General features: G+C 73.1%; 50 protein-coding genes and 2 pseudogenes (2 of these 52 only partly in view). 18 read left to right on the top strand and 34 right to left on the bottom strand.

Annotated features, from left to right (window positions below):
* The 3 genes from OG332_RS28950 to OG332_RS28940 form a co-directional block, all read right to left on the bottom strand.
* Positions 1-647, bottom strand: partial view of an AIM24 family protein gene (locus tag OG332_RS28950; RefSeq protein WP_327419403.1) — the 5' portion only. Its footprint begins 34 nt before the window's first position; 647 of the gene's 681 nt are visible here — the first part of the coding sequence; it begins with the start codon at positions 645-647; its stop codon lies off the left edge, out of view.
* Positions 648-667: 20 nt separating this feature from the next.
* A complete protein-coding gene (locus tag OG332_RS28945; protein ID WP_327416211.1) occupies positions 668-2296 on the bottom strand; it encodes a TerD family protein in 1629 nt (542 codons plus the stop codon).
* Between the two features lie 140 nt (positions 2297-2436).
* Positions 2437-3075 carry a M48 metallopeptidase family protein gene (locus OG332_RS28940; protein WP_442816226.1) on the bottom strand — a complete coding sequence of 213 codons (639 nt, stop codon included), beginning with the start codon at positions 3073-3075 and terminating at the stop codon, positions 2437-2439.
* 126 nt (positions 3076-3201) lie between these two features.
* Here OG332_RS28940 and OG332_RS28935 point away from each other — a divergent pair, with 126 nt between their 5' ends.
* Both OG332_RS28935 and OG332_RS28930 read left to right on the top strand, forming a co-directional pair.
* Positions 3202-4365, top strand: coding sequence for a ThiF family adenylyltransferase (locus OG332_RS28935; protein ID WP_327416209.1), 1164 nt, complete (start codon positions 3202-3204; stop codon positions 4363-4365).
* Positions 4366-4437: 72 nt separating this feature from the next.
* Complete coding sequence (locus OG332_RS28930; RefSeq protein ID WP_327416208.1) at positions 4438-5766, top strand: ABC1 kinase family protein; 1329 nt, start codon at positions 4438-4440, stop codon at positions 5764-5766.
* Between the two features lie 19 nt (positions 5767-5785).
* Here OG332_RS28930 and OG332_RS28925 read toward each other — a convergent pair whose 3' ends face one another.
* From OG332_RS28925 to OG332_RS28905, 5 genes are all read right to left on the bottom strand, one after another.
* Entirely contained in the window at positions 5786-6013 is a 228-nt protein-coding gene (locus OG332_RS28925; protein WP_442816225.1) for a hypothetical protein, read from the bottom strand.
* Between the two features lie 76 nt (positions 6014-6089).
* A complete protein-coding gene (locus OG332_RS28920) occupies positions 6090-6419 on the bottom strand; it encodes a hypothetical protein (protein ID WP_327416207.1) in 330 nt (109 codons plus the stop codon).
* Positions 6416-6787 (bottom strand): WhiB family transcriptional regulator, encoded by a 372-nt coding sequence (locus OG332_RS28915; protein ID WP_327416206.1) that lies wholly within the window; start codon positions 6785-6787, stop codon positions 6416-6418. The genes OG332_RS28920 and OG332_RS28915 overlap by 4 nt, the downstream gene beginning before the upstream one ends.
* A gap of 187 nt (positions 6788-6974) precedes the next feature.
* Positions 6975-7286 carry a hypothetical protein gene (locus tag OG332_RS28910; RefSeq protein WP_319732482.1) on the bottom strand — a complete coding sequence of 104 codons (312 nt, stop codon included), beginning with the start codon at positions 7284-7286 and terminating at the stop codon, positions 6975-6977.
* Positions 7287-7465: 179 nt separating this feature from the next.
* Positions 7466-9631 (bottom strand): ATP-dependent DNA helicase UvrD2, encoded by a 2166-nt coding sequence (locus tag OG332_RS28905; protein ID WP_327416205.1) that lies wholly within the window; start codon positions 9629-9631, stop codon positions 7466-7468.
* 170 nt (positions 9632-9801) lie between these two features.
* Here OG332_RS28905 and OG332_RS28900 point away from each other — a divergent pair, with 170 nt between their 5' ends.
* Complete coding sequence (locus OG332_RS28900; protein ID WP_030709961.1) at positions 9802-10062, top strand: mycoredoxin; 261 nt, start codon at positions 9802-9804, stop codon at positions 10060-10062.
* Between the two features lie 86 nt (positions 10063-10148).
* On the opposite strand, the gene nudC is transcribed toward OG332_RS28900, so the two are convergent.
* The 5 genes from nudC to OG332_RS28875 form a co-directional block, all read right to left on the bottom strand.
* Positions 10149-11105, bottom strand: a complete 957-nt coding sequence (gene nudC / locus OG332_RS28895) for an NAD(+) diphosphatase (RefSeq protein ID WP_442816224.1) — start codon at positions 11103-11105, stop codon at positions 10149-10151.
* A 43-nt stretch (positions 11106-11148) separates the two neighbouring features.
* A complete protein-coding gene (locus tag OG332_RS28890) occupies positions 11149-12555 on the bottom strand; it encodes a dipeptidase (RefSeq protein ID WP_327416203.1) in 1407 nt (468 codons plus the stop codon).
* A gap of 10 nt (positions 12556-12565) precedes the next feature.
* Positions 12566-16651, bottom strand: a complete 4086-nt coding sequence (locus tag OG332_RS28885) for a UvrD-helicase domain-containing protein (RefSeq protein WP_327416202.1) — start codon at positions 16649-16651, stop codon at positions 12566-12568.
* A 70-nt stretch (positions 16652-16721) separates the two neighbouring features.
* Positions 16722-20393, bottom strand: a complete 3672-nt coding sequence (locus tag OG332_RS28880; protein ID WP_442816223.1) for an ATP-dependent helicase — start codon at positions 20391-20393, stop codon at positions 16722-16724.
* Positions 20394-20564: 171 nt separating this feature from the next.
* Positions 20565-20924, bottom strand: coding sequence for an MGMT family protein (locus OG332_RS28875; protein WP_327416201.1), 360 nt, complete (start codon positions 20922-20924; stop codon positions 20565-20567).
* A 167-nt stretch (positions 20925-21091) separates the two neighbouring features.
* On the opposite strand from OG332_RS28875, the gene OG332_RS28870 reads away from it, so the two are divergent.
* Together OG332_RS28870 and OG332_RS28865 are read left to right on the top strand one after the other, a co-directional pair.
* Positions 21092-23896, top strand: coding sequence for a lysylphosphatidylglycerol synthase transmembrane domain-containing protein (locus OG332_RS28870; protein ID WP_442816222.1), 2805 nt, complete (start codon positions 21092-21094; stop codon positions 23894-23896).
* A gap of 159 nt (positions 23897-24055) precedes the next feature.
* Entirely contained in the window at positions 24056-25651 is a 1596-nt protein-coding gene (locus tag OG332_RS28865) for an alpha/beta hydrolase (RefSeq protein WP_327416199.1), read from the top strand.
* Between the two features lie 64 nt (positions 25652-25715).
* Here OG332_RS28865 and moeZ read toward each other — a convergent pair whose 3' ends face one another.
* From moeZ to OG332_RS28815, 10 genes and pseudogenes are all read right to left on the bottom strand, one after another.
* The gene (gene moeZ, locus OG332_RS28860) at positions 25716-26894 is read right to left on the bottom strand and encodes an adenylyltransferase/sulfurtransferase MoeZ (protein ID WP_327416198.1); all 1179 of its coding nucleotides are present in this window, start codon (positions 26892-26894) and stop codon (positions 25716-25718) included.
* Between the two features lie 63 nt (positions 26895-26957).
* Positions 26958-27713 carry a spherulation-specific family 4 protein gene (locus OG332_RS28855; RefSeq protein ID WP_327416197.1) on the bottom strand — a complete coding sequence of 252 codons (756 nt, stop codon included), beginning with the start codon at positions 27711-27713 and terminating at the stop codon, positions 26958-26960.
* On the bottom strand, positions 27701-28711 hold the full coding sequence (locus tag OG332_RS28850) for an NAD-dependent epimerase/dehydratase (protein WP_327416196.1): 1011 nt from the start codon (positions 28709-28711) through the stop codon (positions 27701-27703). The genes OG332_RS28855 and OG332_RS28850 overlap by 13 nt, the downstream gene beginning before the upstream one ends.
* A 131-nt stretch (positions 28712-28842) precedes the next feature.
* Positions 28843-29670 (bottom strand): hypothetical protein, encoded by an 828-nt coding sequence (locus OG332_RS28845; RefSeq protein WP_327416195.1) that lies wholly within the window; start codon positions 29668-29670, stop codon positions 28843-28845.
* Between the two features lie 572 nt (positions 29671-30242).
* Positions 30243-31853, bottom strand: coding sequence for a GT4 family glycosyltransferase PelF (gene pelF, locus OG332_RS28840; protein ID WP_327419400.1), 1611 nt, complete (start codon positions 31851-31853; stop codon positions 30243-30245).
* A 528-nt stretch (positions 31854-32381) separates the two neighbouring features.
* Positions 32382-32704, bottom strand: a pseudogene (locus OG332_RS47900) (ATP-binding cassette domain-containing protein); the annotation flags it as partial.
* A gap of 172 nt (positions 32705-32876) precedes the next feature.
* Positions 32877-33110, bottom strand: a pseudogene (locus OG332_RS28830) (ABC transporter permease); the annotation flags it as partial.
* Positions 33111-33386: 276 nt separating this feature from the next.
* Positions 33387-33482 carry an Ms4533A family Cys-rich leader peptide gene (locus OG332_RS28825; RefSeq protein ID WP_327416194.1) on the bottom strand — a complete coding sequence of 32 codons (96 nt, stop codon included), beginning with the start codon at positions 33480-33482 and terminating at the stop codon, positions 33387-33389.
* 70 nt (positions 33483-33552) lie between these two features.
* The gene (locus OG332_RS28820) at positions 33553-34917 is read right to left on the bottom strand and encodes a DUF3152 domain-containing protein (protein ID WP_327416193.1); all 1365 of its coding nucleotides are present in this window, start codon (positions 34915-34917) and stop codon (positions 33553-33555) included.
* A gap of 5 nt (positions 34918-34922) precedes the next feature.
* The gene (locus tag OG332_RS28815; protein WP_327416192.1) at positions 34923-35924 is read right to left on the bottom strand and encodes an alpha/beta fold hydrolase; all 1002 of its coding nucleotides are present in this window, start codon (positions 35922-35924) and stop codon (positions 34923-34925) included.
* Positions 35925-36095: 171 nt separating this feature from the next.
* Here OG332_RS28815 and OG332_RS28810 point away from each other — a divergent pair, with 171 nt between their 5' ends.
* The 4 genes from OG332_RS28810 (at position 36096) to OG332_RS28795 (ending at position 37890) form a co-directional block, all read left to right on the top strand.
* A complete protein-coding gene (locus OG332_RS28810) occupies positions 36096-36311 on the top strand; it encodes a hypothetical protein (RefSeq protein WP_327416191.1) in 216 nt (71 codons plus the stop codon).
* A 149-nt stretch (positions 36312-36460) separates the two neighbouring features.
* The gene (locus OG332_RS28805) at positions 36461-37114 is read left to right on the top strand and encodes a TetR/AcrR family transcriptional regulator (protein ID WP_327416190.1); all 654 of its coding nucleotides are present in this window, start codon (positions 36461-36463) and stop codon (positions 37112-37114) included.
* A gap of 136 nt (positions 37115-37250) precedes the next feature.
* Positions 37251-37478 carry a DUF3107 domain-containing protein gene (locus OG332_RS28800; protein WP_030709995.1) on the top strand — a complete coding sequence of 76 codons (228 nt, stop codon included), beginning with the start codon at positions 37251-37253 and terminating at the stop codon, positions 37476-37478.
* A gap of 109 nt (positions 37479-37587) precedes the next feature.
* A complete protein-coding gene (locus tag OG332_RS28795; protein WP_327416189.1) occupies positions 37588-37890 on the top strand; it encodes a hypothetical protein in 303 nt (100 codons plus the stop codon).
* Between the two features lie 136 nt (positions 37891-38026).
* Here the strand turns inward: OG332_RS28795 and OG332_RS28790 are convergent, their stop codons facing one another.
* Positions 38027-38785, bottom strand: coding sequence for a ferritin-like fold-containing protein (locus tag OG332_RS28790; RefSeq protein WP_327416188.1), 759 nt, complete (start codon positions 38783-38785; stop codon positions 38027-38029).
* A gap of 471 nt (positions 38786-39256) precedes the next feature.
* On the opposite strand from OG332_RS28790, the gene OG332_RS28785 reads away from it, so the two are divergent.
* The 3 genes from OG332_RS28785 to OG332_RS28775 all read left to right on the top strand — a co-directional run bounded on the left by OG332_RS28785 (position 39257) and on the right by OG332_RS28775 (position 42566).
* Complete coding sequence (locus OG332_RS28785; RefSeq protein ID WP_327416187.1) at positions 39257-41338, top strand: DEAD/DEAH box helicase; 2082 nt, start codon at positions 39257-39259, stop codon at positions 41336-41338.
* A 120-nt stretch (positions 41339-41458) separates the two neighbouring features.
* Positions 41459-42313 (top strand): alpha/beta fold hydrolase, encoded by an 855-nt coding sequence (locus OG332_RS28780; RefSeq protein ID WP_327416186.1) that lies wholly within the window; start codon positions 41459-41461, stop codon positions 42311-42313.
* A 100-nt stretch (positions 42314-42413) separates the two neighbouring features.
* Positions 42414-42566 carry a hypothetical protein gene (locus OG332_RS28775; RefSeq protein ID WP_327416185.1) on the top strand — a complete coding sequence of 51 codons (153 nt, stop codon included), beginning with the start codon at positions 42414-42416 and terminating at the stop codon, positions 42564-42566.
* A 72-nt stretch (positions 42567-42638) separates the two neighbouring features.
* Here OG332_RS28775 and OG332_RS28770 read toward each other — a convergent pair whose 3' ends face one another.
* The 4 genes from OG332_RS28770 to OG332_RS28755 form a co-directional block, all read right to left on the bottom strand.
* Positions 42639-43244, bottom strand: coding sequence for a MarC family protein (locus OG332_RS28770; protein ID WP_327416184.1), 606 nt, complete (start codon positions 43242-43244; stop codon positions 42639-42641).
* A 76-nt stretch (positions 43245-43320) separates the two neighbouring features.
* Positions 43321-44184 (bottom strand): PHP domain-containing protein, encoded by an 864-nt coding sequence (locus OG332_RS28765; protein WP_327416183.1) that lies wholly within the window; start codon positions 44182-44184, stop codon positions 43321-43323.
* 177 nt (positions 44185-44361) lie between these two features.
* Positions 44362-45003: a DUF6758 family protein gene (locus OG332_RS28760; protein WP_327416182.1), complete on the bottom strand. Its 642-nt coding sequence runs from the start codon at positions 45001-45003 to the stop codon at positions 44362-44364.
* A gap of 60 nt (positions 45004-45063) precedes the next feature.
* Positions 45064-45648, bottom strand: a complete 585-nt coding sequence (locus OG332_RS28755; RefSeq protein ID WP_327416181.1) for a suppressor of fused domain protein — start codon at positions 45646-45648, stop codon at positions 45064-45066.
* 374 nt (positions 45649-46022) lie between these two features.
* Between OG332_RS28755 and OG332_RS28750 the strand changes: the two genes are divergently transcribed.
* Both OG332_RS28750 and OG332_RS28745 read left to right on the top strand, forming a co-directional pair.
* Complete coding sequence (locus OG332_RS28750; RefSeq protein ID WP_327416180.1) at positions 46023-47138, top strand: magnesium and cobalt transport protein CorA; 1116 nt, start codon at positions 46023-46025, stop codon at positions 47136-47138.
* 31 nt (positions 47139-47169) lie between these two features.
* Entirely contained in the window at positions 47170-47682 is a 513-nt protein-coding gene (locus OG332_RS28745) for a hypothetical protein (protein WP_327416179.1), read from the top strand.
* Between the two features lie 121 nt (positions 47683-47803).
* Here the strand turns inward: OG332_RS28745 and OG332_RS28740 are convergent, their stop codons facing one another.
* The gene (locus tag OG332_RS28740) at positions 47804-48595 is read right to left on the bottom strand and encodes a hypothetical protein (protein ID WP_327416178.1); all 792 of its coding nucleotides are present in this window, start codon (positions 48593-48595) and stop codon (positions 47804-47806) included.
* 223 nt (positions 48596-48818) lie between these two features.
* Between OG332_RS28740 and OG332_RS28735 the strand changes: the two genes are divergently transcribed.
* The 3 genes from OG332_RS28735 (at position 48819) to OG332_RS28725 (ending at position 51975) form a co-directional block, all read left to right on the top strand.
* A complete protein-coding gene (locus OG332_RS28735) occupies positions 48819-50090 on the top strand; it encodes a magnesium transporter MgtE N-terminal domain-containing protein (RefSeq protein ID WP_327416177.1) in 1272 nt (423 codons plus the stop codon).
* Between the two features lie 85 nt (positions 50091-50175).
* The gene (locus tag OG332_RS28730) at positions 50176-50772 is read left to right on the top strand and encodes a DUF1003 domain-containing protein (protein WP_327419399.1); all 597 of its coding nucleotides are present in this window, start codon (positions 50176-50178) and stop codon (positions 50770-50772) included.
* A 42-nt stretch (positions 50773-50814) separates the two neighbouring features.
* Entirely contained in the window at positions 50815-51975 is a 1161-nt protein-coding gene (locus OG332_RS28725; RefSeq protein WP_327416176.1) for an Mrp/NBP35 family ATP-binding protein, read from the top strand.
* Between the two features lie 81 nt (positions 51976-52056).
* Here OG332_RS28725 and OG332_RS28720 read toward each other — a convergent pair whose 3' ends face one another.
* The 5 genes from OG332_RS28720 to sigE all read right to left on the bottom strand — a co-directional run bounded on the left by OG332_RS28720 (position 52057) and on the right by sigE (position 56382).
* Positions 52057-52800: a hypothetical protein gene (locus tag OG332_RS28720; protein WP_327416175.1), complete on the bottom strand. Its 744-nt coding sequence runs from the start codon at positions 52798-52800 to the stop codon at positions 52057-52059.
* A 141-nt stretch (positions 52801-52941) separates the two neighbouring features.
* Positions 52942-53385 carry a sec-independent translocase gene (locus OG332_RS28715; RefSeq protein ID WP_327416174.1) on the bottom strand — a complete coding sequence of 148 codons (444 nt, stop codon included), beginning with the start codon at positions 53383-53385 and terminating at the stop codon, positions 52942-52944.
* A 142-nt stretch (positions 53386-53527) separates the two neighbouring features.
* Positions 53528-54889 (bottom strand): S1C family serine protease, encoded by a 1362-nt coding sequence (locus tag OG332_RS28710; protein ID WP_442816221.1) that lies wholly within the window; start codon positions 54887-54889, stop codon positions 53528-53530.
* A gap of 54 nt (positions 54890-54943) precedes the next feature.
* Positions 54944-55606 (bottom strand): zf-HC2 domain-containing protein, encoded by a 663-nt coding sequence (locus OG332_RS28705; protein WP_327416172.1) that lies wholly within the window; start codon positions 55604-55606, stop codon positions 54944-54946.
* Entirely contained in the window at positions 55603-56382 is a 780-nt protein-coding gene (gene sigE, locus OG332_RS28700; protein ID WP_327416171.1) for an RNA polymerase sigma factor SigE, read from the bottom strand. The genes OG332_RS28705 and sigE overlap by 4 nt, the downstream gene beginning before the upstream one ends.
* A gap of 178 nt (positions 56383-56560) precedes the next feature.
* Between sigE and OG332_RS28695 the strand changes: the two genes are divergently transcribed.
* A protein-coding gene (locus OG332_RS28695; protein ID WP_327416170.1) for an O-methyltransferase crosses the window boundary here: on the top strand, positions 56561-56682 show its beginning. The gene runs 541 nt beyond the window's last position; only the first 122 of its 663 coding nucleotides appear in the window; it begins with the start codon at positions 56561-56563; the stop codon falls past the right edge of the window.

The raw sequence follows: 56682 nt of genomic DNA, 5'->3' as shown, positions 1-56682 counted from the left end.
TCGCTGGGCTGTACGACGACGATGCCCTGGCCGGAGAAGGCCATCTGGTAGGCCTCCCCGCTGCCCCGGCCGATCATCGACGAGGCCTTGAAGCTGCGCTTGCCCTTGACCTTGAGATTCGGCGACCAGGCGACGAGCGCGTCCGGGTCGACGTACGTCTCGTCCTCGCCGCGGCCGCAGTCGACCACGATCGGGGTGCCGCGGGAGGTCAGGGCGACCCAGCCGGTGCCCGCGATCTGCACGTTGAACAGACCCTGGCCGGCGAACTTGGCGAGACCCTTGACCCGCTCGACGCCCCACTGGAGGTGCGCGTCGAAGGCGAGCAGGTTGGTGCCGTTGACCGAGAGCGAGTCGTTGTTGAGGTTGATGACGACGACGTCGGCGCCGTAGTCGGCGAGGTAGAGCAGGCCGTCGCCGGTGCACTTCATCAGCGGTGCGCCCTCGCCGGTGACCCACTGCGAGGCCATCTGACGGACGGCCGGCGGGTTGGGCTCGTACTGCACGAAGCCCTCGTAGGCGACCATCGAGCCGGTGCGGGCGAAGAGGTCCTGGCCGCTCTGCATGGCGACCTTGAGCATGGCCCGGCCGTGGTTTTCCATGCGGGCCGTGACAGGGGTCGGGGCGTAGCCCGCGAGCTGCTGGTTCATTGCGTTCATGTCGGGCTCCCTCAGACCTCGTACGGCTGGACGACGATGAAGTTGCCGGGAGCGCCGCGGAACTGGAGGTTCACGGTCTCCCCGCTGTGGCCGGGGTAGGCGTTGCGGCGCAGCCGGACCTGGCTGGACAGGATCACCTGCGAGGCGGAGGACCACGCGACGATGGCGTTGCTGTCCGCGAAGGTGGTCGGGGTGACGGGCAGGACCACCGGGACGCCGTGCGTCTTGACGATCACCGTGCCCGTGCCCTGGAACTGCATGGTGAACAGGGCGCCGCCCGGGATGCCGTTGCCCTCGATGCGGCGGACCTCGTGCTGGAGCGACTCGTCGAAGGCGAGGACGGCTTCGGCGGAGACGCAGATCCCGTCGCCCTGGAGCTCGATGGCGTGCAGGTGGGCGCCGTCCTCGGCGAGGAAGACCTGGCCGCGGCCGGTGCAGCGCATGAGCTGCATCTCCTGGCCGGTGGCGTTGCCGACGATGCGGCCGGCGAAGCCCGCGCCCTTGTAGCTGAAGTCGACCTTGCCCTGGTACAGGACCATGCTGCCCTGGCGGGCGAGGACGGCCTGGCCGCCCATCGCCAGGTCGACGCGCATGAGCTGCGCGTTCTGCGGGGTCCAGCGGGTGCCCGTGGGGGCTTCCTTGTACGGCTGGAGCGCGGCGGCGAGCCCGGCCGCGACGGGGGCGGCGGCCTGGGGCGCGTAGCCGGGCTGCTGGCCCGGCACCTGCCCGGGGACCTGGCCCGGGACCTGCCCGTAGCCCGGCTGCTGCCCGTACGGCGCGGGAGCCGGGGCGGGCGGCGGGACCTGGCCCGGGTACTGGCCCGGGACCTGCCCGGGGACCTGGCCGTACGAGGGCTGCTGCGGCTGCCCGTACGGCGCGGGGGCCTGCGGGGCGAGCGGCGCGGCCATGGTGGGCGCGGCGTGCACCGGGGCCGGGGCGGCGGGCTGCTGGTACTGCGGCTGCGGGGCCGCGGCGGGCGCGGGCGCACCGAACGACGGCGCGGGGGCGGCGGCCTGGGCGGGTGCCGGGGCTCCGAAGGCCGGGGCCGGCGCGGCCCCCTGCGGCGGGGCGAACCCCGGCGTGGCGGCGGCCGGCGCCTGCTGCTGCGCCTCCTCGGCGACCTCGCCGCCGAAGTTCCTCAGCAGCGCGTCGAGCCCGCCGTCGAAGCCCTGGCCGACGGCGGCGAAGCGCCACACGTCCTTGAGGTAGAAGTCGCCGAGCATCACGGCCCGCTCGGTGGTGAACTCTGAGCCGGTGAAGGCGTACCGGACGACCTCTTCGCCGCCGGCCACGATCCGGATGTAGCCCGGGCCGACCTGCGACATCTGGCCGGCACCGTCGATGGTGGCGGTGAAGGAGAGCTTGTGGATGGACGCCGGAATGCGATCCAGGGTCACCCGGAAGGATTCGGTGTCACCGGACTGCGCGCCGAGTTGCTGAATGGACTCTTCCGGCGACTTCGGCTGGTTGAAGAAGACGAAGTAGCGGTCGTCCGACAGCTGCTCATTGGCGTCGAGCCCGAAACAGCTGATGTCGAAGGTGAGCCCGGGCCCGGCGATCTGGACGCCTACGTACAGATCGGTGCCCGCCGTGAGATCACTGATCTTGGCCTTGTGGCCGCGTTGGAATTCCCTGGCCATACGTAACGACCGTCCCCCATCCCGACTGTGAAATGCGTGCCGCTCAGGCTAACGGCAACTACCGACATCCGGCCAAGTCGGTACCGACCCGGTACATATCACGCTGTGTGACATGACGGGCCGGTACAAGGCCTTCCTGCTTATTCCTCGCGGGCGGCCGGGACCTTCGGAAGGCGCTCGGCCGCCACCACTCCCTCCAGGTACCCGCGGGCCCGCTCGGTACGCGGGTACGCCTCCAGCAGCTCCCAGAAGCGGGGCCCGTGGCCGGGCACGAGGAGGTGGGCCAGCTCGTGCAGGAGCACGTAGTCGACGACGTACTCCGGCATGCCCTGGATGCGGTGCGAGAGCCGGATGCTGCCTTCGGCCGGGGTGCAGGAGCCCCAGCGGGTGTTCTGGTTGGTGACCCAGCGGACCGAGCGGGGGCGCGCGCGGCCGCCGAAGTACTGCTCGGACAGGCGCTCGGCGCGCTCGGTGAGTTCCGCGTCCCCGAGGGTGCGTTTGCTCTCCTGGGCGGCCAGCTTGTCGAGCATGACGCCCACCCAGCGCTGCTCCTCCGCCTCGGACATCCGGGCAGGGATGAGGACGACCGTACGGTCACCCTCGCGATAGGCGGATACGGTCCTGCGGCGGCGCGCGCTCCGGCGGACTTCGACGGCGCGCGGCGATGGGTCGGCGGACACGCCACGACGGTACCCGGTAGCGGTGGCGGAAGTCCCGCCCGTCCGCGGTTCGCACGTGAGCGATGCGCAGCTGATATCGGGAACGGCATTTCCCTTCATCTCATATGCCTAATACCCCTCGCCTGTGGACAAATTCGCGCACGGATTCCGGCGGACGGGCACTGTTGCGGAAGAGCGGGAAATGGAGCGGCGCGAGTCCGCACGGGAAATCGAGGGGGACCGGACATGTATCCGAAGGTGAAGCCCGCGCTGGCGCGGGCCTGGCGGGACCGGGAGACGGTGCAGTTCGGGGTGACCCCCGCCCACGCGGTGGTGCTCGGGCCGGTGGACACGGCGACCGGCACGCTCATCGACCGGATCGACGGCACACGGGGGATGGAGTTGCTGCGGGCCGAAGCCACGGGGATGGGGCTCCCGGACGGCCGGGCCGACGCACTCGTCAGGCGGCTGGCGGGAGCCGGTCTGCTCGACGACGCCACCGCGGGAGGTCCTCGGGCCCAGGCCGTGCGCGGGCATCCGGAGGCCCTGGAGCGGCTGGGGCCCGATCTGGGCTCGCTCTCCCTGGTGCACCGGGAGCCGGGCGGGGACTTGCGCGGCGTCGCCGCGCGCCGGGCGATACGGGTCCGGGTGCGCGGGAGCGGCCGGGTGGGCGCCGTGATCGCGGCGGTCCTGGCGGGAGCCGGTGTGGGCCGGGTCGAGGTGCTCGACGGGGGCCGGGTTGAGCCTGCGGACGTGGCTCCGGGAGGTCTGGATCCCGGGAGCGTGGGCCGGCTGCGGGCGGAGGCTGCGGGGAAGCTGGTGCGCGAATCGACCCCGGGGCGCACCCCGCGGGCCGGGGAGGAGGAGGGCGCGGAGCCGCGGCTGGCGTTGGTGGTGGTCGCGCCCCGGGACGGGCTGCACGCCTGGGCCCCTGATCCGGGCACCGCGGCCGACTGGGTCGCCACGGGCATCCCGCACCTGTACGCGGGGGTGTTGGAGGGGACGGGGCTGGTGGGTCCGCTGGTCTTGCCGGGGGTGACGGCCTGCGCGGGGTGCATGGAGCGCGACCGCGTGGACCGGGACACGGCCTGGCCCCGGATGCTGGTGCAGTGGCGCTCGGCCCACCGCCGCCGCGCGAGCGCCGCCTGCGACCTGGGCCTGTCCACGGCGGTGGCCGGCCTGGCCGCGGCCCACGCGCTCTCCTTCCTCGACGGTGAACTGCCCGCGTCCACCGCCACCCGCTGGGAGGCGGCCCTCCCCACCCTCCACTGGCAGCCCACCCCGGTCCACCCCCACTCGGACTGCCCGTGCGGCGCGGACACCGGGCCTCCGGCGCCGCTCCAGCACCCCGGTGCGGCGGGGCAGGTTCCCGGAGGCGGATCGGGCGCAGACCCCGCGGGAGGGCCATGACAGGATGCGTTGGGGCCGAGGGCGTCCTGAACCGCCGTTCGCGGCGCAGCTGTCTGGGAAATGGAGGGGCGTATGTCTGATCTTCCCCGGAAGGCGGTCACCCGCACCGTCAAGCTGGCCGCGTTGCCGCTCGGCATCGCAGGACGGGCCACCTGGGGGCTGGGCAAGCGGATCGGGGGCAAGTCGGCCGAGATCGTGGCGAGCGAGCTCCAGAAGCGCACCGCCGAGCAGTTGTTCCGCACGCTCGGGGAGCTGAAGGGCGGTGCCATGAAGTTCGGGCAGGCCCTGTCGGTCTTCGAGTCGGCGCTGCCCGAGGAGGTCGCCGGGCCCTATCGGGCGGCGCTGACCAAGCTCCAGGAGGCGGCTCCGCCCCTGCCCGCGGCGACGGTGCACCAGGTGCTGGCGGACCGTCTCGGCGAGGACTGGCGGGAGCTGTTCGAGGAGTTCGAGGACAAGCCGGCCGCGGCGGCCTCGATCGGGCAGGTGCACCGGGCGGTGTGGCACGACGGCCGGCAGGTCGCGGTCAAGGTCCAGTACCCGGGGGCCGGTGAGGCGCTGCTGTCGGACCTGAAGCAGCTGGGCCGGTTCGCGGGGCTGCTGGGGCCGCTGATCCCCGGCATGGAGATCAAGCCGCTGATCAAGGAGTTGCGCAACCGGGTCGCCGAGGAGCTCGACTACGAGCTGGAGGCCGAGGCCCAGCGGACACACTCGGACGCGTTCGTGGACGATCCGGACGTGGTCGTGCCGGATGTCGTGCACCAGGGCGACCAGGTGCTGGTGACCGAGTGGATGGAGGGGACCCCGCTGTCGGAGGTGATAGCCGACGGCACCCAGGAGGAGCGCGACCGCGCCGGGCAGCTGCTGGCCCGGTTCCTCTTCTCCGGGCCCGCGCGCACGGGTCTGCTGCACGCGGATCCGCACCCGGGCAACTTCCGGCTGATACCGGGGGCGGACGGCGGGATGCGGCTGGGCGTCCTGGACTTCGGCACGGTCGACCGGCTGCCCGGCGGCTGGCCCAGGCCCATCGGCAGGTCGCTGCGGATGACCCTGGACGGTGACGCCGAGGGGGTCTACGGGCACCTGCGCGCCGAGGGGTTCGTGAAGGAGTCCATCGAGCTGGACCCCGACGCGGTGCTGGACTACCTCAAGCCGATCATCGAGCCGGCCGAGGCGGAGGAGTTCACCTTCACCCGGCCGTGGCTGCGCGGCCAGGCGGCGCGGATCGCCGACCCCCGCTCCCCCGCGCACCAGTTGGGCCGGCAGATCAACCTGCCGCCTTCGTACCTGCTGATCCACCGGGTCACACTGAGCACGATCGGGGTGCTGTGCCAGCTGGGCGCGACGGTGCGGCTGCGGGACGAACTGGACGCCTGGCTGCCCGGGTTCGCCTCCGCCGAGTGACTCCGTAAGGTCCGCGGAGTCACCACCAGGAGGAGTCGAGCCTGCCTTCGATCGCCCGCAGGTTGGCCCGCGCGCAGTCGACGCAGAAGTACTGTCTGGTCCCGTTCTCCACCGAGCAGGTCCAGGTGGGCGGGGCGCCGTTGGGGGACTCCGTGCCACAGCGCGCGCAGACGACGGGCTGGGCCTCGGATCCCGACGGGGCGGGGTGGGGAGTCGGCTGGTCCGCCTCCAGACGATATCCCCGCACGGGGTGGACTGCCGTCCGCAACGCACCGGGGGGACCGGTCCGTTCGGACCGGTCCCCCGGGGACGCTGTTTCAGCCTTAGTGCATGACGGCCATGGCCAGCGCACGGCGGGCGCGCATCGAGACGCGCTCGGCACGCCGCTGCATGCGGCGGGCGGCGACCAGGCGCACGGCGTGACGCTCGGCGTCCACCTCACGCATGCGCTCGTCCATATGGGCACGAGCCAGGGCTTCTGGGATGAGTTGCATTTCGCGGGTCCTGTTCTGACGCGAGGTGATCGCGCCGGTGGTGATGAAGTCTGCGTGGGCGGCGCCGTGGGGCTGCGCGCTCGTGGTGTGGGCGGTCATGAGGGCCTGCTTCAGGGGATCGTGCGTCAGGGGGCGGTCGATGGTTCCGATGGCGGTCATGCCGCGACAACCGGGTTCTTGCGCGGACGGCCACGGGGCCGCTTGCGGGCGACGACGACACCCTGGACGAAGAGCTCGCCACCCCAGACACCCCAGGGCTCGCGGCGCTCGATCGCCCCGGCGAGGCAGGCCTCGACCAGCGGGCAGGTGCGGCAGAGCGACTTGGCGTACTCGACGTCGGCCGGGGACTCGGCGAAGAAGACCTCGGGGTCGAAGGTGCGGCAGGGGACGGGTACGCCGAGGTTCTCGATGGCGTCGTCGAGCGCGGTGAGCGCGGTGAGCGGGGTCAAGGCGTGGTCCTCCGGGACTGCGGGCGGGGAGATCGTGTGGGTCTGCGTTACGGACGGGGCGTGCGCTTCGAGTTGCACGGTGGTTTCTTCCTCGTCGTCTTGGTCGGCTAGTCGTTCCGGCCGGTCGGCCGGGTTCGGCTGTCACCTGCTTCTGCCAGTCCCGAGGCCCCTTTGCTGCGTTCGCCCCCCGTTCGGGGGCAAACAGAAGGGCCGCGGATCCCGGGTGGGGTTCCGCGGCCCTGAAGGCGCCGGCCTGATCATGCGATCAGACTGGATCACTCCAGGGTTCGAGCCCACGGAAGGCCCACATCAGGTGGTGCTGCTGCTTCGTCTGCTTCGTCTTGGCTCCGGCACCGGCAGCGGCCGCGAAGCCATAGGCGCCATGCGCCTGAGCTTCTGCTGCCAGTACTGCCACCGGTGCCTGGGTCGGTCGCTCATTGCGCTCACTGACCGGAAGGGTCGCCAGCAGGGCGGGGCGGTCGGCGGAAATCGCGGACACACCGGTACCCAGAAGGGAGACGGAACCGAGCAGGCAGGAAGCGTCGACCGAGCGATCGGTCATTTTGGTGAAGGTCATGAAGCTGGTCACTGGTCTCGCCTCCTCTCGGCGTCTCGGGGACTCGGCCCGAGGGCCTGTCCCATGCGTATTCGGATAAGTACAGCACGGATCCAGGGCTTCGGAGAAGCCACCGTTTCCGTTGCTAAGAACCTATGGGTCTTCGCTGGGCATGTGCAAACTATTTTTCCGACGAGTTTCTACGCGTCGGCATGATCCTCGGGCTCGGGCTCCTGACCTGCACATATGGCCAACACCTCGGCTCCGTACCGGTCGAGCTTGCGGCCGCCCACTCCGGAGATCATAGAGAGCTCGCCCGGCTCGGTGGGCGCGGCCTCCGCGATCGCCATCAGAGTCTTGTCCGTGAAGACGCAGTAGGCGGGCAGGCCCTGCTCCTTCGACTGGCCCGCACGCCACTCCCGCAGCCGCTCGTAGAGCCCTTCGTCCATGTCGGACGGGCAGTCCTCACAGCGCATCAGCTTGAGCTCGCCGGCCTCGGTCAGTGTCTTGCCGCAGACCCGGCACAGCACCGGGCCGCGGCGGCCGCGCCTGCGCGCCCCGCTCTCGGCCGCGGAGCCCGGCCCGCTGCGGGGCACCGCGGAGCCCGGCCGCAGGCCGTTCAGGAAGCGGCTGGGCCGCCGGGAGGCCCGGCCGCCCGGAGCCCGGGAGAGGCCCCAGGAAAGGCTCAGGTGCAGCCGCGCCCGGGTGACGCCGACATAGAGCAGCCGGCGCTCCTCCTCGACCTGCTCGTCGGTCTTCGCGTACGTGATCGGCAGCATGCCGTCGGTGAGGCCGACGAGGAACACGGCGTCCCACTCCAGGCCCTTCGCGGCGTGCAGCGAGGCCAGGGTGACGCCCTGGACGGTCGGGGCGTGCTGGGCGGCCTTGCGCTCGTCCAGCTCGATCGTGAGGTCCGCCAGGGTGGCTCCCGGCCGGGTCCGGGCGAAGTCCTCGGCGAGCCGGACCAGCGCGGCCAGGGATTCCCACTGGTCGCGCACGGCGCCGGAGCCGGCGGGCGGCTCGGTGGTCCAGCCGGTGGAGCTGAGCACCGCCCGGACCTGGGAGCCCAGTTCCACGACGTCGTCGAGCAGCGGGTCGTTCCCGCCGGAGCGGGCGGCTCCGCGCAGCGCGAGGATCGCCTTCTGGACCTCGGCGCGCTCGAAGAACCGCTCGGCCCCGCGCAGCTGGTAGGGGACCCCGGCGTCGGCCAGGGCCTGTTCGTAGACCTCGGACTGGGCGTTGATGCGGTAGAGGACGGCGATCTCGCCGGCCGGGACGCCCGCGGCGATCAGGTCCCGGATCCGGTGAGCGACGCCCTCGGCCTCGGCCGGCTCGTCCGCGTACTCGGCGTAGACCGGGTCGGGGCCGGTCTCGCGCTGGGAGACCAGCTCCAGCCGGTGCTGGGCGGCGCGGCCCTTGGCCTGGTTCAGGAGGCCGTTGGCGAGGTGGACCACCTGGGGGGTGGAGCGGTAGTCGCGGACCAGCTTGACCACGGTGGCCTGCGGGTACTTGGTGCGGAAGTTCAGCAGGTGGTCGGGGGTGGCGCCGGTGAAGGAGTAGATCGTCTGGCTGGCGTCGCCGACGACGCAGAGGCTGTCGCGCTCGCCGAGCCAGAGGTCCAGCAGCCGCTGCTGGAGGGGGCTGACGTCCTGGTACTCGTCGACCACGAAGTGCTGGTACTGGGCGCGGATCTGCTCGGCGATGTCGTGGCGGTCCTGGAGGATGCCGACGGTGAGGAGCAGCACGTCCTCGAAGTCGATCATGCCGCGGTCGCGCTTGAGCTGCTCGTACGTCCCGTAGATCTGGGCGATCTCGGCCATGTCCCGGGGTGCCTCGCGGCCCGACTTGAGGGCGGCGGCCGGATAGTCGGCGGGCACCGTCTGCGTGACCTTGGCCCACTCGATCTCGCCGGTGACGTCGCGCAGCTCACCCCGGTCGAGCCGGATGCGGCAGCGCGCGCCCGCTTCGGCGACGAGCTGGATCTTGCGCTCCAGGAGCCGGGGCACGTCCCCGCCGACCGCCTTGGGCCAGAAGTACTGGAGCTGGCGCAGGGCGGCGGAGTGGAAGGTCCGGGCCTGGACCCCGCCCGCGCCGAGGGTGCGCAGGCGGCCGCGCATCTCTCCGGCGGCGCGGTTGGTGAAGGTGACGGCCAGCACGCTGGCCGGCATGAGCTGGCCCGACCGGACGCCGTAGGCGATGCGGTGGGTGATCGCGCGGGTCTTGCCGGTACCGGCGCCCGCCAGCACGCACACCGGCCCGCGCAGGGTCGTCGCGACCTCGCGCTGCTCCGGGTCCAGGCCCAGGAGCACCGCGTCGGCCGAGTCGGCGGAGGCGGGGAACGATGGGGAGTGCGTTGCTGCTGTCACCCCGCCATGCTGCCAGGTCTCGTGGGTCGGGCGGGAAATCCGTCCACAGGCGGCGGGTATCCGTCGTATCAGTCACACCGGCCGTGCGGAGAGGCCCGTACGGGAATGGCGGCGGGGTCCCGTACGTTCGAGTACTCGGACCACCGAGCCTTCACGAAGGAGAGCGCAGCATGCAGGACACGGGCACCGTCACGATGTACAGCACGACCTGGTGCGGCTACTGCCGTCGGCTGAAGACCCAGCTGGACCGGGAAGGCATCGCGTACAACGAGATCAACATCGAGCTCGACCCGGAGTCCGCCGCGTTCGTGGAGAAGGCCAACGGCGGCAACCAGACGGTTCCCACCGTGCTCGTGAAGTCCGTCGCCGGCAACGAGTCCGTCATGACGAACCCGAGCCTGGCCCAGGTCAAGCAGGCCCTCGCCGTCTGAGGCAGCCTCACCCGCGAGCACCCGCAGGTACCCGCGAGCACCGGAATGGCCCCCGCCGAGGCGGGGGCCTTCTGCTGTGACGAACGTTACGCCGCCATCTTCGGCAGCGGCTCGCCGTACCAGAGCTCGACCAGCCGGGCGGCGATGGAGATGCCCGACGGGGGCAGCACCTCGCCCGTCTCGAACGCGGCGCGCAGCTCCTCGCGCGAGAACCAGCGGGCCTCCTGGATCTCCTCGCCGTCCACCGTGATCTCGGAGGTGGTGGCGCGGGCCGTGAAGCCCAGCATCAGGCTGTACGGGAAGGGCCACGGCTGGCTGGCCACGTACTCGACCTCGCCGACCCTGACACCCGCCTCCTCCCACACCTCGCGGACGACGGACTGCTCGATCGACTCGCCCGGCTCCACGAACCCGGCCAGGGTCGAGAAGCGGCCTTCCGGCCAGTGCACCTGGCGGCCGAGCAGCGCGCGGTCCTGCTCGTCCGTGACCAGCATGATCACGGCCGGGTCGGTACGCGGGTAGTGCTCGGCGCCGCAGCCCGGGCATCGGCGGATGTGCCCGGCGGCGGCGACCACCGTGCGCTCGCCGCAGCGGGAGCAGAAGCGGTGCATCCGCTGCCAGTTCTCCAGTGCCACCGCGTGCACCATCAGCCCGGCGTCGCGCGGGGAGAGCAGCAGTCCGGCCTCGCGCAGGCCAGCCGGGCGGGCCGACTGGTCCATGCGGCCCGGCAGCGCGTCCTTCTGCAGCGCGAAGTACCGTACGCCGTCCTCGTCCGTGCCCAGGAAGTAGCGGTGGGTCTCGGTGACCGGGGCCTCGAAGGCCGGGGTCATCACGATGCTCGTGCCCCCGTCGGGGGTGTCGTCGATCAGGACCTGGCCACCGGAGACGACGAAGACGCGGGTCGTCGGGTGGCTCCAGGCGGCGGCGAGCCACGCCTCGTCGAGGCGGTGGTGCGCGGCACGGTCGATTCCGCTGGGCGCGGCGAGCGAGAGAGGGCGCTCGGCGAGAGGGCGCTCGGTATGGGTGCTCACAGGTACTTCCAACTCCCCCGGTGGTGGGACAAGGCAGGCGTGCGTGCGTCGGGTGTCAGGCGGTTGCTCGGTGGGTGGCGGCCAGGTCTCCCCAGAGGTAGGCGGTCGTCTCGACGCCCTTGAGGAGGAGGTCCAGCTCGACCTTCTCGTTCGGCGAGTGCCAGCCGTCGGACGGTACCGAAATGCCGAGGAAGAGTACGGGCGCGTCCAGGACGTCCTGGAGGTCCGCCGCGGGTCCGGAGCCGCCCTCGCGGGTGAAGCGGATCTTCTGGCCGAAGGCGCGGCCCATGGCCCGTACGACGGACTGCAGGGCCGGGTGGTCCAGCGGGGTCAGGCACGGCCGGGTCGGGGCGCCGAAGGTGATGGAGTGCCGGATTCCGTCCGGGATCCGGGCCGCGACCCAGTCCCTGACGGCGGCCTCGACCTCGTACGGGTCCTGGCCGGACACCAGGCGGAACGACAGCTTCAGGTGGGCGGAGGCGGGCACGATCGTCTTGCCGCCGGGGCCCTGGTAGCCGCCGCCGATGCCGTTGACCTCGGCCGTCGGACGGGCCCAGACGCGCTCCAGGGTGGAGTAGCCGGCCTCGCCGGAGGCCGCGTGGGACCTGGCCGTACGGAGCCACTCGGACTCGTCGAAGGGCAGCTCGGCGATGAGCGCGCGTTCCGCCTCGGTGAGCTCGGCGATGCCGTCGTAGAAGCCGGGGATCGTCACGCGTCCGTCGTCGTCGTGCAGGGCGGCGACCAGGCGGGCGGCGACGGCGGCCGGATTGGGCACGGCCCCGCCGAAGGCACCGGAGTGGATGTCCTGGTCCGGGCCGTGGAAGTCGATCTCGCAGTCGGCGACGCCGCGCATGCCGGTGCAGACGGTGGGGGTGGTCTCCGACCACATGCCGGTGTCGGAGACGATCACGACGTCGGCGGCGAGTTCACCGGCGCGGGCCTCGACGAGCTCGCGGAAGTGGATGGAGCCGGACTCCTCCTCGCCCTCGACGATCAGCTTGAGGTTCACGGCGGGGGCGGCGGCGCCGGTGGCCGCCAGGTGCGCGCGCACCCCGAGGGTGTGGAAGAACACCTGCCCCTTGTCGTCGGCGGCGCCGCGCCCGTACATGCGGCCGTCGCGGACCACCGGCTCGAAGGGGTCCGTGTGCCAGCCGTCGGCGAGGGCGGCGGGCTGCACGTCGTGGTGCCCGTACACCAGGACGGTGGGAGCCTGCGGGTCCTCGCTCGGCCAGTGCGCGAAGACGGCGGGGGCGCCGGCGGTCTCCCAGACCTCGGCCACCGGGAAACCGGTCTCCTTGAGCTTCGCCGCGAGCCATTCGGCGCTGCGGCGTACGTCGCCCGCGTGCTCGGGCTGGGCCGAGACGGAGGGGATGCGGAGCCACTCGGCGAGATCGTCGAGGAAGGCACCGCGGTGGGTGTCGATGTACGTGCGGACGACGTTGTCCGGCGGGGTGTCGCTCATGCCCACGAGCCTAGCCGTCCGCCTGATGGGCACCGCCGGTGTCCGTTTTGCCTTGGAGGATCCGCTCAAGGCGGGCTCGGTCGGGGAGGTTGCGGGGCCGGATCACGCGGCCGCTGCGGACGTGGAGGAAGGCGGCGGTGACCCGGCTGAGCGGGGTGTTCGTGGCCTCGGCCCAGGCCAGGCGGTAGACGGCGAGTTGGAGGGGGTCGGCCTCGGTGGTGCGGCCGGTCTTCCAGTCGACGATCTCGTACGAGTCGCCGTCCTCGGCGGTGGTGGTCTTGTAGACGGCGTCGATCCGGCCGCGGATGACGCGGCCGGCGAGGGTGAGCTGGACCGGGGCCTCCATGCGGTGGGGCGGCCGGTCGGCGTACGGGCTGCGCTCGAAGGCGGCCTTGAGGGAGTCGAGGTCGGCCTCGTCCGCGATCTCCTGGTCGGAGCCGGCGCCGGGGAGGTCGGTGACGGGGTCGAGGACGTCGAGGAAGGGGAGCGGGAGCTCGTCGAAGCGGGACTCGACCCAGGCGTGGAACCGGGTGCCCTGGCGGGCGGCGGGCTGTGGGGGCTTGGGCATGGGGCGGGCGAGGTCGCGTACGAAGCCCTGCTCGTCGGCGGCGAGCCGGAGCAGCTGGCTCGCGGAGAGGGCGGCGGGCAGCTCGACGTCGCGGACCGCGGCGCGGGCGCGGCGGAGCTCGCCCTCCAGGGCGTCGAGGTCCCGGTCCCAGGAGGCGATGGCGCGCGCTTCCTCGGGAGACGGTCCCGGTCCGGCTGCGCCGCCGCCAGGGCGGGCTCCGGGCCGGGCCTGCGCGGCCCAGGCCTCGCCGGCCCAGGGGTCATCGCCCTCCGGGGCGCCGGTGCCGATGCGTCGGGCTCCGCCCGGACCCTCGGCGGTCCCCCGGTCGGCCGCCTCCGGCCACGGCTCGGCGTCGACCGGGCCGGTGGGCCGGGCCGGGTTCGCGGTGGGGCCCGCGGCCGCGGGCACGGCTGCGCCGCCGCGGGGCGCGGGCCGGGCGTCGGCCTCGGGCCAGAGGCCGTCGTCCGGCCGGGTCCCGGCGGCGGGCCGGGCCGGGGCGGGGGACCATCGGGCCGCCTCCGGCCAGAGGTCGTCGTCGAGCGGCGCGGCGGGGTCGGCCGGACCGGAATCCTCGCCCGCCCCACCCCGTCCCGAAACCGTGGCTTTGCCCCGACCCCCGCCGGGGGTCGGGCCTGCGGCCCCGGGCGCGGGCACGCGGGCAGGGTCCCGGACGGCGGCCTCCGGCCAGGAGTCGGGATGCGGCTCCGCCGCATTCCGGGCATCGCCCCGGACCCCGCCGGGGGTCGGGCCTGCGGCCCCGGGCGCGGGTGCGGCGTCGCCCTGCGGGGCGCGGGCGTCGGCGGGCGGCTCCGCCGCCGGGCGGGCCGCGCCGGGCTGCGGACGGTCGGGCGCGGGCGCGGCTGCGCCCCCGGTCGGCGGGGCCGTCGGGGCGTGGACGGCCGCCGCCTCGTCCCACGGGGTGTCGGCCCAGGCGTCGTCGTCCGGCCAGGGCTCTTCGTCGTAGGAGGGGTCTTCGCAGTCCGGGGGCCAGAGGTAGGACTCGTCCTCCGGCGGGGGCGGGGTCGCCAGGTAGGACTCCACCAGGGCGGCCGCCGCCCGGCGCAGGGTGAGGGACTGCGGGTCGAGCGGGAGGGGCCAGGAGTGGTCCGGGGTGGAGTCGTCGGCGAGGGACGGGTTCTCGGCGGCCGGTTCGGGCTCGTCCGCCCAGGCCTCGATCTCGCCGAAGCCCGCCGCGCAGTGCTCGTACAGGGCCGACAGGAAGGCGGACGGGCCGCGGCGCTTCTTCTGGGTCGGGCCCCACCAGTGGCCCGAGGCCAGGAGGAGGGAGCGGGGGCGGGTGAAGGTCACGTAGCCCAGGCGGAGCTCTTCCGTCGCCTTGTGGTCCTTCAGGGCCGTCTTGAACGCCTTCAGGCCGGCCGAGGTCCAGTCCGGGTCCGCCGGCAGGGTGGGGGCATCGCCGCGCAGCGCGTACGGGAGCACCTTCGCGTACGAGGTCCAGGCCTCCGGCGCCCTCTCCTTCGGGAAGGACCCCGCGCACAGGTCCGGGACGACGACCACGTCCCACTCCAGGCCCTTCGACTTGTGGGCCGTCAGGACCTTGACCGTGTTCTCCCCGCCCGGCAGGGCGTGGTCCAGGCCCTTCTCGTACTGGGCGGCCGTGCGCAGGAACGCCAGGAAGGCCAGCAGCGAGGCCTCGCCGTCGAGCGCGGCAAAACCGGCCGCGACGTCCATGAAGTTCGACAGCGTCTCGCGGCGGCGGGCCGCCAGCGCGTGCGGGGAGGCGGACAGCTCCACCTCCAGGCCGGTCGCGGACAGCACGCGGTGCAGGACGTCCATGAGCGGATCGGCCAGGGAGCGGCGCAGGTCGCGCAGTTCCTGGGCGAGGTGGGCGAAGCGGACCCGGGCCTCCGCCGAGAAGGGGAGGTCGTCCGGGGCCTGTCCGGCGCCGTCGAGGAAGGTCTCCAGCGCGTCGGCCAGGGACACGATCTCCGCCGGGTCCACGCCCTCCACGGCAGCCGCCAGCCGTTCGTCCGGGTCCGCCCCGGCCGGCGAACGGCCCACCATGAGCCGCGCCCGGCGGCCCAGCAGGGCCAGGTCGCGCGCGCCGATCCGCCAGCGCGGGCCGATGAGGAGCCGGACCAGGGAGGCGTTGGCGCCCGGGTCCTGGAGGACCTCGCAGACGGCGACGAGGTCCGCGACCTCGGGGAGGTGCAGCAGCCCGGAGAGGCCGACGACCTCCACCGGCACGTCCCGGCCCACCAGTACGGCCTGGATCCGCGCGAAGTCCCCGGCCGAGCGGCACAGGACCGCGATCTCGCGCGGTTCCGTACCCGTGCGGACCAGGTGGGCGACGGAGTCGGCGAGCCAGTCGAGCTCCTGGGCGTGGGTCTCCAGCAGGGCGCAGCGGACCTGGCCCGCGCGCTCGGCCCCCGGCGCGGGGCGCAGTGCCTCCACGCCCTCGTGCATGGCGCGCAGCGGGGCGGCGAGCCCGTTGGCCAGGTCCAGGAGCCGGCCGCCGCTGCGCCGGTTCTCGCTGAGGGAGAGCCGGGTGGCGGGGCTCCCGTCGGCGTTCGGGAAGTGCTCGGGGAAGTCGTCGAGGTTGGCCACGGAGGCACCGCGCCAGCCGTAGATGGCCTGGCAGGGGTCGCCGACGGCGGTCACGGCGTGGCCGGAGCCCGCGCCGAAGAGCCCGGAGAGCAGGAGGCGCTGGGCGACCGAGGTGTCCTGGTACTCGTCGAGGAGCACGACCTTGAATTCCTCGCGCAGCAGTGCGCCGACCTCGGGGCGGGTGGTGGCGAGCTGCGCGGAGAGGGCTATCTGGTCGCTGAAGTCGAAGAGGTCGCGGGCGCGTTTGGCGGCGCGGTAGCGGACGACGAGCTCGAGCAGTTCGAGGCGGCCGCGCACGGCTTCGGGGACCTTGCGCAGGTCCTCGTTGGTGAGCTTGGTGCCGGCGAGCACGTCCAGGAGCGCGGTGTCGTGGAGGCGCAGCCGGTCCGGCTCGACCAGGTGCTCGGAGAGCTCGCCGTCGAGCGCGAGGAGGTCGCCGACCAGGTCGGGGACGGACTTGGTGAGCGAGGGGTACGGGCCGGGGGCCTCGCGCAGCACCTTCGCGGCGAGCTGGAAGCGGGTGGCGTCGGCGAGGAGGCGGGAGCTGGGCTCCAGGCCGATGCGCAGGCCGTGGTCCTTCAGGAGCTGGCCGGCGAAGGCGTGGTACGTCGAGATGCGCGGCTCCCCGCCGGCCCCCTCGGCCCCGGTTTCGGCCGGGGAAGGGTCCGGGTCGGTGATCCCGGCGCTCGCGAGGGCCTTGCGCACGCGCTCGGACAGTTCGCCGGCGGCCTTGTTGGTGAAGGTCAGGCCGAGGACCTGCTCGGGTGCGACCGCGCCGGTGCCCACCAGCCAGACCACGCGGGCGGCCATGACGGTGGTCTTGCCGGAACCGGCACCGGCGACGACGACCTGCGGGGCGGGCGGGGCGGTGACGCAGGCCATCTGTTCGGGCGTGAAGGGGATCCCGAGGAGCTCTTTGAGCTGCTCGGGATCGGTGAGGACGGACGCGCGCGCGGACACGTAAAAAGGCTAGCCGCCCCCACCGACAGCCCCGACCGTCCCGCCCGCTCGACCGTCCCGCCCCTCCCGCTCACTCGACCGTCTGGCGGCCCTCGGGGCGGGCGCTGCACGAGCTGCGGAAGGAGCAGTGGTCGCAGTGCTTGCCCGCGGCGGGCGCGAACCGCTCGTCCAGCACCCGGCCGGCGGCGGTCGCGAGCAGGTCGCCGACCCACTCCCCGTCGAGCGGCTGCTGGGCCTGGACCCTGGGGACCGTGTCGCCGCCGTCGCGCTGGGCCGCGCCCTGGCGGAGCTGGACGAGCTCGGCGCCGCCGGGCGTGGGGCGCAGCCCGTCGAAGACCTCGTCGACGGCGCCCTCGCGCACGGCGAGCTGGTAGACCGCGAGCTGGGGGTGGCGGGCCACCTCGTCCTTGGTGGGCGCGGACTTGCCGGTCTTGAAGTCGACGACGTACGCACGCCCCTGCGGGTCCGATTCGACCCGGTCCATGGAACCCCGGATGCGGACGGCGACCTCACCGGCTTCGAGCGTGACGTCGAACTCGTGCTCCGTGGCCACGGCCGCCCGGCCCCCGCGGTCGGTGGTGTGCCAGCGCAGGAAGCGTTCGAGGGCGGCGCGGGCGTTGTCCTTCTCCTGCCGGGACTTCCAGGGCGCGTCGAAGGCGAGGGCGTCCCACACCGAGTCGAGGCGTTCCATGAGGACGGCCAGGTCGGCGGGGGTGCGTCCGGAGGCGACCTCGTCGGCGAGGACGTGGACGACGTTGCCGAAGCCCTGGGCGGCGGTCGAGGCGGTGTCGGCCTTGACCTCCCGGCCGAGGAACCACTGCAGGGAGCAGGTGTTGGCGAGCTGCTCCAGGGCGCTGCCGGACAGGGCGACGGGCCGGTCCCGGTCGCGGAGCGGGACGCTGCTGCGGGTGGGCTCGTACAGGCCCCACCATCGCTGCGGGTGCGCGGCCGGGACCAGGGGGCGGTCCTCGTCGTCGGTGAGCGCGGCGAGGCGGGCGAGGCGCCGGGCGGCGGCGTCGCGCAGGGCGGGCGAGGCGTCCGGGTCGACGGTGGTCGCGCGCAGCTCGGCGACGAGCGCGGGGACGGCGAGGGGGCGGCGGGGGCGGCCGGTGACGTCCTTCGGGGTGACCCCGAGCTCGGTCAGGAAGCGGGAGGGCTGGTCGCCGTCGTCGGCGGGGGCCTTGACGGCGGTGACGACGAGGCGGTCGCGGGCGCGGGTGGCGGCGACGTAGAAGAGCCGGCGTTCCTCGGCGAGGAGGGCGCCGGGGGTGAGGGGCTCGGCGAGGCCGTCGCGGCCGATGCGGTCGGCCTCCAGGAGGGAACCGCGGCGGCGGAGGTCGGGCCACAGGCCCTCCTGGACTCCGGCGACCACGACGAGGGACCACTCCAGGCCCTTGGAACGGTGGGCGGTCATCAGGCGGACGGCTTCGGAGCCGGTGGCGCGTGCCGTCAACGTGTCGGCGGCGATGTCCTCCGCCTCCAGTTGTTCGAGGAAGTTGAGCGCGCCGCGGCCGCCGGTGCGCTCCTCGGCGCGGGCGGCGGTGTCGAAGAGGGCGCAGACGGCGTCGAGGTCGCGGTCGGCGTTGCGGCCGGCGGCGGCGCCGCGGCGGGCGCTGCGCTCCAGCCGCTGGGGCCAGGGGGTGCCGTCCCAGAGGATCCACAGGGCCTCCTCGGCGGTGCCGCCGCCCTGGAGCAGCTCGCGGGCCTTGCGCAGGAGCAGGCCGAGGCGCTGCGCTCCGCGGGCGTACGCGGGGTCGTGCGCGGTGAGCCGCTCCGGCTCGGCGAGGGCGCGCGCGAGCAGCACGTCGGAGGGCGCGGGCACCTTGACGCCGGCGGCGCGCTCCTCTTCCCGCAGCGCCCGGCCGAGCCGCCGCAGGTCGGCGGCGTCCATGCCGCCGAGGGGGGAGGTGAGCAGGGTGACGGCGGCCTCGACGGTGACGCCTCCGACGGGGCCGGCGGTCTCGGAGCCCGACGCCGCGCCTCCGGCAGGGCCAGTGGGGCCGGCGGTGTCGGGGCTCGGCCCCGGTCCCGCCTCGTCTGCCACCGCGGCACCCGTGTCCGCCCCGGCGGTGTCCACGGCCTCCTCGGTTTCGGCGGCGCCCATCCCGAAGGTGCGCGCAAGGTCGCCGGCCTCGGCCGCCCCGCCGGGCGCACCGGGCCTCGGCTCCTCGCCGTCCGCGGCGGCACCCGTGCCGGTCTCGCCGGTGTCCCCGGCCCCGCCCGCTCCGGCGGGGCTGGGGACGGTCGCGTCGAGGCTCGGCGCGGCCTGGGCGGCGGCGTCCACGACGGCCGAAGCCCCGGCGGTCGCGTAGGCCGGGGCGATCGCCCCGGCCGGGGCGATCGCGTCGGCTTCGGCGGCGACTGCCGGCTCGGCCGCCGGGTCGGTGGTCAGGGTTGCCGTGGCCGTGAGGCGGAGGGCTGTCAGGAGGGGGGCTATGGCGGGTTCGTGGCGGAGGGGGGTGTCCGTGCCGTCCGTTTCGGCGGGGACCCCGGCCGAGATCAGGGCGCGGCGCATCGCCGGGAGGGTTCGGCCGCCGGCGCGGACCAGGACGGCCATGTCCTGCCAGGGGACGCCGTCCTCCAGGTGGGCCCGGCGCAGGATGTCGGCGATGTTGTCCAGCTCGGCGCCGGCCGTCGGGTACGTGAAGACCTCCACCCGGCCGCCCTCCCGGGTGGCCTGGAGCCCGCGGTGGGCGCGTACCGCCGTGGCCGGCAGCCGCGGGACCGGCATCCGGGTGGCGAGGAGACGGGTCGCCGTCAGCAGGGCCGCGCCGGAGCGGCGGCCCACCGTCAGGGCTTTGACCTGCGCGCCCGGGAAGGCGGACTCGAAGTCCAGGATGTTGTTGATGTCCGCGCCGCGGAAGGCGTAGATCGACTGGTCGGGATCGCCGAAGGCGACCAGCGTCCCGCCGCGCCCGGTCAGGGCCCGCAGCAGCCGCAGCTGGGAGGCGTCCGTGTCCTGGTACTCGTCCACGAAGATCGCGTCGTAGGAGGAGGACAGGGCAGGGGTGCCCTCCGCCAGGAGGACCGCACGGTGGAGGAGTTCGGCGTAGTCCAGCGTGCCCTGCAGGTCCAGGACGTCCAGGTACTCGGAGAGGAAGGCCGCCGCCGCCTTCCAGTCCGGACGGCCGATGCGGTCGGCGAACGAGGAGAGGGCCTGCGGGCCGAGGCCCAGTTCGCGGGCGCGGGCCAGCACCGCACGGACCTCGTCGGCGAAGCCGCGCGTGGTCAGCGCCGCCCGCAGGTCGTCGGGCCAGCGGATGGAGCGGATCCGGCGCTGGCCTTCCAGGAGGGTGCGGACCATCACGTCCTGCTCCGGGCCGGACAGCAGCCGCAGCGGGTCGGCGAAGAGGTCGGTGTCCTGGTGGGAGCGGACCAGGCCGTAGCAGAAGGAGTGGAAGGTGGTGGCCTGCGGAGCCCGCGCACCGCCCAGCCGCAGGGCGGCCCGGTCACGCAGTTCCACGGCCGCCTTGCGGCTGAAGGTGAGAATGAGGATGCGGGCGGGGTCCGCCCCGGCTTCCACCCGGGCGGTGACCGCCTCGACCAGCGTGGTCGTCTTCCCGGTGCCCGGTCCGGCCAGGACCAGGAGCGGTCCGCCGGTGTGGTCAACCACCGCCCGTTGCGCTGCGTCCAGCACAGGGGGATCCACCCGTTCCGGCCCGGTGCGCACGAGGCGGTACGCGTCCGGGGTCCGCGTGTGCCGCCGCTCGGTGCGGCGGCTTTCGGAGGAAGAGGTGTTCACGTGGGGTGCCGGTCCTGGTGGGTCTGCGGGTGCTGCCGTGACGGCTCGCGGAGAAGCCGAAGTGGCAACGCTACGGCAACCGGCCGACGCCGCGCAGTCCCCCCGGGTAGCCCGTACGGACGTTCGCGCGGTCGCCCGATCGCCCGTCCAGGCCGCGCATGGCCGAAGCTGTCAGGTGTGAGCCTCGTCGCGTGTGCCGTCCTGTCCGGTGTCTCCCGGGGCCCCGTCCCAGCGCGCCCGGCGCATGTCCAGCCGCGGCTCGCCGCCCGCCGTCAGGCGCAGCGGGGTGGCTTCGGCCCGGTAGTGCTCCAGGGCGCGCAGCTCGTGGCCGGGCAGGGGTACGCCGTCCGCCCGCACCACGCGCCACCAGGGCACGGCTCCCCCGTACAGGGCCATGACACGCCCGACTTGGCGCGGGCCTCCCTCGCCGAGCCATTCGGCGACGTCCCCGTATGTCATCACCCGGCCGGGCGGAATACGCTCTGCCACCTCAAGCACGTGCTCCGCGTACGCGGGCAGCTCCTCACTCATTCAGCACATGGTGCAGTACGCCGGAGGCCGGCCGGCGGAAGTCGGGGTTCCGGACCGGCGCGCACCCTGATGCCCCGCTGGCCCGTCGGTCCGTGCCACCATCTTCCGGGCGGTGACTGGTGATACGTGATCAAGAAGAGACGGATGTGACGACGAAGGAGCAGGGTGTGAGCCCTCCGGACGGCGCGGCGGCTGACGACGGCGCGCGCCCAGACGACGGCGCCGCCTCCCGCCCCGAGCCCGTTCCGGCGACCCGCCCTCAGACCCCGCCGAAGGCTCTGTCGAAGGAGGTCCCGTCGAAGGCCCCGCGCCCCGACGGTGACACCGGCACCGGCAGCGGTACCGACGGCGAGAGCGGCGACGCGGAGGGGTCGCACGGCCACGCCTCCACGGCCGCCGACCGCGTCGAGGTCGACGAGCCGCTGCTCGCCGCCCGCGTGCACCGGCCGTCCGACCTCGTACGCCTCCTCGTCGGCATCCTCGGCATCGCCGTCCTGCTCGCCATCGCCGCCTTCGCCCACGGCACGACGGTCGGGCTCGAGGAGGACATCAGCAAGGGCACCGGCCAGGCGCCGGACCTGCTGATCAAGGTCGCGGCGCTCGTGTCCAGCATCGCCGTGCTGCTGCTGCCCGTCGCCTTCGCCATCGAGCGGCTGATCAAACGCGACGGGCTGCGCATCGCCGACGGCGTGCTCGCCGCCGTCCTCGCGCACGGCGTCACCCTCGCCACCGACCTGTGGGTCTCCCAGGCCGCCCCCGACACCATCCAGGACGCCCTCACCCGGCCCGCGGGCGGCGGGGCCCTCACCGACCCGGTGCACGGCTACCTCGCGCCCGTCATCGCGTACATGACCGCCGTCGGCATGACCCGCAGACCCCACTGGCGCGTGGCGCTGTGGGTGGTCCTGCTGCTCAACGCCCTCACCATGCTGGTCAACGGCTACACCACACCCTTCTCGATCATCCTCACCGTGCTGATCGGCTGGAGCGTCGCCTACGGCACCCTGTACGCCGTCGGCTCGCCCAATGTGCGCCCCACCGGGCAGAACCTCCTCGCCGGTCTGCGCCGGGTCGGCTTCCAGCCGGTCAGCGCGATGCGCGCCGAGCTGCCCGAGGGTCCCGAGCCGTCCGAGGCGAACGACCGGGGGCGCCGCTACCACGTGACCCTGGAGGACGGGCCGCCGCTCGACGTCACGATCGTCGACCGCGAGCAGCAGGCCCACGGCTTCTTCTACCGGGTCTGGCGCCGGGTCACCCTGCGCGGCATCACCACGGGCCGCAGCCTGCAGTCGCTGCGCCAGGCGCTGGAGCAGGAGGCGCTGCTCGCGTACGCGGCCATCGCGGCCGGGGCGAACGCGCCGAAGCTGATCGCCACCTCCGAGCTCGGCCCGGACGCGGTGATGCTCGTGTACGAGCACCTGGACGCCCGGCCCCTCGACGCGCTCGCCGACGAGGAGATCACCGACGAGCTGATCCACACCACGTGGAAGCAGGTACGGGCCCTGCAGTCGCGGCGGATCGCCCACCGGCGGCTCACCGGGGACGCCCTGGTGGTGGATCGTTCCGGCAATGTCGTCCTCACGGACCTGCGCGGCGGTGAGATCGCCGCGGGCGACCTGGTGCTGCGGATGGACATCGCCCAGCTGCTGACCACGGTCGGCCTGCGGGTCGGCGCGGAGCGCGCGGTGGCCTCGGCCGTGTCGGTGCTCGGCCCGGACGCGGTGGCGGACTGCCTGCCGCTGCTCCAGCCGATCGCGCTCAGCCGTTCCACCCGGGCGACGCTGCGCAAGCTGGCCCGGGAGCGGGCCGATCGGCAGCGGGAGGCCGTACTGGAGTCCTCGCGCGCGGCGAAGGCGGCGCGCGAGGCGGAGTCGGCGGCCTCCGCGACCCCGGTCTCCGCGTCGGCCGCCGCCGACCGCAAGGCCGAGAAGAAGGCCCTGGAGGACGCGCTGGACGGGGCCCGCGAGGAGGACCTGCTGACGCAGATCCGCCACCAGGTGCTGCTGATCCGCCCTCAGGCGCCGGTGGAGCCGGCCCGGCTGGAGCGGATCCGGCCGCGCACGCTGGTCTCGTTCATCGCAGGCGCGTTCGGTGCGTACTTCCTGCTCACGCAGCTGGCCCACGTGGACTTCGCGACGATCATCGGCGAGGCGCAGTGGGGCTGGGTCGGGGCGGCTCTGGCCTTCTCGGCGCTGACGTACTTCGCGGCGGCGATGAGCCTGCTGGGCTTCGTGCCGGAGCGGGTGCCGTTCCTGCGGACCGTGGTCGCGCAGGTGGCCGGGTCGTTCGTGAAGCTGGTGGCCCCGGCAGCGGTCGGCGGTGTCGCGCTGAACACCCGCTTCCTGCAGCGGGCGGGGGTCCGGCCGGGGCTGGCGGTCGCGAGCGTGGGCGCCTCCCAGCTCTTCGGGCTGGCCAGCCACATCCTGCTGCTGCTGTCCTTCGGCTACCTGACCGGAACCGAGAAGACCCCCGAGATGACCCCTTCCCGGGCGGTCATCGCGGGGCTGCTGACCGTCGCCGTGCTCGTGCTGGTGGTGACGGCGGTCCCGTTCATGCGGAAGTTCGTCGTGACGCGGGTGCGGGCGCTGTTCGCGGGCGTGGTGCCGCGCATGCTGGACGTGCTCCAGCGGCCGAAGAAGCTGATGACCGGCATCGGCGGGATGCTGCTGCTGACCGGCTGCTTCGTGATGTGCCTGGACGCGTCGATCCGCGCGTTCGGGGGCGGCGAGGCCATCAGCTACGCGAGCATCGCGGTGGTCTTCCTGGCGGGCAACGCACTGGGTTCGGCGGCGCCGACGCCGGGCGGCATGGGCGCGGTGGAGACCACCCTGACGCTGGGGCTGATCGCGGCCGGGCTGGAGAAGGAGGTCGCGATCTCGGCGGTGCTGTTGTTCCGGCTGATGACGTTCTGGCTGCCGGTGCTGCCGGGATGGATCTCGTTCAACTTCCTGACCCGCAAGGAAGCCATTTAGCCTCCGGCTCGGTCTGCGGGGGTTCGCGGCCGCGCCCGCGCCTCGAACGCCGGGCAGGTAGGCAGGTCGGCAGGTCCGTGCATGCGACGGCGGGGCCGGGCGGGACCCGTTTGGGTCAGCGCGCGGGCGGGGGTCGCGGAGGGCGCACAGGATGGGGGTATGCCGAGAAACGCCTGGCGGGTCACCGCCGCCGCCGCACTCGCCGCCGCTCTGCTCTCCACGGCCGCATGCTCCGACGACGGCGAAGGGAAGCAGCCCAAGGCCGACGGCACCAAGCCGGCCAAGCCCCTCAAGTGGGGTGACTGCGACGCCCCCACCCCCGCGCAGGGCAGCGGACCGGTCCCGCCCAAGGACTGGCAGTGCGCCACTCTCGACGTCCCCCTCGACTACGCCGACCCGGGCGGCGAGACGATCCCGATCGCCCTCATCCGCGCCAAGGCCCGCGACCAGAAGAACCGTCTCGGCTCCCTGGTCTTCAACTTCGGCGGCCCCGGCGGCTCCGGCGTCGCGACCCTCCCCGGCGCCGCCAAGGAGTACGAGGCCCTGCGCGCCCGGTACGACCTGGTCAGCTTCGACCCCCGCGGGGTGGGCGCCAGCGCTCCCGTCCGCTGCGAGGACGACAAGCAGCTGGACGTGTACTACTCCCAGGACTCCTCCCCGGACACCCCCGAGGAGGAGAAGACCTACGTCGACAACACCAGGACGTACCAGCAGGCCTGCAAGGACAAGTCCGGCAAGCTCCTCCCCCACGTCGGCACCCCGGACGCCGCCCGCGACCTGGACCGCATCCGCCAGGCCCTCGGCGACGAGAAGCTGAACTACTTCGGCGTCTCCTACGGCACCGAGCTCGGCGGGGTCTACGCCCACCTCTTCCCCAAGAACGTCGGCCGGGCCGTCTTCGACGCCGTCGTGGACCCGACCAAGAACTCCGAGGAGGGGGCGATGGGCCAGGCCAAGGGCTTCCAGCTCGCCCTCGACAACTTCGCCCAGGACTGCGTGGACCGCGGCGACGAGTGCCGGCTCCAGGGCAGCACGCCCAAGGAGATCGAGGCCAACATCATCAAGCTCCAGAAGGAGCTGGCCGCGAAGCCCATCGCGGGCATCGGGGACCGGCAGCTCACCGAGAGCGCCGCCACCAACGGCATCGCGCAGGCCCTGTACTCCAAGGAGCTGTGGCCGCTGCTGGAGCAGGGGCTCGACGAGGCGGAGGGCGGGCAGGGGCAGCTGCTGCTGGCCCTGTCCGACGCACTCAACGGCCGTGACCAGCAAGGGCGTTACAGCAACATCGGCGCCGCGAACACCGCCATCAACTGTGTGGACTCCAAGGACCGTTACAGCCTGGAGGAGACCAAGGCCAAGCTGGCGGCGTTCCGTTCGGCCTCGCCCGTCTTCGGGGACTTCCTCGGCTGGGCCATGATGAGCTGCACCGACTGGCCGGTGCCCGGCACCTGGGAGACCCCGGACGTCTCCGCCCCCGGCTCCGCCCCGATCCTGGTGATCGGCAACACCGGCGACCCGGCCACCCCGTACGAGGGCGCCCGCAACATGGTGGAGCGGCTCGGCCCCGGCGTGGGCGTGGAGCTCACGTACAAGGGCGAGGGGCACGGCGCGTACAACAGCGGCGACCCCTGCGTGCAGGAGGCCGTCAACACGTACCTGCTGGACGGGAAGACGCCGAAGGCGGGCACCGTCTGCACCGCGAGCCCGGACGCCACGGGGACGCCCGTCGCGCCGGAGGATCCGGCGGGTGCCTGATCCGGAGAACGCCGGAGGGGCCGTACCGGGCGACGCGCGCGGTACGGCCCCTCCGGGGTGACTGCTAGTAGACCGGCTTCTCGGGCTCGACCTGGTGGACCCAGCCGATGACGCCGCCGCCGACGTGCACCGCGTCCGCGAAGCCCGCGGACTTCAGGACCGCGAGGACTTCCGCACTGCGGACACCCGTCTTGCAGTGCAAGACGATGCGCCTGTCCTGCGGCAGGTCCTGGAGGGCCGAGCCCATCAGGAACTCGCCCTTGGGGATCAGCTTCGCGCCGGGGATCGAGACGATCTCGTACTCGTTGACCTCGCGGACGTCGATGATCTCGATGGGATCGTCGTTGTCGATCCACTCCTTGAGCTGCTTGGGAGTGATCGTCGAGCCGAGCGCGGCCTCCTGGGCCTCCTCCGACACGACGCCGCAGAAGGCCTCGTAGTCGATGAGCTCGGTGACGGTCGCGTTCGGACCGCAGACCGCGCAGTCGGGGTCCTTGCGGACCTTGACCTGGCGGTACTGCATCTCCAGCGCGTCGTAGATCATCAGGCGGCCGACCAGCGGCTCGCCGACGCCCGTCAGGACCTTGATGGCCTCGGTGACCTGGATGGACCCGATGGACGCGCAGAGCACGCCCAGGACGCCGCCCTCGGCGCAGCTCGGGACCATGCCCGGCGGGGGCGGCTCGGGGTAGAGGCAGCGGTAGCACGGGCCGTGCTCGGACCAGAAGACCGAGGCCTGGCCGTCGAAGCGGTAGATCGAGCCCCACACGTACGGCTTGTTCAGCAGCACGCAGGCGTCGTTGACCAGGTAGCGCGTGGCGAAGTTGTCCGTGCCGTCGACGATGAGGTCGTACTGGCTGAAGATCTCCATCACGTTCTCGGCTTCGAGCCGCTCTTCGTGCAGGACCACGTTCACGTACGGGTTGATGCCCAGCACGCTGTCGCGGGCCGACTCGGCCTTGGAACGGCCGATGTCCGCCTGGCTGTGGATGATCTGGCGCTGCAGGTTCGACTCGTCGACCTCGTCGAACTCCACGATGCCCAGCGTGCCGACGCCGGCCGCGGCCAGGTACATGAGGGCGGGCGAGCCGAGGCCGCCCGCGCCCACGGCCAGCACCTTGGCGTTCTTCAGGCGCTTCTGGCCGTCCATCCCGACATCCGGGATGATCAGGTGGCGGGAGTACCGACGGACCTCGTCAACGGTGAGCTCAGCAGCTGGCTCGACCAGGGGTGGCAGCGACACGGGGACTCCGTAGATGGTTACGTCTTAACGGTGGTTCTCTCCGTAACACTGCCACGCCCGTCTTCATTCCAAGACACCTGTCCCAATTCGTGAGACGATTTCGTCCCAGTACCCGGGCATCGAGGCCCACGGGTCACGGTCGCCGACGGCGCGCCGGTCCGTGAACCAGATGGTGCCCGCGCCCTGCCAGCGGGCGATCCGCATCGCCTCCTCCAGGTGCGTGCGCGGCACCCCGTGGACCAAGTGGCAGAACCGCTCCGCCGGATGGTCGGCGGTCCACTCCGCGACCTGCGACCACCGGTAGTCGGCCCAGGCCCCGGAGAAGGTGACCAGCTGGTCGGCGGCCTCCGCATAGCCCTCGTACGGGTGCGTGCCGTGCCCGAGCACGATCCGCAGGTCCTCCCCGAGACCGCGCAGGGTCTCGACGACCCGGCACACCGAGGCCAGACCCGCCTGGTCGGCCGGGGCGTCCGCCAGGTAGAAACCGCCGACCCCGTACCAGTCGCGGAAGCGGTGGGCGTCGGAGATCAGCTCCCCGAAGGACCGCGATCCGTCCCGCATCGCGAGATGGCCGAGGACCCTGCCGTCCGCGCCGTGCAGCTTCGCCGCCGCTTCCGTGCAGTGCGGGTCGGGCCGCCCGCCGGGACCGTCCGTGACGTTGAGCACGGCCCAGTGCAACGGGGTGCCGGGGCGGGTCAGCTCGGCCCACTCGACCGGTGCGAGCAGCGGGTGTGCGTAGCCGGGGATGCCGAGGCCGAGGCGGCCGGCCTCGGTCGCGGCGGCGGTCATCGCCCCCGGCGGCGTGGTCAGATGCGGCACGCCGCCTCCATCCAGATGTCCGCGAGGGATTCCTCCAGGTTGATCCGGGGCCGCCAGCCGAGCCGGTCGCGGGCGGTACGGACGTCCGCCTGCTGCCAGGCCCCGCAGCCGTCGGGGTACGGGTACGGCTGGGGGGCCGCGGCCGAGAGCTGCTCCGCGGTGGCCTCGGAGCGGGGAGATCCGATGGAGGCGAGCCCGGCCGGTCGGCCGGGATGCGGGTGCCCCTGCGGGGATCCGCCGTGCGGGACGTCCAGCTCGTGCAGGGCTCCTCCGTACCCGGCGACCCGGGCCAGGACGGCGGCCGCGTCCCGCAGCCGGACCGCCCGGCCGGTGCCGATGTTGACGACGCCCTGGGCGGCGGACAGGGAGGCGGCGTGCACGGCCCGCGCCACGTCCCGCACGTCGACGAAGTCGCGCTGGACGCCGAGCCCGCTGAGCTTCAGCTCGCCGTCGCCCGACTGCATCGCGCGGCGCATGGCCTCGGCGAGCCGGCCGAGCGGGGATCCGGCGGGGGTGCCGGGGCCCACCGGCGAGAAGATCCGCAGGACGACGGCGTCCAGCCCGGAGCCGAGCACGAGCTCGGTGGCGGCCAGTTTGCTGACGCCGTACGGCCCGCCGGGTCTCGGCACGGCGTCCTCGGCCGTGGAGGATCCGGGCTGGCTGGGCCCGTACTCGGCGGCGCAGCCGAGCTGGACGAGGCGCGCCCCGCAGCCGCTGCGGCGCAGCGACTCGCAGATCGTGGCGACGGCGACGGTGTTGTGCCGGGTGAGCTCCCGGGCCCCGCCCCGGGTGGCGCCGGCACAGTTGATGACGACGCCGGGGTGAACGGCGTCCAGGAAGCGGGTGAGCGCGCCGGGGCTGCCGGTGGCGAGGTCGAAGCGGACGTCGGCGTCGTCGCCGCGGCCGAGCGCGGTGAGCTGGACGGCGGGGTCGGCGAGCAGCCGGTCGGCGACGTAGCGGCCGAGGTATCCGTTGGCTCCGATCAGCAGCACCCTCATCGCGTGACCCCTTGGTTGGTTGGCTGGCCGGTCATGTCTGTTTCTCCTTGCGGACGGGTGGATGGATGGGGCGGGGTACGGGTAAAGCGCCTCGGCGTCGGCTCCGAAGGTCGGTGGTCGTCCCCGCGCCGTCAGGGCCGCGCATGCGCGGACGCACGGGACAGGGCGAGGACGGCGTGTACGAGGAGCCCGGCCGCGGCGGCGAGTGCCGCCGGCGGCACCGGGAGCAGGGCGACGGCGAGTGCGGCTCCGACGGGACCGCGGTGGGCGCCGTGCCGCAGCAGGAGCCGGGTCAGGAACAGCACCAGGGCGAGCGGCACCGCCACCGGGAGCGGGGTGCCGGCGAGCGCGGCCGCCCCCGCGGCAGCCCCGGTGAACACGGCGACGGTCGCGACGAGCAGGGGCCGGGCCCGGTCCGCGAAGTCCTCCAGCGCGCGGCTCCCGCCGAGCCGGGCCCGGGCCCCGGCGGCGAACGCGGCGGCGAGCAGGTGCCCGGGGGCGACGGCCAGTGCGAGGGCGACGGCGAGGGCGGCGCCGTGCCGGTGCGCGGCCCAGCCCACGAGGGCCGCGGCCAGCAGGTGCGCGGCGTAGGGGAACCGGCCCCCGGCGGTCCGCCCCGGCCGCACCAGGGCGGCGACGGTGACGGCCACGGCGACGGGCCCCGCCCACGCCTGCCCGGCGGCGGCCGCTCCGAACGCGAGGGCCCCGGGCAGCAGCGCGTAGCCGAAGCCCCGGAAGGCGGAGACCCCTGCGGAGGTCCCTGCGGGGGCCCGGCCGGGCTGGGCGCCGGGGTGCTCCCCGCGCGGGCTCCGGGCGTACAGCTCTTCGGCGAGCGAGAAGACGTCACGGTGGCGGAAGCGTGCGGCGGTGCGGTCGGTGATGCCGTGGGCTTCCAGCCCGGCGGCGATCTCGAGCGGGTCCACGGCCCGCTCGCACAGCTCCCGGTGCCGGTGCAACAACGCCTTGACCGGGTCCCCACCGCCCCGCCGCCGGGGCGGCCTCGCAGCCGCCTCGTCGATCGAGGCGCGGGGGCCCGCACTTCCCGCCCCGCCCGGGACAAACCCAGCCCCGCCGGCGGCGAACTCAGCCCCGCCGGCGTTTGAGGCGCGGGGGTCCGGGGGCAGCGCCCCCGGCAACGGCGTCGCGCCGGACCGTGCACCAGAGGACGTCATCACACCTGCGGCACCGTTCCCGGGGCTCTGCCCCGGACCCCGCGCCTCAATCACCGGCGAGGCTGGATGTGCCGCGGCCGAGGCTGCGAGCTCCCAGGCCTGAAGTGCCGCCTGTGGGGCTGGATTTGCCTCAGGCGGGGCCGCAAGAAGCCAGGCCTCGGGTGCCTCCGGCGGGGCAGGATCTGCCTCAGGCAAGGGTGCGAGGAGGCAGGCCTCGGGTGCCTCCGGCGGGGCAGGATCTACCTCGGGCGAGGGTGCGAGGAGGCAGGCCTCGGGTGCCTCCGGCGGGGCAGGATCTGCCTCGGGCGAGGCTGTGAGGGGGCTGCGCGGTGGGGCGGTGATCTGGGGGTCGGTGGTGGTCATACGGCGGCCTCCGGGGTCGAGTCCGGCAGGGGCTCGGCCCACGTCGGACTGGTCCAGTGGCCCGGTACCCGCGCCTCCGGGGGCCGGGCGAAGGGGACCTCCCCGGCCGGCCGGGCGGAGCCCTTGGCCAGCAGCCGCAGGTAGATCTCCTGGAAGGCCGCCACGTTCTGCTCGACGGTGAAGAGCTCCAGGGCCCGCGCCCGGCCGGCCGCGCCCAGCCGCTGCGCCCGCTCGGGATCGCGCAGCAGCGACAGGCAGGCGTCGGCGAGCGCCCGGGGATTGCGCGGCGGGACGACGAGCCCGGTGCCGCCGATGACCTCGAACACCGCGCCCACGTCGGTGGAGACGGTGGCCCGGCCGCAGAACATCGCCTCGGCCAGGGTGACCGGGAAGCCCTCGATGACGGAGGACAGCACGACGACGCGCCCGGCGCCGTACGCCTCGGCCGAGGAGGGCGCGTCGGGTCCGCCGATCTCCTCGAAGGTGACGGGGTTCTCCCCGACCGTGACCGCGTCGGCGGCCTCGTCGGGGAAGAGCTGCGCGGCCAGGGAGCGGCAGTCGGCGAGGTAGCCGGGGGCCGCGGCCGTGGCGAAGATCCGCAGCCGGGTGTGGGGCGCGGCCCTGCGGACCTCGGCGAAGGCGTGCAGCAGGGCGATGAGGTCCTTGGCGGGCTCTATCCGGCCGACCCACACGAGCGTGTCGGGATCCCCGCAGTCCACGGCCTCGCCGACGGTGGCGAATCGGTCCGCCTCCATCCCCGGGTAGACGGTGCGCAGCCGTTCCCGGGTGGCTCCGCACTTCTCCTGCCAGCGCCGGGCGTGCGCGTTCCCGGGGGTCAGGAAGTCGGCCCGGGCGTAGATCTCGGCGGCCAGCCGGAGGTGGAAGGCCGCGAGCAGGGCCCGAAGGGCGGGGCGGTCGGCCGGCTCGCGCCGTGCGTCGAGCTGGGCGAGGTAGTGGGCCCGGAGCTGGACCCCGTACTCGGTCACCAGCAGCGGGACTCCGCAGAAGCGTTTGGCCAGCAGCCCCGGGAGGGCCGCCACCCCGCCCGCCGCCGCGTGGCAGATGTCGGCTGCGCCGAGACCGCCGGGGTCCTCGTACCAGTCGAGGGACAACGGCCGCAGCATCCGCTCCAGTTCGTCCACGAACTCCAGGAGGTCGGTCACCTGCGCCGCCCGTACGGTGCCGCTCGCGCCCGGCGCCCGGCAGGCGGACTCCAGCGCGCGCACCGCGGACTCGGAGCGCAGCGCCGCGTACAACCCGCCCTGTTCGCGGGCGAGTTCGGCGAGTCCGTACAGCCCGGAGGCGAAGGCGTCGGGTGCGCCGGCACAGATCCCCTGGACCAGCTCCCGGAAGCAGTCGCCGAACCGTCGGCGCTCGCGCCGGGAGTAGCTCCGTCCGTCGTCGGCGGGGGCCCACAGGGGGGCCGTCCGGACGCGGGTGACGTGCTCGGGCAGCGGGACCCGTGTGCTTTCCTGCTCGGCGCTGCGGCTCAGTGCGTAGAGCTCGAACTCGTGCTGCGGGAGCCCGCGCACGAGCCGGTCGCACCACAGCCTCGCCTCTCCCGTGGCATACGGATAACCACCTTCCGTGACCAGTCCGATCCGCACGAGTGGCACCCCCGATCTCCCGTTCAGGCGGTCGCCGTCGGTCAGGCGACCCGCCGCGGGAGAACTCAAGCGGATCTGCCGAAGGCGCGACGGACGGTTGTCCGTCGCGCCACCGGAAGGGGTGAAGAGTCGTAACTTTCCCGTACGGTTCGCGTTCGAGCACGCTAGAAGTACGGCCTGGGCGAAGGCCTCCTGCCGCGAGGTGCGGCGCTCGTCGGCCAGTACGGGATCCAGTGTCGGGACGGCGGCCGGCAACTGGCGGGTGCAGGCGTGGGCCGGGCGGTCGTAGCCCTCGTCCACCGGGCCCTCCCCCACGACCTCGCCGGCCCGCATGACGGCCACCCGGTCGCTGACCTGCCGGACCAACGCCAGGTCGTGCGCGATGAAGACCAGGGCGATGCCGAGCTCCCGCTGGAGTTCCGCCAGCAGCGCGGTGACCTGTGCCTGCGTGGTCACGTCGAGGGCCGGGACCGGCTCGTCGCAGACGATCAGCCGGGGGCGGGGCGCCAGGGCCCGGGCGATGCCGACCCGCTGGCGCTGGCCGCCGCTGAACCCGTGCGGGTGGCGGTCGCAGTGCCCGGGCTCCAGCCCGACGCGCAGCAGCAGCTCGCCGACCCGTGCCCGCACCGCCGCCTCGTCCCGCTCCCCGGCCGCGCGCAGCGGGTCGGCGATGGACTCGCCGATGGAGCGGCGCGGATTGAGGGAGGACACCGGGTCCTGGAACACCTCTGCACGCCGTCCGCGATCCCGCCGGCCCGGGCGCCGTTCCGGCGGATCTGCCCGGAGGTGGGCTCCAGCAGCCCGACGAGCATCCGCCCGAGCGTGCTCTTGCCGCTGCCGCTCTCCCCCACGATCCCCAGCGTCTCCCCGGCCCGCACGGCGAGGGACACCCCGCCGACGGCCACGACCCGCCGCTTCCCCCGCCCGGACTCCCGTCGCAGCCCGAAGACTTCGACCACGGGCTCATCGAACCGCACCGCACTTCCCGGCCCGGCCGCACCGTCCAGCCCGGCCGCACCGGCCCTGTACGGCGGTGGCGCCGAGGGCGACGAGCAGGGAGATCCGGGCGCCGTGGACGAGCCGGGTGAACAGGTCGCGGCCGGTGCCCGGTTCGACGCCGAGCCAGTGGCCGGCGGAGATCCCGCCGAAGGAGCCGTACGGGACGCCGCCGCGCGCGGAGTCGACGAGGTCGTCGTGGTACGCGTTCGGGTCCTGGCCGGTGAGCTGGGCGAGCAGGGGAGCGGTGAGGGCGAGCAGGGCGAGGACGCCGGCGGCCGCGAGGGCCGCGGGGCGGCGGCGCCCCGGCCAGTACGAGGCTGACGGCGACCGCGGCCACGCGGCGCGATATGCGGGACTGACGCAACATCGGAGAAGGACCTCTCGGCGTGAAGGAAAAAGGGAGGAAAAGGCCACGCCAGGGGCAGCGATCGGCGCCGGAAAAGGGGTCGCCGATGACGAAAGAGCCGCGCCTGCGGGCATGCGTACACCCGGGCGCGGCGAATTGCGGAAAAGGGCGCGGCGCTTCGGGCAGCGTCAGCGACAGAAGATGTCGGCCGCGCTGTGCGCGGTCACACCAAGCAGCGCCAGCTCAATGGCGGGGCTCGCGGTCATGGTGTGGTGCTGCGACATGCGGAGAACCATCGCCGATGATCGGACGGATTGCCAACGCGGGTTCCCGCCCCGGCGGCGGCTGCCGACATCAACTTCCCGGGAACACCCAGGGGTTGGCCTTGCACTGGATTCCGTCGATGTCGAGGGACTTGGTCTGCTGCTGCATGATCGGGGCGAGTGCGCCCGGCGTGCGGCAGCTCACGTGCCCGTGTCCGAGCCGGTGGCCGACCTCGTGGTTGATGAGCATCTGGCGGTAGGCGAACATCTGGTCCGGGCCGTAGGTCGCGGAGCCCTGCGCCCAGCGGAACGCGTTGATCATGACCCGGGGGGTCGACGCGGAGTCGCAGGAGACGTTGTCGACGGTGGTGTCGAGGTCGGACTTGGCGCACCAGACCCCGGTGGTCCCGGGGCTGGCCAGCGTGATCACGAAATCGGCCTCACCGCCCGGCACCCGCTCGAAGGTCATCGCGCCCCCGTGGGCCCAGCTGCGCGGGTCGTTGAGGGTGCGCTGGACCGCCTCGGCGAAGAGCTGCGGGTCCAGGCCCAGGCCCTGCTCGACGTCGACGCGGTAGCGCACGAGCTTGCCCTTGCCGGGGGCCTTGGCCACGCCGGGCACGGTGTCGAAGGTCCCGGGGCCGGTGAGCTTCGCGTCGATCGGCAGCTGCTGCGCCATCTGCTGCTCGTACGTCAGCTCCGGCGCGGGCGCGGCGGAGGGCGCCGCGGGCGCGGCCGCGGGGGCGTCCGGGGTGGGGCGGCCGTCCGAGCGGGAGGCGGCCGTGTCGGACCGGCCCTCGTCGGGGGCGGCCGCCGCGCCGGTCTTGGCCGCGTCGCCGTCCGGGATCACCTGGCCCGCGACGACGACGGCGAGGACGGTGGTGACGGCCGCGGCCGCCATGCCGGTGTACGTACGGACCTTGTGGCCGCGGCCGGAGCCGGGCGGCTCCGCGACGGGATCGACCGGTTTTCGCGGCCCGGGCACGCGGCGGTGCGACCCGGTGGAGGTGAAGGGATCGGGCGCGGGAGCCGGGCCGGGGGCCGGGGCCGGCGGTTCCAGGACCACCTGCGGGAAGCCCACCGCGGGGGTGCCGAAGGCCGGGGTGTCGGAGTCCAGGAGGGCCGCGCCGGCCGCGGGAGCCGCCGCCGGGGCCGCGCCGTCGGTGGCGCGGCGGGGGCGGGGTACCCCGTGCCAGTCCCCGTACACGGAGTCGGGTCGGGCCCCCCAGGCGCCGCCGGGTTCGTACTGCTGGGGGTGGCCCCCGGCCCGCGCGCCGGCGAACGGCGCGTCCTGGGAGACGTACCCCTGGTGGGTCACGGTGGGCTCGGGCCAGTACGCGCCGGGCGGTTCCTCGTACGGCCACGGCGCCGGCTCCGCCTGCGGCGGGAGGGGAGCCGGGGCCTCGGCAGGAGCCGGGGCCGGGGCCGTGCCCGGGGCCTTGCGACTATGTCGTCCCACGGTCGTCAGCCTCTGCCGTCTTCGGTATCTCGGTCGGTCTCGCCCTCGCCCGCGCCGGTGTCGCGGAGCAGCTCCCGGAAGGCGGCGGCGACCACCTCGGGGTACTCCATCATCGCCACGTGCCCGGCCTCGGGCAGGGTCAGCAGCCGCGAACCCCGGAAGGCGGCGGCGGCCTTGTGGGCCATACGGTACGAGACCAGCTGGTCCCGGCCACCGTAGACCAGGAGGGACGGCGCGAGAACCCGCTGCGCCTGGCGCCACAGCCCGTGCTGGCCGCCGAGGGTGTAGGCGTCGACGATGCCGCGCGAGGAGCGGGTCATCGCGTCCCAGAAGTACGGCAGGGCCATCCGCCGCTCCATCTCCTCCACGGCGTTGCGGAACCCGTCGGGTGTCACCCGGGAGGGGTCTCCGTAACAGAGCTCCGTCACTCCACGGGTGCGCTGCTCGGCGCTGAGGCCCCGTGTCAGCCGGCTGAAGAGCCCCGCCACCCCCGGTACGGCGAGCAGCGCGGTCGGCACGGCCGACTTCTGCACGCGCAGTTCGGGCAGGGCGGGCGAGATCAGCGTGAGCGTGCGCACGAGGTCGGGCCGGACGGCCGCGACCCGGGTGGAGACGGCGCCGCCGAGGGAGTTCCCGAACAGGTGGACCGGCCCGCGCCCGGCGGCGTCGAGGTGACGGATGACGGCGCGGGCGAACGCGGTGACGGAGTAGTCCCGGTCGGCGGGCGGCGGGGACCAGCCGAAGCCGGGCAGGTCCACGGCCTCGCCGTCGACGGTGTCGGCCAGCTGCGCCATGAGGTCCGACCAGTTCTGCGAGGAACCGCCCAGTCCGTGCACGAACAGCGCGGGCGGCGGGCCCGTGCGCAGGGGCGGGCGCACCCGCACGGCCAGTTCCAGCCCGGGCAGCACGGCGGTGCGCAGCTGCTCTCCTTCGGCCACCCGGACCGCTCCCACCAGGGAGGACAGCTCGGCGGTGGACCGTACGCCCGGCAGCTCGGTCGAAGACATGCGGGCAATGTTACGAGACGATCACGCTCCACTTCCTGTGTTCGCGGTCACAGACACCAGCGGATCCGGATCGGATCCGGATCAGATCCGGATCAGATCCGGATCCGCATAGCGGCGCATCCCCGATCCTCCTAGGCTCATAGGTGAGAGCAAGGAAGCGAGGGGAGCGGCATGACTGTCGACCCTGCGGAGCCGGACACCTTCCGGGAGCCGTTTCCGGAAACCCTCGATCCTGAGGCGCCCGAGGCGGATGTGGCGGAGCAGCTGGCCGGCCTCCAGCCGGACGAGGACGACCCGATCACCGGTGCGGACGTGGGCGAGGCCGCGGACGGCGATGCCGCCGAGCAGGCGCGGGTGGTGCCGCTGGATGAGGACGACTACCGCTGACCGGCCTCCGACCGACCGCTGACCAGCACCTCCGGGCCGTCCGTACCGCGAGAAAACTCGGCTTGAACCCTCCAGATTCGGTTACCGAAAAGTACGATGGCGGGCGCGGCGCAGAGCGCACTGTGTTCTTAGAGAAAGTGGGAGGCGGCGTGACAGCCATCGAGCAGACCGAGGCAGCGCGTCCGCGGGGCACGCGACTGCCGCGCCGAGCCCGGCGCAACCAGCTCCTGGGCGCGGCCCAGGAGGTTTTCGTCGCGCAGGGTTACCACGCTGCGGCGATGGATGACATCGCCGAGCGTGCCGGAGTGAGCAAGCCGGTGCTGTACCAGCACTTCCCCGGCAAGCTCGACCTGTACCTGGCGCTGCTGGACCAGCACTGCGAGGCCCTGCTGCTCGCCGTGCGCACCGCGCTCGCGTCGACGACGGACAACAAGCTGCGCGTGGCCGCGACGATGGACGCGTACTTCGCGTACGTGGAGGAGGAGGGCGGCGCCTTCCGGCTGGTCTTCGAGTCCGACCTGACGAACGAGCCGGCGGTGCGCGAGCGCGTCGACCGCGTGTCGCTGCAGTGCGCCGAGGCCATCTGCGAGGTCATCGCCGAGGACACCGGGCTGTCCCGGGACGAGTCGATGCTGCTGGCCGTGGGCCTGGGCGGGGTTTCGCAGGTCGTGGCCCGCTACTGGCTGTCCAGCGAGAGCCCGGTCGCCCGTGACACGGCGGTCGGCCTGCTGACCTCGCTCGCCTGGCGCGGCATCGCCGGCTTCCCGCTGCACGGCGCCGAGCCGAGCCCCGAACAGGCCTGACCCCCGCGGCCCCGTCACGGTCGCTGTTCGCTGCCAGCGTGTCCGCTCTGCGCGGTCCGCATCCCCTCTCCGGGCTAATGTGGACCGCGTACGGCGCGGCTGATCGCGCGAACCGGATCGTCGGAGGGACAAAGCCGTGGAGGTCAAGATCGGCGTGCAGCACGCACCCCGGGAGATCGTGCTGGAGAGCGACCTGAGCGCCGAGGAGCTGGAGAGCATCGTCACCGCGGCGCTGTCCGGCAACGAGCCGCTGCTGAGCCTCACCGACAACAAGGGCCGCAAGGTCCTGGTGCCGTCCGACCGCCTGTCGTACGTCGACCTGGGTGAGCCGAGCGTGCGCAAGGTCGGTTTCGGCGCGCTCTGAGAACTGTCGCAAACGGCCCGGTGGTTGATTCCACCGGGCCGTTTCCGTTTCTTCCGCTTCGGGTAGGACGGCAGTGACACGGTTTGCCCTGACGTATGGGAGAGACCTCATGCTGCTGATGGAAGTGCTCGGCTCCGCTCTGCTGGGCCTCGCCCTGTCCGCAACAGCCGCCCGAGTGCTCGCACGCCGACTGCCGTCCCCGAGAGTGGTGCTGGTCAGTGGGGTGCTGGGGGCACTGTTCGGGGCGTATCTCACCCACTTCGCGCTGGGCCCCGGGCACAACACCCTGACCGCGACCTTCGTCGGCGGGGTGCTGGTGTCGGCGGTGGTCCTGTCCCTGCTGCTCCGTCCGGCCTCCGGGCCCCGCAGGCCCGCGCACAGGACTCCGTTTTCGCTCCCGTCGCAGGGGTGACCGCTGAGGACCCGTGTCCCGGGGACCCGCCGCTGAGGATCCCCTGACAGACGTACGCCGGCCCCGGCGCGCACGATGCGCGCCGGGGCCGGTGCATGGAGCCGTGTGGAGCCGTACGGGGCGTACAGGCGTCGGGTCAGGCGGCGAGGCCGAGGGCCGCCATCCGCTTGGTGTGCGCCTTGGTGATCCGGGTGAACATCTCGCCGACGGCCGCCAGGTCGAAGCCCGCCGCCATTCCGTCGACGCCGCCGACCAGCATGGTCGAGAGCGCGTCGCGCTCCGCGACCACGCGCTGGGCCTGCGAGAGGGCCTCGCCCATCAGCCGGCGGGCCCACAGCGCGAGCCGGCCGCCACAGCGCGGGTCCGCCTCGATCGCGGCGCGCACCTTCTCGACGGCGAAGTTGCCGTGGCCGGTGTCGTCGAGCACGCCGAGCACGAGCGCGCGGGTGTCGTTGTCCAGGTGGGAGGCGACCTCGCGGTAGAAGTCACTGGCGATGGAGTCGCCGACGTACGCCTTGACCAGGCCCTCCAGCCAGTCCGAGGGAGCGGTCTGGCGGTGGAAGTCGTCGACGCCCTTGGCGAAGGGCTGCATGGCGGCGGTGGGCTCGACCTCGATGGCCGTGAGCCGGTCCCGCAGCCGCTCGAAGTGGTGGAACTCGGCGGAGGCCATCGCGGCGAGCTCGGCCTTGTCGTCCAGGGTGGGCGCGAGCTTCGCGTCCTCCGCGAGGCGCTCGAAGGCCGCGAGCTCTCCGTACGCGAGCGCGCCGAGCAGGTCCACGACGGCGGCCCGGTACTGAGGCGAGGCAGAGGCGGTCGCCCAGTCCTGGGAGGCGATACCGACGGGTTCGGCGGGCGCGCTGTCGTCGGCGGGCGAGGCGTTTTCTACGGTCGACATGCTCCGCACAATAGCCCGCCGAATGGCCCTCCAAGGCACCATGCCGGTTGACTGCCTGTCCAGCTAAACGCGTCTACCCGGTGAATTCACCCGACACAGCTGCGCGATTCCGGGGTACAGTGGTAATGCGCCTGCCGGATACTCGGCGGGCCATCCGAATGAGGATGCCCGGTCGGTGGCCCGATCGGCTCCAACCGACCGCCCTCGGTGTGGTGCGTACGTTGATGCGTACCGCCTCTTACGAGGGGCCCCCTCAGCGGCAGATGCGCCTGAGCGAAGGCTAGTGGTCCCGCGCAGCTTCGTACGTAGCAGTACTGCAAGCACGGCACGGTACGACCCCCCTCGCCGCCTCGCGCCGCGTCTCACAGAAGAGGCAGCACCCTGACTACGTTCCGAGACCTCGGGATCCTTCCCGAAACGGCCGAAGCCCTTGAGGCCGTCGGCATTGTGTCCCCCTTCCCGATCCAGGAGATGACCCTCCCCGTCGCCCTTTCCGGCACGGACGTCATCGGCCAGGCCAAGACCGGAACCGGCAAGACGCTCGGTTTCGGCCTTCCCCTGCTGGAGCGGGTCACCGTCCCCGCGGACGTCGAGGCGGGCCGGGCCAAGGCCGAGCAGCTGACCGACGCCCCACAGGCCCTCGTGGTGGTTCCCACCCGCGAGCTGTGCACCCAGGTCACCAACGACCTCCTGACCGCGGGCAAGGTCCGCAACGTCCGCGTCCTCGCCATATACGGCGGCCGCGCGTACGAGCCCCAGGTCGAGGCGCTCAAGAAGGGCGTCGACATCATCGTCGGCACCCCGGGCCGCCTGCTCGACCTGGCCGGCCAGAAGAAGCTCGACCTCTCGCACATCAAGGCGCTCGTCCTGGACGAGGCCGACGAGATGCTCGACCTGGGCTTCCTGCCCGACGTCGAGCGGATCATGAGCTACCTGCCGCCGAAGCGTCAGACCATGCTGTTCTCGGCGACCATGCCGGGCGCGGTCATCGGCCTGGCCCGCCGGTACATGACGCAGCCCACGCACATCCGCGCCGTCTCCGAGGACGGCGAGGGCGCTACCGTCGCCAACACCACGCAGCACGTCTTCCGTGCGCACAACATGGACAAGCCGGAGCTCGTCTCCCGGATCCTGCAGGCCGAGGGCCGCGGCCTGGCCATGATCTTCTGCCGCACCAAGCGCACGGCGGCCGACATCGCCGAGCAGCTGGAGAAGCGCGGCTTCGCCTCGGGCGCCGTCCACGGCGACCTGGGCCAGGGCGCGCGCGAGCAGGCCCTGCGTGCGTTCCGCAACGGCAAGGTCGACGTGCTGGTGTGCACCGACGTCGCCGCGCGCGGCATCGACGTCGAGGGCGTCACCCACGTCATCAACTACCAGACGCCGGAGGACGAGAAGACCTTCCTGCACCGCGTGGGCCGCACCGGCCGCGCGGGCAACAAGGGCATCGCCGTCACCCTGGTCGACTGGGACGACATCCCGCGCTGGCAGCTGATCAACAAGGCGCTGGAGCTGGACTTCCACGACCCGGTGGAGACGTACTCCACGTCCCCGCACCTGTTCGAGCAGCTGAACATCCCGGCCGGCACCAAGGGCATCCTGCCGCGCGCCGAGCGCACGCGGGCCGGCCTCAAGGCCGAGAACCTGGAAGACCTGGGCGAGACCGGCGGCCGCGGTGGCCGTGGCGGACGCTCCGGTCCGGCCGCCGCCGCCGTGGTGACCGAGGAGCGCCCCGCGCGCACCCGTACGCCGCGTCAGCGCCGCCGTACCCGTGGCGGTACGGAGCTCGCCGAGGGCGCCGAGGCCGCCGCCGTCACCCCCGTGGTGGACGCGCCGACGGCTCCGGCCGCCGACGAGCCGCGCAGGCCGCGCCGCCGCCGCACCCGTGTGGGCGCGGTGCCGGCTCAGGCCGTGGAGACCGCTCAGGCCGCACCGGTCGCGGTGGCCGAGGCTCCCGTGGCCGCGGTGACCCCGGTCGCCGAGGAGGCCCCGGCCAAGCCGCGGCGCACCCGCACCCGCAAGGTCGTGGAGAGCGCCCCGGAGCCGGACTTCCAGATGGCCCCGCCCGTCGAGCCCGCGCCCGTCCGGGCACGGCGCCCGCGCAAGGTCGTGGAGAGCGCCCCGGAGCCGGACTTCCAGATGGCCCCGCCCGTCGAGCCCGCGCCCGTCCGGGCACGGCGCCCGCGCAAGGTCGTGGAGAGCGCACCGGAGCCGGACTTCCAGATGGCTCCGCCCGTGGAGCCGGTGAAGGCGCGGCGCACCCGCAAGGTCGCGGCCGCCCCGGTGACCCCGGTCGCCGAGGTCACCGCCGTGGCCGAGGAGGCGCCGGTCAAGCCGAAGCGCACCCGCACCCGCAAGGTCGCGGACGCCGCTCCGGTCGCCGAGGCCGCCGCCGTCGCGGTGGCGGAGGAGGCTCCGGTCAAGCCGAAGCGCACCCGTACGCGCAAGGTCGCCGAGGCCGCTCCGGTCGCCGAGGCGGCCGCCGTGGCCGAGGAGGCGCCGGCGAAGCCGAAGCGCACCCGCACCCGCAAGGTCGCGGCCGCCCCGGAGGCGTAAGCGCCCGAGCACCGCACCGACGGCCCCGTACCCCTTCCGAGGGGGCCGGGGCCGTCGGCGTACCCGGGGGCGTCCGGGGGAGGCTGCGCCGGGAATCTACGGGCCGGTAACCTCTGGCCCATGAGCAAGCCGCCGCACCTCACCCTGCCCCCCGCCGCCCGTGCGCACCGCCTCACCACCGACCGCGGCGTGTTCGCCGTGCACGAAGCCGGTGAGCCCGTCCGCGGCACCGCCCTGCTGGTCCCCGGTTTCACGGGCAGCAAGGAGGACTTCATCGGCCTCCTGGAGCCGCTGGCCGCTGCCGGGTACCGGGTGGTCGCCGTCGACGGGCGCGGCCAGCACGAGACGCCGGGCCCGCGCGAGGAGCAGGCGTACGCCCTGGAGGAGCTGGCGCAGGACGTGCTCGCGCAGACCTGCGCTCTGGGAGCTGACCGCGTGCACCTGGTCGGCCACTCCCTCGGCGGGCTGATCTCGCGCGCCGCGGTGCTGCGCGACCCCTCTCCCTTCGCCTCGCTCACCCTGCTGAGCAGCGGGCCGGCCGCGATCACCGAGGAGCAGCAGGCGCGTACGAAGCTGCTGGTGGCGGCCCTGGAGGCGATGGGCGGGGACATGCCCGCCATCTGGGCGGCGATGCGCGCCTACGACCCGCAGGACGCGGCGGCGGACTCCGCCGAGCTGGCGGAGTTCCTGCGCGGGCGGTGGGTGGCGACCGTTCCCGAGCAGTTGATCGTCACGGGCCGGGTGCTGATCTCCGAGCCCGACCGGGTGGCGGAGCTGAGCCGGACCGGACTGCCGAAGCTGGTCCTGTCCGGAGCCGTCGACGACGCGTGGCCGGTCCCGCTGATGGACGAGATGGCCCGGCGCCTCGGCGCCGAGCGGGTGGTCGTCCCCGGGACGGGGCACTCCCCGAACGCCGAGGATCCGGCCGTCACGGCCGCCGCGCTGGCCTCCTTCTGGGACGGCTGCACCGGCTGATACTTAGCCAGTCAAAAAATTTCCTTAGCGTAGGGAATGATTGCGGCCTACACTTCGTTGGACCGGTGCAAGGAGAAACACTGACGAAGGGAGAAGCCCCATGCGCTTCGAGATTCTGCGCCTGGACGACGTCGACGGATCCGCCGTGGACAGCACCGTCGTGGACGCGGCCTCCGTCAACCGGATCGTGCAGCAGGCCGCATCGGTGGGCCAGCGCATTCTGATCCGACCGGCCGGGAGTGCGTCCTCCTGACGCTCGCACGAAAACGTACGCGCCCCCGCACCGATCCCGGTGCGGGGGCGTTCGCATGCGCGGGCCGTCGGGTCAGGAGCCCTGTACGACCTGGAGCACGCCGTTGATGATCTGCTGGACGGCGATCGCCGAGAGCATCATGCCCGCGAGCCGCGTCACGAGGACGACGCCGCCGTCCTTGATGACCCGGATGATCACGAGCGAGTAGCGCATGGTGATCCACAACACGACGTGCATGGCGATGATCGCGGCCCAGACGGAGACCTGGCCGGCGGGCCCGTCCGCCTTCTGCACGGCCAGGATGACGGACACGATCGCACCGGGACCGGCCAGCAGCGGCATGCCCAGCGGGACCAGGGCGACGTTCACGTCCTTGGTCTGCTTCGGCTCGTCCATCTTGCCGGTGAGCAGGTCCAGCGCGATGAGCAGGAGAAGCAGACCACCGGCGATCATCAGTGCCGGGACGGAGACGTGCAGGTAGTCCAGGATCTGCTGGCCGCTGAGGCCGAAGACCGCGATGACGCCGAAGGCCACGCAGACGGCCTGCCAGGCCATGCGGCGCTGCACCTTGACGGGGCGCCCGGAGGTCAGGGCGAGGAAGATCGGCGTGATCCCCGGAGGGTCCATAATCACAAAAAGCGTGAGAAAAAGGGATCCGAAGACGGCGAAATCAAACACAGTGATGCCTTGCAGGAGAGAGGGGTGTCGCGAAGAAAAGGGCGTGGGACGGGTGGAGCGGGCCGGGAGGGGCCGGTCAGCGCGCGCGTCCGCCGGCGCCGGGCACCGGGAAGGCCCCGGTCGCGCGGCGCGTGATCTCGCCGTAGATCTCGGGGTCGGTCGTGTACTCCCCGAGGCGGCAGGTCTTGCGGCTGCCGTGGTAGTCGCTGGACCCGGTGGTCAGCAGTGCGAGGTCGGCCGCCAGGCCGCGCAGCCGTGCGCGGGTGCCGGCGTCGTGGTCCATGTGGTCCACCTCGATGCCGTCCAGGCCCGCGGCCGCCAGCTCGGCTATCGCGGACTCGGGCACGCACCGGCCGCGCTTGACGGCGGCGGGGTGCGCGAAGACGGTGACGCCGCCGGCCGCCTTGACCAGGCGGATCGCGTCGAAGGGGTCGAGCTCGTGCTTCTCGGCGTACGCGCGGCCACCGTCGGCGAGCCAGTCGGACGTGAAGGCGTCCGAGACGGTGGGCACGACGCCCAGCTCGACCAGGGCGGTGGCGACGTGCGGCCGACCGACCGAGCCCTCGCCGGCGATCCGGGCCACCTGCTCCCAGGTGACGTCGACGCCGAGCGCCTGCAGCTTGTCCACCATGGTCCGGGCGCGCGGGGTGCGGTCGTCCCTGACGAGTTCCCGTTCGCGGGCGAGCTCGGGCTCCTCGGGGTCGAAGAGGTACGCGAGCATGTGCACGCCGATCCCGTCGAGCCGGCAGGACAGCTCGGCCCCGGTCACCAGGGTCAGTCCGGCGGGAAGGGCCGCGAGGGCCTCGCCGTATCCGCCCACGGTGTCGTGGTCGGTCAGTGCGACCACGTCGAGCCCCGCGGCGGCGGCGTTGCGCACGAGCTCGGCGGGGGTGTCCGTACCGTCGGAGGCCGTGGAGTGGGCGTGCAGGTCGATGCGCACAGCCGGACTCCAGGGTTCACGGGCGGACGAGGGGACAGTCCAGGATACCGCCCCCATTTCCCCGATTCAGCCCGCGCGGACCGGCGGACGGAGTCCGCCGCAGCGGCGCGACGTGACATCAGCCGCTCCGCGGCGTGGCGGTGAGGCGCCCTGGCGCCGAGCCGCGCGAGCGGGGCGTCAAGAGGAGAGGATGCGGGGGCTCAGGGCCCCGCATGGAAGGAGCTCGACCTCCGCTCCCGCGTCGCGGAGATCGGTGAGGACGAGCTCGTCGTACATGAGGAGGCCGGTCTGCTCCGGCCAGACGATGGCCCAGAGCCACAGGCCCCTCGCCTCCCCCGCGAAGACGGCCCGGTCGTCGGGGGATCCGTTCAGGTGCCACAGCGGGGTCGGGCGGCCCGCGGCGACGACCTTGGCGTGGGGCGGTGACGAGACGTCGATGTAGGGGCCGGGGTCGGGTCCGTCGAGCCCCGCGTACCGCGTGCCGAGGCCCACGCCCAGCTCCTCGGCGACCAGCACCAGCTCGCCGATGCCCCCCAGCGGACCGGGGCCCGAACAGGCCACGGCCGTCGCCCGGCCTCCGCTGCGGTCGTCACCGGCGGACGCGATCCCCGTGAACAGCCACCCCACCGGCAGCGGCCAGGGCATCCACACCGGAACCCGGGACCGGTGCACGACGACGCCCAGGCCTTCGACACTGGGCGGGATGACGGGTTGCAGGGGGTGGACAGCGCCGTGCAGCGCGCACTGCCAGGAGTCGGAGAAGAGTCCGGGCGCCCTGACCCGGCCACCGCACTTCGGGCAACTTGGTTCACCCCTCATAGGAAGCCACGCTCCTCCCCGCCCGGCCGCCAGTCAAGGCGCGCTCACCCGTCCGGGCCGTCAGTCCAGTGCGACAGCGGTACGCAAAGGATCCCGCAGGTCCGTTCCGCGCGCGAGCCATCGCTCCTGGAGGGCGGCCGCGCCGTGCACCCGCTTCCAGGCGGCCTCGTTCGCCGTCATGGGCAGCAGGGGCAGGAACTGCACGGGATCCATGGGCTCGTCGAGCACCAGGTCCTCCACCAGTCCCCCGGGTTCCGCGACGAGGACGGAGCTGAAGGGCGCCCCGTCCCAGAGCGGCCCGCCCACGTCCAGCGAGGCGCCGGCGGCCACGATCAGCCCCTCGACCTGCGGGGACGCGGCCAGTACCGCGAGCGGCCGGAGCAGTTTGTCGGTGGGCGCCAGCCCTCCCCGTACGGTCAGCACGAGCTCGGCGCGCGGGCCCCGTACGGGGTCGGCGACCACGGCGGTCGGATCGGTCATCGGGTGTGCGGACATCCCCAGGGTCGCGTACCGCACGAGGTCGCCCTCGGCGAAACGGAGTACCTCGATGCGGTCGGTGCCCAGGAAGGTGACGGCGGCGCGTGCGTCGGGTTCACCGAACGCGGAACGCAGCCGGGCTTCGACGAGGGCCAGAATTTCTGCCATGGAGCGAGCATAGAACTCGTATCAGGCGGGTAAAGGGCGGGTCTTGACCATCCGTCGGCTGATAGTGTTGACAGCTGTTCGGGGCCGCATGCCGAAGCATGCCTGGCACCCCGGAGACAGGACCTCCCCCACGGGGGACCGGCCGGAGGAGGTGGGGCTGCAATGGATCGAAGTCGATCGTGCAGTACCAATCGCTCTTCCGCTTCTGTGACGGGTGCTTCCCGCCCCGTCTGATCTCCTGATCAGTAGAAGAGCGACGGCAGAACTTTGTCCTCCCGTCCTGTTCCCTCCCCCGTGCCCGGGCCTGCCCGCCCGCGGTCGTGGAGGGTCTCCCACCCGTACGGTCCGCAGCCGTGCGTGCGAAGGAGCCTGCCATGTCGATGCTGCCCTACCTGCGTGCGGCCGTCCGCCCGTCACTGCGCAAGTCCACCCCCGCCCAGCCCGGCTATGACACCACCCGTGACCCGTCGGCGAGCAGTGCGGTGGTCGACTGCGCCGTGTACCGCGACGGCCGACGGATGCTGGGGCCGGCGTGTCTGACGCCCCGTGAGGCGATCCGCCGGGTCCGCGAGGACGGCGGTTTCGCCTGGATCGGCCTGCACGAGCCGACCGAGGCCGAGTTCGCGGGGATCGCCGCCACCTTCGGGCTGCACCCGCTGGCCGTGGAGGACGCGGTGCACGCGCACCAGCGGCCGAAGCTGGAGCGCTACGACGACACGCTCTTCACCGTCTTCAAGACGATCCATTACGTCGAGCACGCCGAACTGACCGCCACCAGCGAGGTCGTGGAGACCGGCGAGGTGATGTGCTTCACCGGCCCCGACTTCGTCATCACCGTGCGGCACGGTGGCCAGGGTTCCCTCAAGGGGCTGCGCCACCGGCTCCAGGACGACCCCGACCTCCTCGCCAAGGGCCCCTCGTCGGTCCTGCACTCCATCGCCGACCACGTCGTCGACGGGTACATCGCGGTCGCGGCGGCGGTACAGGACGACATCGACGAGGTGGAGAGCGACGTGTTCGCCGCCCCCGCCAAGGGCAGTACGCGCGGCGGCGACGCGGGCCGCATCTACCAGCTCAAGCGCGAGGTACTGGAGTTCAAGCGGGCGGTCTCGCCGCTGCTGCGCCCGATGGAGCTGCTGAGCGAGCGGCCGATGCGGCTGGTGGACCCGGACATCCAGAAGTACTTCCGGGACGTCGCCGACCACCTGGCACGGGTGCACGAGCAGGTGATGGGCTTCGACGAGCTGCTGAACTCCATCCTGCAGGCCAACCTCGCGCAGGCGACGGTCGCCCAGAACGAGGACATGCGCAAGATCACCTCCTGGGCGGCGATCATCGCCGTGCCGACGATGATCTGCGGGGTGTACGGGATGAACTTCGAGCACATGCCGGAGCTCCACTGGCGCTACGGCTACCCGATGGTGATGGCCGCGATCGCCGCCTCCTGCTTCACCATCCACCGCGCGCTGCGCCGCCACGGCTGGCTGTAGGGCGCGCGGAGGGACCCCCTACCCTGTCCGCATGACTCTCAGCACGCTCGACCTGGCCCTCGTCGAGGAGGCCACCAAGAAGTCCGGCCTGATCTGGGTCCGCGGCGCCGGGGCCGACCGCGCCCTGTGGCACGCCTGGGTGGACGGCGCGGCCCATGTCCTGGGCGACGGGCCCGGCGAGCAGCCGTTCCCGGGGCTCGCGGACGGCGCGGCCGCCGAGGTGACCGTGCGGAGCAAGGACAAGGGCGGCCGGCTGGTGGCCTGGACGGCGACCGTGCGCGAGCTCCCGCCGCGCGGCGAGGAGTGGGCGGCGGCGGTGGCCGAGCTCAAGGGCAAGCGGCTGAACGCGCCCGACTCCGAGGACATGACGGAGCGGTGGGCTCGGGAGTGCCGACTGCTCCGCCTGGAGCCGGAGGCGCTCTCCGCCCTCCCCGGCGGCTCGCTGGCCGCGGCCCCGCTCGCGTCCCCGGCGATCACCCGCCGCCCGATCCCGGCGCACCTGCCGAAGCTCCTGCTCAAGCGCAAGAAGTCCGCCCGGGGTTAGGGCGTTCCGGCGGACCACCCCGCCGCCCTGCCGACGGCCACATTGCCGTCACTCTCCTCCGCTGCCGTCCTCCTCAGGGGGGTTGTGCCCTTCTCGAGGACGGTGGGGTCCCGGGGGCGCCTCAAGGCTTGGTGGGGTTCGCGCCCTGGCCGGAGCCCTTGGAGGGGGCCGGGGCGGGCTCGCCGCTCTGGCCCTTCGTCGTCGGCAGCTGGGTGCCGTAGTCGACCGTCTGATCCTGCGCGGGCGGGTCGAGAGGGAAGGTTTTGCCCCACTCGGCGAGTTCCACCCGGCCGGCGCCGCCCGCGCGCTCCATGAGCAGCGGGTACGGGGTCCCCTCCAGGGACACCGAGAGCTTTCCGCCCTTGCCCTCGTCCGCGGTGACCTGGACCGCGCGGGTGTGCCCGACCTTGGTGTACGAGCCCTTGGCGAGCTTGCCCTCCAGTCCGAGCAGCCCGTCCAGCAGCACGTCCATGTCGGTGAAGCCGCGGAACTGCTTGTACGAGGGGTCGCCCTCGGGCACCTTCACGTACTTGTCGCCGAGTTTGCCGGCCGAGTCGGACTGGCCCCAGAACGCCGCGCTCGCCTTCAGGTACAGCTGCTCGCCCACGCGCAGCAGCTGGAAGGTGTCGTCCTTCGACTTCACCTCGCCGGAGCCGCCGTCCGACTTCAGCCGCATGTCGAGGGTGAAGGACTTGCCGCCGCTCACCAGCGTGCCGGACAGGTGCACCGAGTCGGCCTCCGTGGCGGCCGCCTTCGCCTTCGCCTCGATCTTGTCGGCGGAGAGCTTGCCGACGCCGTTCGTGCCCTCGTCGGGGTCCTCCCCGCAGCCCGTACCGGTGACGGCGAGACCCGCGCACAAGACACCGATGAAGGCGGCCCGGCGCAGCCGCGCGGCAGGGAAGTAGGCGGTCACGTGCAGGTGCCTCTCGTCGGTCGTCTGCGGGCAGCAGGCAGCGTACGTCTGCGAGCCGCAGGCAGCGTACCCGCCCGTACGCCGCCGCCCGCGACCGCGCCCCAGGTGAGGGGGTCGGAACCCGCCGGGCCCCGGGCGGACCGCCCACCAGGACGCTTCCTCGCGGCACGGGCTAGCCTGAGGGGCGGCACGACTCTTGATCGACGCACTAGGAGGCGCTCGGATGGTTGCAGGCGCCCCGCGGATCTTCGTCTCGCATCTGTCGGGTGTGCCCGTCTTCGATCCCAACGGGGACCAGGTCGGCCGGGTCCGCGACCTCGTCGCGATGCTGCGCGTAGGCGGCCGCCCGCCACGGCTGCTGGGCCTGGTCGTCGAGGTGGTCAGCCGGCGCCGGATCTTCCTGCCGATGACCCGCGTCACGGGCGTGGAGTCCGGGCAGGTCATCACCACCGGTGTCGTCAACATGCGGCGCTTCGAGCAGCGCCCCACCGAGCGGCTGGTCCTGGGCGAACTGCTGGACCGCCGCGTGACGCTGGTCGGCAGCGGCGAGGAGGTCACCGTCCTGGACGTGGCCATCCAGCAGCTGCCGGCCCGCCGCGACTGGGAGATCGACCGGATCTTCGTACGGAAGGGCAAGTCGGGGGCGCTGCGCCGGCGGGGCGAGACGCTGACGGTGGAGTGGTCGGCGGTGACGGGCTTCTCGCTGGAGGAGCACGGGCAGGGCGCCGAGAACCTGGTCGCCACCTTCGAGCAGATGCGCCCGGCCGACGTGGCGAACGTGCTCCACCACCTGACGCCGAAGCGGCGCGCCGAGGTGGCCAGCGCCCTCGACGACGACCGGCTCGCGGACGTCATGGAGGAGCTGCCCGAGGACGAGCAGGTGGAGATCCTCGGCAAGCTGAAGGAGGAGCGCGCCGCCGACGTCCTGGAGGCGATGGACCCGGACGACGCGGCCGACCTGCTCTCCGAGCTGCCGGAGGACGACAAGGAGCGGCTGCTGACGCTGATGCAGCCGGACGACGCGGCCGACGTGCGCCGTCTGCTGTCCTACGAGGAGAACACCGCCGGCGGTCTGATGACCACCGAGCCGATCGTGCTGCGGCCGGACGCGACGGTCGCGGACGCCCTGGCCCGCGTACGGCAGGCGGACCTGTCACCGGCCCTGGCGGCGCAGGTGTACGTGTGCCGGCCTCCGGACGAGACCCCGACGGGCAAGTACCTGGGCACGGTGCACTTCCAGCGGCTGCTGCGGGACCCCCCGTTCACACTGGTCAGCTCGATCGTGGACACGGACCTGCCGCCGCTGCGGCCGAACGCCTCGCTGCCCGCGGTGACCACGCACCTGGCCGCCTACAACATGGTGGCCGTGCCGGTGGTCGACGAGGGCGGCTCCCTGCTGGGCGCGGTGACCGTGGACGACGTGCTGGACCACCTGCTGCCGGACGACTGGCGGGAGACGGACTTCCATTCCGAGGAGGCCCTGGGTGGCCGCTGAGCGAGGACGCTTCGACCGAGGGCGGGGCGAGCAGGCGCGCGAGCGGCGCCGCGAGCAGATCCGGGAGCGGCGCGAGCAGGCGCGGATGCAGGCCCGCGAACACGGGCTGGCGGCGGACGCGGCGGAACGTTCCGGCGAGCGCGCGGCGAAGGCGGCGAGCACCGGTTCGAGCGCGCTGACGCGCTCGCGGGTGCGCCTGGACCTGCCGCGGGCGCCGCGCCGGTCGCTGCTGCCCGAGTACGACCCGGAGGCCTTCGGGCGGCTGTCGGAGCGGGTGGCGCGGTTCCTGGGCACGGGCCGGTTCATCGTCTGGATGACCCTGGTCGTCATCGTCTGGGTGCTGTGGAACATCTTCGCGCCGGACGGCCTGCGGTTCGACCCGTACCCGTTCATCTTCCTGACGCTGATGCTGTCGCTCCAGGCGTCCTATGCCGCTCCGCTGATCCTGCTCGCGCAGAACCGGCAGGACGACCGCGACCGGGTCAACCTGGAGCAGGACCGCAAGCAGAACGAGCGGTCCATCGCCGACACGGAGTACCTGACCCGCGAGGTCGCGGCCCTGCGCATGGGCCTGGGCGAGGTCGCCACGCGCGACTGGATCAGGTCCGAGTTCCAGGACCTGATCAAGGAGATGGACGAGCGGCGCCTATTCCCGGCGGAACGTGATGAAGGCGACCGCTGACGGGCTTTCCCGAGCCCTGCTACCGAGCCGTACCATCGGGGCATGGCTACCGACACAAGCTCCGCCGCCGTGCCTGAGCAGGACGCGATCCTGGACGCTCTGGCGACGGTGAACGACCCCGAGATCCACCGGCCGATCACCGAGCTCGGCATGGTCAAATCGGTGGAGATCGGCGACGGCGGCGCGGTCGCCGTCACGGTCTACCTCACGGTGTCGGGCTGCCCCATGCGCGAGACCATCACCAAGAACGTCACCGAGGCCGTCGAGAAGGTCGCGGGCGTCACCTCCGTCGCCGTCTCCCTCGACGTGATGAGCGACGAGCAGCGCAAGGACCTGGCCGCCACCCTGCGCGGCGGCACCGCCGAGCGCGAGGTGCCCTTCGCCAAGCCGGGCTCGCTGACCCGCGTGTACGCGGTCGCGTCCGGCAAGGGCGGTGTCGGCAAGTCCTCGGTCACGGTCAACCTGGCCGCGGCCATGGCGGCCGACGGCCTGAAGGTCGGCGTGGTCGACGCCGACATCTACGGCCACAGCGTGCCGCGCATGCTGGGCGTGGACGGCCGTCCCACCCAGGTCGAGAACATGATCATGCCGCCGTCGGCGCACGGCGTGAAGGTCATCTCCATCGGCATGTTCACCCCGGGCAACGCCCCGGTGGTGTGGCGCGGCCCGATGCTGCACCGCGCGCTGCAGCAGTTCCTGGCGGACGTGTTCTGGGGCGACCTGGACGTCCTGCTGCTGGACCTGCCGCCGGGCACCGGTGACATCGCGATCTCGGTGGCCCAGCTGGTGCCGAACGCCGAGATCCTGGTCGTCACCACCCCGCAGCAGGCCGCGGCCGAGGTCGCGGAGCGGGCCGGCTCGATCGCCGTGCAGACCCACCAGAAGATCGTCGGCGTCGTCGAGAACATGTCGGGCCTGCCGTGCCCGCACTGCGACGAGATGGTGGACGTCTTCGGCTCGGGCGGTGGCCAGAGGGTCGCCGACGGGCTGACCAAGACGGTCGGCGCGACGGTGCCGGTGCTGGGCTCGATCCCGATCGACGTCCGCCTGCGCGAGGGCGGCGACGAGGGCAAGCCGGTCGTCCTGTCCGACCCGGACTCCCCGGCCGGCGCGGCCCTGCGCGCCATCGCCGGCAAGCTCGGCGGCCGCAGCCGCGGCCTCTCGGGCATGTCCCTGGGCATCACTCCCCGGAACAAGTTCTAGCCGACCGCGGCCCGCACGGGCCGCGCGGCGTGAAAAGGGCGCCGCCGACCGGCGGTGCCCTTTCCCGTACCCGCCTGCCCGCTACTCGTACGTGCCGAGGTCCGCGATCGCCGAGAACCCGAGCCCGTACGCGCTCATCCCCCGCCCGTACGCCCCCAGGTGCACCCCGCTCCCGGTGGAACCCGCGAGCACCCAGCCGAACTCCGACTCCCGGTAGTGGAACGGCGTCGGCTCCCCGTCGACCGGCAGCGACAGCGTCGACCAGTCCTCCCCGGCGAGGTCGTCCGCGAGCTCCCACGCGGCCTCGGTCTGCTGGTCGAGCCAGTCGTCGCGCAGGGAGTGGTCCATCTGCCCGGGCCAGCTGTAGGCCAGCAGCCCGGAGCCGGCCAGCCAGGCCGCCGAGGAGACCGAGGTGGCCTCCAGGACGCCGGTGCCGTCGCCGCTGCGGCGCAGCGGGTTGCTCGCCACGGTGATGACCACCGCGAAGCGTTCCTTCTCGCCGGTGGCGATCTCGCCCCGGGCGGACGGCTCGTCGCCGTGACCGGTGGAGCCGTGCTCCACGGTCCCGTCGGCGGCGGTGCCGACCTGCATCAGCCAGCGGTGGCCGCTGAAGGCCCCGTCCAGCCCGTACCAGGGGAAGTCTGCGGCCAGGAAGCCCTCGGCCGTCCGCCGGGCGGCCGGCACGGGTGCGGCGGCCTCCTGCGGCTGTGTGTCGGTCTGCGCGCCGGTCACCGCGTCGGTCTGCGGTTCCTGTGCGGCTGCGGCGGCGGTGGCGGGTGCCTCGGCGGTCTGCGCCCCGACCCGGCTACTGCTCGTCGTCTCCATCTGAGCGGCCTCTCGTTCCGTGGGGTCCGGAACGGCCCTCCCCCTCGCTGGGCTGGGGGGACCCCCTCCCTCGGGCGTCCTGGGTCCGGACAACAGATGGAGGATAGCCACCCGACCGCGGATCGCCGGGCAGGCCGCGTGTCACGTGGCGTCGGCGTCGAAGCGCGAGCGCTGTTCCGGGGCCGGGGAGACGGGCTTCTTCAGCAGATCCGGGCCGGTGCCGATGGGCGTGGCGGCCGACGGGGAGGCCGCCGCGGGGGTGGCCTCGTCGCTGTTCACGGCGTCGGCGACGTCGTTCAGCTCCTTGCGGAGATCGAAGCTGCTGCGGATCTCCTTGAGGTCCTCGTTCTCGGTCAGCTGCTTGCGGATGAACGTCTTCGGATTCAGGTCCTCGAACTCGAAGTCCTTGAATTCCGGGCCGAGTTCGGAGCGGATGTCCTGCTTCGCACTGTCCGAGAACGCACGGATCTTCCGGATGACGCCCGTCACGTCCTGAATGACCTTGGGCAGCTTGTCCGGGCCGAAAACGAGAATGGCGAGCACCACGATCGTGACGAGTTCGAGTGCGCCTATGTCGTTGAACACCTTGCCGCTCCTCGGCTCTGTATCACTTCGGGCCCGGACACACGGTACCCGGCCTTGTCCTCGCACCCATACCTGCGGGCCGCTCCGTGGCCGTTTCACCCCCAGACTTCGTCCGGGAGGTGACCCGGCCGTCACCCCGCGCTCATGATCCGTTCGCCGATCCGAGGACCACCTGGAGCGTGCGTTCCCTGCCCTCGCGCAGCACGGTGAGGGTCAGCGGATCGCCCGGGCGGTGCGCCCGGATCTTGATGATCAGCTCGTCTCCGCCGCGGACCCGCTGGCCGTCCACCTTGGTGATCACGTCGCCGGCCTTGATCCCGGCGCGCGCGCCCGGCCCGTCGGTGACCACGGACGGCTTGCCGTCCTCGCCCTTGTCCCCGACCCGGGCTCCGTCGCCCGTGTAGTCCATGTCGAGGGTGACCCCGATGACGGGGTGCGTGGCGCGGCCGGTGCGGATGAGTTCCTCGGCTACGCGCTTGCCCTGGTTGATGGGGATGGCGAAGCCGAGCCCGATGGAGCCGCCCTGGCGGGTGGGATCGTCCTTGTCGGCTCCGCGGATCGCGCTGTTGATGCCGACCACGTGGGCCTTGGCGTCGAGGAGGGGGCCGCCGGAGTTCCCGGGGTTGATGGGGGCGTCCGTCTGCAGGGCGTCGACGTAGCTGATGTCGCTGCCGTCGCCCTTGTCGCCGCCCGCGGTGACGGGCCGGCCGGTGGCGCTGATGATGCCGGAGGTGACGGTGTTCGAGAGGTCGAAGGGTGCGCCGATGGCCACCACCGGGTCGCCGACCTGCACGTTCTCGGAGTTGCCCAGGCTCAGCGGCCTCAGGCCCCGTACGCCGCTGACCTTGACCACGGCCAGGTCGTACCCGGAGTCGCGGCCGACCAGCTCGGCGGTGACGCTCTCGCCGGTGCTGAAGGTGACCGCTATCTCCTTGGAGTCGGCGACCACGTGGTTGTTGGTCAGGATGTGGCCCTGCTCGTCGAGGACGAAGCCGGTGCCCGTGCCGCTGCCCTTCTCGCCCCGCACGTGCAGGGTCACCACCCCGGGCAGCGCGGTGGCCGCGATCCCGGCCACGCTCCCGGGCGCCCGGCCCTTGTCCGCGACCGCGGCCTGGGGGAGTTCCAGCCGCGTGCTGCTCTGCCGCTCCGCGAGCACACCGACGTAGCCGCCGATCCCGCCGGCGAGCAGGGCGGTTCCGGCGCTGAGGGCCGCCACCTGCCACAGCCGGAAGCCGCGCCGTTCCCTGCCGCGGTCCACGACCTGCAGCGGCTGCCCGCCCCAGGGGTCGTACCGCACCTCGCGGGCCGGCGCCGCCCCGTCCGGGACGGCGCCCCCGGAGGCCGGGAGGCCGTCCTCGGCTCCGGACTCCGGCCACGCCTCCTGCCCCGTCCTGTCCCCGGCTCCAGGCCGCGGGGAGGGCACTCCATCGGGGCGGCCGTCAGCCGTGCCCTCGGGCCGGCTCCACCACTGTGGAGCCGGATCGGTCTGCTGCCTGTCGGCCATGGGCGCTCCCCGCGTACCTATGCGCATGTGCCACAGATTCAACCAGCTACGGGGTCAGCGCAGCAGGGAGACCGGACGGGCCGGGCTCGCCGGGGTGGGGTGCACGGGCGGCAGCGGGGTCGCCGCGGTGGACAGGAGGCTCGGGACGGCTGCGGGCGTGGGCATCCGCTCGCGCACCGCCGCGTCGGCCGCGGGCAGCGCGGGGCCGGGCCTGGAAGCGGGAGCCGGGGAATCCCCCCGGACGTTCGGGTCCGCGGCCTCCTGCGGCAGCCCGCCGCCCAGCGCGAGCGCGGCCAGCGACACGGCTCCGGCCGCGACGAAGGCGAACCGGCGGCGCGGTCGGCCCACCTCGTGGATGCGGAAGCCCTGCTGCTGCGGCCGGGCGGCCGCGTGCAGCCCGTACGCGAAGGCCTCGAAGGGGTCGGCCGCCGTCGGTCCCGGGCCCGGTGGACCCGGGGGGCCGGACCGGCCGTCAGGACCGCCGCCGGGCAGCCCTTGCAGCCGCGCCAGCAGTCCTGCGGACAGCGGCGGCGGCGCGCTCTCGACGAACATGGTCTTCAGGCGGCGCTGGGCATCGGCCTCGGCCTTGCACTTGGCACACGTCGCCAGGTGGGCCAGGACCCGCTCCCGCGCGTCGTGCTTCAGCTCCCCGTCCACCAGGGCGGCAAGCCGGTCGCCCAGGTGCTGTTCGGCAGGGGACGGACTGACTCCGCTCACTCGGCTCCGCCCTCTCCCCCGGCGCCGGGGGCGCCCATCGACACGCCCGCCAGGGCGCGCTGCTCGGCACGGGCCTCGGGAGACCGGTGCTTGAGCGCCTTGCGCAGGTGCGAACGGCCCCGGTGGATGCGGCTGCGCACGGTGCCGAGCTTCACGCCGAGCGTGGCGGCGATCTCCTCGTACGACAGGCCCTCGATGTCGCACAGCACCACGGCCGCGCGGAACTCGGGCGCGAGGGTGTCCAGCGCCTGCTGGACGTCCGCGTCGAAGTGGGTGTCGTGCAGCACCTGCTGCGGGGACGGCTCGCGGCTCGGCAGCCGCTCGGCGGCGTCGTCGGCGAGCGCGTCGAAGCGGATCCGCTGCTTGCGGCGGACCATGTCCAGGAACAGGTTCGTCGTGATCCGGTGGAGCCAGCCCTCGAACGTGCCGGGCGTGTACGTGGAGAGCGAGCGGAAGACGCGGACGAAGACCTCTTGGGTCAGGTCCTCGGCGTCGTGCTGGTTCCCCGTCAGACGGTAGGCAAGGCGGTAGACCCGCGCGCTGTGCGTGCTGACGATCTCCTCCCACGAGGGAGGGGTCCACGCCTGGGAGCCCGCATCGGCGGCGAAGGTCGCGGTGGTTGCGGCGTCGGCGGTGTGGAAGCGGTCAGCAATGTAGGTCACGGATTTCGGCTCACCCGCCGACCAGAAGAGGCGTCTCAGCACGCCCCCACGATCCACAGGCGCAGCCGCACCTCCCCTGTCGGCTCTGGTGGTGTCCAGTGGAGTCCCTACCATAGCCACCCCCTCTGTCAGCTCCGGATAAGCATTTTTGCAGTATCTTTACGCAGGACTTAGGCCCCCGGAGCGGTCCCGGCCGCCGATCTGCCCGCCGCCGCCCTTCTCGTCCCGCCTCCACCCCTCACAACGCCCGGTCCCATCTGCGGGTTCCCGACGTCAGCGGATACAGTCACCGTTGCGCCAACTATGGGGACAGGAGAGGGTCATTACCGGCAACCGGCAGACGAGCTGGGCGTTCGCCGACGCGTTTGTCGCCGAGGACGACGCTCTGCGATGGGCCCGCGACCGGTCCAGGGA

Source organism: Streptomyces sp. NBC_01233 (assembly GCF_035989305.1).
Lineage (GTDB): Bacteria > Actinomycetota > Actinomycetes > Streptomycetales > Streptomycetaceae > Streptomyces.
The sequence above is the reverse complement of the archived record's forward strand: the minus strand, read 5'-3'. Positions and strand labels throughout refer to the sequence as shown.

What these genes read in the sequence shown, in the direction of transcription:
- OG332_RS28780 (WP_327416186.1), top strand. Translation starts at nt 41,459, where the DNA reads ATGAGCAAGCCGCCGCACCTCACCCTGCCCCCCGCCGCCCGTGCGCAC.
- OG332_RS28850 (WP_327416196.1), bottom strand. Translation starts at nt 28,711, where the DNA reads ATGAGGGTGCTGCTGATCGGAGCCAACGGATACCTCGGCCGCTACGTC.
- OG332_RS28785 (WP_327416187.1), top strand. Translation starts at nt 39,257, where the DNA reads ATGACCCTCCCCGTCGCCCTTTCCGGCACGGACGTCATCGGCCAGGCC.
- OG332_RS28910 (WP_319732482.1), bottom strand. Translation starts at nt 7,286, where the DNA reads ATGACCTTCACCAAAATGACCGATCGCTCGGTCGACGCTTCCTGCCTG.
- OG332_RS28760 (WP_327416182.1), bottom strand. Translation starts at nt 45,003, where the DNA reads ATGAGGGGTGAACCAAGTTGCCCGAAGTGCGGTGGCCGGGTCAGGGCG.
- OG332_RS28755 (WP_327416181.1), bottom strand. Translation starts at nt 45,648, where the DNA reads ATGGCAGAAATTCTGGCCCTCGTCGAAGCCCGGCTGCGTTCCGCGTTC.
- OG332_RS28900 (WP_030709961.1), top strand. Translation starts at nt 9,802, where the DNA reads ATGCAGGACACGGGCACCGTCACGATGTACAGCACGACCTGGTGCGGC.
- OG332_RS28795 (WP_327416189.1), top strand. Translation starts at nt 37,588, where the DNA reads ATGCTGCTGATGGAAGTGCTCGGCTCCGCTCTGCTGGGCCTCGCCCTG.
- OG332_RS28725 (WP_327416176.1), top strand. Translation starts at nt 50,815, where the DNA reads ATGGCTACCGACACAAGCTCCGCCGCCGTGCCTGAGCAGGACGCGATC.
- sigE (WP_327416171.1), bottom strand. Translation starts at nt 56,382, where the DNA reads ATGGTAGGGACTCCACTGGACACCACCAGAGCCGACAGGGGAGGTGCG.
- OG332_RS28865 (WP_327416199.1), top strand. Translation starts at nt 24,056, where the DNA reads ATGCCGAGAAACGCCTGGCGGGTCACCGCCGCCGCCGCACTCGCCGCC.
- OG332_RS28825 (WP_327416194.1), bottom strand. Translation starts at nt 33,482, where the DNA reads ATGTCGCAGCACCACACCATGACCGCGAGCCCCGCCATTGAGCTGGCG.
- OG332_RS28875 (WP_327416201.1), bottom strand. Translation starts at nt 20,924, where the DNA reads ATGAGTGAGGAGCTGCCCGCGTACGCGGAGCACGTGCTTGAGGTGGCA.
- OG332_RS28810 (WP_327416191.1), top strand. Translation starts at nt 36,096, where the DNA reads ATGACTGTCGACCCTGCGGAGCCGGACACCTTCCGGGAGCCGTTTCCG.
- OG332_RS28730 (WP_327419399.1), top strand. Translation starts at nt 50,176, where the DNA reads ATGCAGGCCCGCGAACACGGGCTGGCGGCGGACGCGGCGGAACGTTCC.
- OG332_RS28935 (WP_327416209.1), top strand. Translation starts at nt 3,202, where the DNA reads ATGTATCCGAAGGTGAAGCCCGCGCTGGCGCGGGCCTGGCGGGACCGG.
- OG332_RS28745 (WP_327416179.1), top strand. Translation starts at nt 47,170, where the DNA reads ATGACTCTCAGCACGCTCGACCTGGCCCTCGTCGAGGAGGCCACCAAG.
- OG332_RS28790 (WP_327416188.1), bottom strand. Translation starts at nt 38,785, where the DNA reads ATGTCGACCGTAGAAAACGCCTCGCCCGCCGACGACAGCGCGCCCGCC.
- OG332_RS28720 (WP_327416175.1), bottom strand. Translation starts at nt 52,800, where the DNA reads ATGGAGACGACGAGCAGTAGCCGGGTCGGGGCGCAGACCGCCGAGGCA.
- OG332_RS28775 (WP_327416185.1), top strand. Translation starts at nt 42,414, where the DNA reads ATGCGCTTCGAGATTCTGCGCCTGGACGACGTCGACGGATCCGCCGTG.
- OG332_RS28710 (WP_442816221.1), bottom strand. Translation starts at nt 54,889, where the DNA reads ATGGCCGACAGGCAGCAGACCGATCCGGCTCCACAGTGGTGGAGCCGG.
- OG332_RS28940 (WP_442816226.1), bottom strand. Translation starts at nt 3,075, where the DNA reads ATGAAGGGAAATGCCGTTCCCGATATCAGCTGCGCATCGCTCACGTGC.
- OG332_RS28930 (WP_327416208.1), top strand. Translation starts at nt 4,438, where the DNA reads ATGTCTGATCTTCCCCGGAAGGCGGTCACCCGCACCGTCAAGCTGGCC.
- OG332_RS28945 (WP_327416211.1), bottom strand. Translation starts at nt 2,296, where the DNA reads ATGGCCAGGGAATTCCAACGCGGCCACAAGGCCAAGATCAGTGATCTC.
- OG332_RS28750 (WP_327416180.1), top strand. Translation starts at nt 46,023, where the DNA reads ATGTCGATGCTGCCCTACCTGCGTGCGGCCGTCCGCCCGTCACTGCGC.
- OG332_RS28735 (WP_327416177.1), top strand. Translation starts at nt 48,819, where the DNA reads ATGGTTGCAGGCGCCCCGCGGATCTTCGTCTCGCATCTGTCGGGTGTG.
- OG332_RS28920 (WP_327416207.1), bottom strand. Translation starts at nt 6,419, where the DNA reads ATGACCGCCATCGGAACCATCGACCGCCCCCTGACGCACGATCCCCTG.
- OG332_RS28890 (WP_327416203.1), bottom strand. Translation starts at nt 12,555, where the DNA reads ATGAGCGACACCCCGCCGGACAACGTCGTCCGCACGTACATCGACACC.
- OG332_RS28815 (WP_327416192.1), bottom strand. Translation starts at nt 35,924, where the DNA reads ATGTCTTCGACCGAGCTGCCGGGCGTACGGTCCACCGCCGAGCTGTCC.